The sequence below is a fragment of the Mycobacterium sp. NGS40 genome (assembly GCF_059812735.1).
The window spans coordinates 1-41,882 of record NZ_JCALDG010000034.1 but is presented as its reverse complement, the minus strand read 5'-3'; the positions used below and the strand labels follow the sequence as shown (position 1 = coordinate 41,882).

Below are 41,882 nucleotides of genomic sequence, written 5' to 3'. Positions count from 1 at the left end.
CGGTGTGTGCTCACCGCTGAAATATCCGATATCCGCGCCCTGGCCGCACACTCGAAGCCGAGATTGCACACTCCGTGAACAGTTTGCTGTGCAGTCGCTTAGCATTACGCGGAGCACCCCCGACGAGTCAGGCGTAGTCACGGATGAAAGTTCAGCCCGCCGCGTTCCTGCGTACGACCCTGCCCCTGGACATGTCCCGGCTCGCCGAGCTCGACGGCGGGCGTTACCACTCGATCTGGCTGCCCGATCACATGGTCAGCTTTTGGCCGGAGTCAATCTGGACGCCAGAGTTCACCGACCTCGCCACCGCGTCGCCGTCGCCGCATCGCCACCTCGACGGCCTCTCGGTAGCGGCCGCGGCCGCCGTGCTGACCGAGCGCGTCCCGCTGGTGAGCGCGGTGGTCGACACCGTGCGGCGCCACCCGTCGTTGCTCGCCCAGACCGCGCTGACCATCGGCCATCTCTCGAAGGGGCGCTTCATCCTCGGCCTGGGCAGTGGCGAGAGCGAGAACACGTTGCCGTACGGCTTCGACTTCTCCCGCCCCGTCGGCCGTTTCGAGGAAGCCCTGACGGTCATCCGGCTGCTCTGGGAGAGCGACGGCCCGGTCGACTTCGCGGGACGGTTCTATACGTTGCACCACGCGCGGTTGGACACCGAGCCGTATCAAGGACGGTTCCCCCAGATCTGGATCGGCGCGAGCGGCCCGCGCATGCTCGATATCGCCGGCCGTCACGCCGACGGTTGGTGGCCCGCCGGGGCGTGGACCCCCGAACATTACGCCGAGATGCTCTCGGCGGTAAGGAGATCCGCCGAGCGCGCCGGCCGCGATCCGATGGCGATCACGCCGGGCTTCATGCAGGTGTGCCTCATCGGCGAGAACGAAGACGCTCTCGCCGAGATCCTGCAGGCACCGCTGGTCAAGGCGTTCCTGCTACAGGTATCGGCCGAGACATTGCGCGGCTTCGGATTCGAACACCCGATGGGCCCGAGCTGGCGCGGCTTCCAGGACATCGATCCCGCGGTGCTCACCCGCGAACGGATCCTGACGTTTCTGGACAACACGCAACCCGAGATGCTGCTCGCCGTCGTACCGCACGGCACTGCACGCGAGGTCGCGAAGATCATCAAGACCTATGTGGACGCGGGACTGCGGGTGCCCAAGATCCTCGACTACGGCGCCATGGCCGGCCTGACGTATGCCGCCACGTCGGCCGCGAATGTCGTTGCCGCAGAGGATGAACTGATGCAGCTGTGCGGAGATCTGTCGTGAGCGCACACCTGGACGCCGCCGAGTTGCTGCGTTCCGCGCAGGCCGAGACCGGACTGCACGACTACGGCGACCCGACGTTGCCGGAACGCTTCGCCGTGGCCGCCGGTCATCTCAACAGCCTCGGCATGGACGCCGCGGGCGCCGCCGCGGCCGCGCAGGTGTGCCACTGGCTGCTGACGTCGCGGCTGGAATTCATCGAGGACCGCAACCGCTACCCGATCGGCGACGAAGCGATCGAGGCGCCGATGTTCGTGACCGGCGAACCACGTTCGGGGACAACGCTGATGCATGCGCTGATGTCCGTCGATCCGCACGCGCGGGCGCTGCGCTTCTGGGAGGTGATGTACCCGTCGCCGCCACCGGGCCTGGCCGCCGACGACGAACCGCGTCGCGCGCGGGCCGACGCCGACTGGCGCGAGATCAACGCGAAGATGCCCAAGTGGTTACACAGCCACCCATACAACGACATGCTGGGCGACGGCCTGCCCGAGGACGAACGCACCTGGGCCTTCGACTTCCGGGTCATGACCCCGACGGCGTGGTGGCGGGTGCCGATGCAGTCACTGGTCGGCGGCCTGGCCACCGATGCGAGCGCGCAGTACCGGCTGCACAAGGCGATGCTGCAACAGCTGCAATACAACCGTCCGCGAAAGTACTGGGTGCTTAAGGGCTTTCACGGGTTCCGGCTCAAGGAGATGTTCGAGGCGTACCCCGACGCGACCCTGGTCTGGCTGCACCGCGACCCGGTGCAGGTCGCGGCGTCGCGCACCATGATGATGGCCGACATCGCCGAAGGGATGGTCGGTCCGGTCGACCTGCACGCCCTGGCCAAGATGCATCTGGAGTTGACCCGCGCCGGCGTCGCCAACACGATGACCAATCCGATGGTGGACGATCCGCGCATCCTGCACGTCCGCTACACCGACTTCATCGCCGATCAGGTGGCGACGGTGCGGCGTTACTACGCGTTCGCCGGGCGCCGGGTCACACCGGAAGCCGAGTCGGCGATGCGCGACTACCTGGCCAACAATCGCGGCGACCGCTACGGCAAGTTCCACTACTCCACGACGCTGTTGATCGACATCGGCGAAGACCTCGATGCGCTGCATGCGGAATTCCGGCCATTCCGTGAGCGATTCGGCGTCGAGATCGAGAATCGTGGCTGACGCGATGCCGGCCCACCCACGCCTGTCCGTACACAATGTGACGTTCTACGGTGCTGACCTGGCCGAGCTGGCGACCCATTGGGCCGAGTTGGGGGTATCCCGGCTGAGCGTCCTGGATAGCCAACTACTCGACCCGGAATTCCCAAAGCTGCTGCAGCGCAACAATTATACCGTCGAGGCGGTCTATCATCTGTTCGCCGGCGGCCGCTTGACGTCCGATCCGCGGACCGCACAGGACGCGCTGGCGCCGGTGATCGACGCCGCAGCCGGCGTCGGCGCGCGAATGATCTACCTGCTGACCGGGGGCCGGGACACCCTCACGTGGAACCGGGCCGCCGACCGGTTCCGCATGATGATCACCCCCTGCGTCGCGCACGCACAGCAGGCCGGTGTGGCGTTGGCCGTCGAGAACGCCTCCAGCCTGTATGCCGACTTGCATCTGGCCCATACCCTGCGCGACACCGTTACGCTGGCCGAGATGAGTGGGCTGGGAGTCTGCATCGACGTGTTTCACTGCTGGGCGGAGGGCGATTTCGACGCCATGGTGCAGCGCGCCCTGCCGCGAACCGAGCTCATCCAGCTCAGCGACTACGTGCTCGGCGATCGTGCGCTGCCGGGCCGGGCGGTCCCCGGCGACGGCGCTATTCCGATCGAAGGTTTCGTCGCCAACGCGCTGGCGAACGGGTACTCACACGGGTTCGACCTGGAACTGATCGGACCGCGAATCGAGCAGGAGGGCCGCCTCGAATCCGCCCGCCGCGCCTGCGCTGTCGTCGGGGCGATGTTAAACAGAGTGACTGCGTGACAATGGCTTTCGGCGACGGTGTGGACGATGCGGCGCTGCGCTCGGCGTGGTTCGAGTTCTGCACGCAGCTGGCGCGGGCAGGCGACCAGGTCTTCAAAGACGCCAACGCCACGTCGGGGGCGCAGCGGGTCGATGCGTTCCGCTTCCTGACGCAGAACCTGGGCCAGGCCTTCGATCTGTCGCTCGAGACCCGCGACACCGGCTACCCGGTGCTGCACACGTTCTGTGGTCCAACCCGCAAGCTCGGGGGCGACTGTGCCGATTTCATCTACCAGCAGGTGTGGATCGACGGGCACTCGACCTACCGCTTACACGGAAACCGGGGAACCGCACCATTTTTCAACGTCACCGTGCAGGGCGAGCGAGTCGCCGGGCCAGGCGTGCTGCACGAGCCGTTCGGTGACGCGCCCGAGACCAACCTGTTCGGTCGTCAACTCAATGTCGGCCACAACGGTGAATTCGAGATCTACATCGGTGGGCCCGAGCGCGGCCCCAACTGGCTACCCACCACTGGGCAATCGCGAAAGCTGTTCATCCGCCAGGGATTCGACGCCTGGGATGAGCTGCCCGCGCGGCTGCGGATCGAACGGGTCGACATGGCCGACCCCAAACCGCTGCCCAGCCCACAGGCCATGATCGAGGCGATGGAATGGGCCGGTGATTTCGTCACCGGCCTGATGTCGGACTGGCCCGAGTTCCCGTTCACCTACGGCGGCGTCGACGCCGAGCATCCCAATGCGTTTCCCACCCTCTCCAAAGCCGGCACACCTGAAGCGGACAGCAGGCGTGGCCGCGCCGCCGCCAACATGTACTGGGAGCTCGCGCCCGACGAGGCGCTGATCATCGAATTCGACGCCCACGACGGACTGTGGATGTTCACCAACATGGGTGTCTTCTTCAACAGCATGGACTACCTCTACCGCCCGGTGAGTTACACCCCGAGCCGCACCACAACCGACGGCGACGGGCGCATCCGCCTGGTCATGGCGCATCGTGATCCAAATGTCCACAACTGGCTGGACACCCAGGGCTTCGAGCGCGGGAACCTGACCTATCGCCACATGCTCGAGGGCGAACCCGCCGCGCTGGAGACCAAAGTCGTCAAACACCACGACATCGCGCGGGTGCTCCCGCCGGACACCGCGACCGTGGGCGCCGCGCAGCGCAGCGCCGCAATGTGGGAGCGATTCCACGGCATTCGGCGCCGTTACTTCCTCTAGTGTCGAAGATCGTGACCGAGATCTCCGAAGACGAACTGGCCGGGCTGTCCGAATTCTCGTTGCTGTCCGAGAACGCCGAGCAAGCCGGCGTCACCGGTCCGCTGCCGGACGTGGCACGGATCGAGGCCGAAACGCCGCAGGGCTCCATCAGCGCGCTGCGCTGGGGCGGAACTCCGCCACGGATCGTCTTTCTGCACGGTGGCGGACAGAACGCCCACACCTGGGACACCGTCATCGTCGGGCTCGGGGTGCCGGCGCTGGCGGTCGACCTGCCCGGCCACGGCCATTCCGGCTGGCGCGAAGACGGCGACTACTCGCCGCAGCACAACGCCGATGCCGTGGCGCCGGTACTGCGCGACTTCGCACCCGATGCCGAACTGGTCGTGGGCATGTCGCTGGGCGGGCTGACCGGGATCCGGGTCGGCGCGATCGCACCGGAACTGGTGCGCGAACTCGTTCTCGTCGACGTCACTCCGTCGGCATTGCACCGCTACGCCGAGCTGACCACCGAGCAGCAGGGCACCGTCGCGCTGGTACAGGGCGAGCGCGAGTTCCCCAGCTTCCAGGCCATGCTCGACCTGACGATCGCCGCGGCACCACACCGCGAGGTCAAGGCACTGCGCCGCGGTGTGTTCCACAATTGCCGACGCCTCGACAACGGGAACTGGGCATGGCGCTACGACACCATCCGCAAAGTCCCCGACTTCGGTGATCTATGGAACGACGTCGACGCGCTGACCGCGCCCGTCACCCTGGTGCGCGGCGGCTCGTCGCCCTTCGTCACCGACGAGGACGCGGCCGAACTCGCCAACCGCGCAACGCATTTCCGTCAAGCTCACGTTGTCGAAAACTCCGGACATTCCGTGCAAAGCGATCAGCCCCGCGCACTGATCCAACTGTTGACCGGGGTCCTCGACGCACGCTGAGAGGCCGCGGCTCCTACGGTGGTCGTATGACCCGTCCCGTTCGCATCGGTGTACAACTGCAGCCTCAGCACGCGCCCGAATACCGCCACATCCGCGACGCCGTGCGGCGCTGCGAGGACATGGGTGTCGACGTCGCATTCACCTGGGATCACTTCTTTCCGCTCTACGGTGATCCCGACGGTGCGCATTTCGAATGCTGGACGGTGCTGGCGGCCTGGGCCGAGCAGACGTCGCGCATCGAATTCGGCGCGCTGGTGACGTGCAACTCGTATCGCAATCCGGAGCTGCTGGCCGACATGGCCCGCACCGTCGACCACATTTCCGAGGGCCGGTTGATCCTGGGTATCGGATCCGGTTGGAAGGAAAAGGACTACGACGAGTACGGCTACGAATTCGGTACCGCGGGCGGCCGCCTCGACGACCTGGCTGCGGCCTTCCCGCGGATCACGTCGCGGCTGGCCAAACTCAATCCCGCGCCCACCCGCGACATCCCGATCCTGATCGGTGGCAAGGGTCCGCGAAAGACCCTGCGACTGGTTGCCGAGTACGGCGACATCTGGCACGGCTTCACCACGGTCGACACCTACCCGGCCGCCGCGGCCGTGCTGGAAGAGCATTGCGCCGCGGTCGGGCGCGACCCAGCCACGATCGAGCGGTCGGCCGGTGTGGAGGACAACAGCGGCGTGCGCCGCGGCGAGGGGGTCGACGGGTTGATCGCCAACGCCGAGGGGCTTACCGCGCTGGGGGTGACGCTGCTGACGGTTGGCGTCAACGGTCCCGACTACGACCTCGGCGCGGCCGAGGCTCTGTGCCGGTGGCGCGACGCGCGTTAATTGGGGTTCGCCTCCAATTAACCCGCCAAACACCTTAACGAATACGCCAATACATGAGAAACTTTCCACCGCTGATCGCTGGTGCGGAACTGCAACAGACTTGAAAGAGACTCATGCCGAAGAAATATGGGGTCAAAGAAAAGGACCAGGTTGTCAACCACATCCTGAACCTGGTGCTGACGGGCAAGCTGCGCAGCGGCGACCGCGTTGACCGCAACGAGATCGCGCTCGGCTTGGGAGTCAGTCGCGTGCCGATTCAAGAGGCCCTGATCCAGCTCGAGCACGATGGCGTCGTTTCGACCCGCTATCACCGGGGCGCGTTCATCGAGCAATTCGACGAAGCGACGGTCCTCGAGCATCACGAGCTTGACGGCATGCTCAACGGCATCGCCTCGGCTCGCGCGGCGAGCAACCCGACGCCGCGGATCCTGGGTGAGCTCGATGCGCTGATGCGCGCGATGCGCATCGCGAAAGATTCCCGGGTCTTTTCCGAACTCACTGCGGAGTACCGGCGCGCCGTCAACGACGAATACGCCGGGCCGCGGCTGCACGCCACTATCCGTGCCTCGCAAGACCTCATCCCCCATGCGTTCTGGTTGAGCTACCAGAACAATCGCGACGACGTGCTGCCCTACTACGAGGACGAAACGGCCGCGATCCGCCGCCGTGACCCGGACGCCGCGCGAGCGGCATGCGTCGGTCGCGCCTACCTGATGGCGCAGACCATGCTTGCCGAACTGTTCCGGCGCAGGGTTTTCGCGGCACCCGACGACGTTCGCCAGGTTGTTTCCGCGCCGCTTCCCGTTCTGGCGGAGACGGAAGCGGTCTGCGCCGAGCCGTCGATGGCGCTCTAAATCGACTCTCGCCGCGACGAGTTGCCGCCCGGTCGATACGGTGGCGGTGATGAACTCGTGCGAAGGCCCGCGCGCGAAGCGCGGAGCCAAGCTGTTCGGACTAACCACGACAATTTTGATCGTGGTCGGCCTGGTGCTGGCCGGACCCGCGTTCGCCGACCGAAACCAGTGCGCGCCGGGCGGACCCGAGAGCGCGTCCGCCTTACCGAAAGACCTGACCACCGTCGGCGGCGTCGGACGCGACGACGACCACACGACCGCTTCCGTGGAGCCGCTCAGCGAGATCAACGTCAACTCGCTGGGCCTGAATTCACCCGGCGTTCTCAACGTCGGCACTTTGTCGGATGCCCCGCCCTCGGTCTGTGTTGACGCCAACGGCACGTTCAGCGGGTTCGACAATCAGCTGTTGGCCGCGATGGCGAAAAAGCTGGGCCTGCAAGTCCGTTTCGCCAGCACCGATTTCTCCGCACTGCTGGCCGAAGTAGCGTCGCGGCGCTTCGATGTCGGCTCGTCATCGGTGAAAGCCACCGCTGCCCGGCGGCGCACCGTCGGGTTTACCAACGGCTACGACTTCGGCTACTACGCGCTGATCGTGCCACCCGGATCGCCGATCAAAGCCTTCAGTGATCTCGCCGCGGGGCAACGAATCGGCGTCGTTCAGGGCACCGTCGAGGAGTCCTACGTCGTCGACACCCTGCACCTGCAACCGGTGAAGTACCCCGGCTTCGCCACCGTGTACGCCAGCCTCAAGACCCGCCAAATCGATGCCTGGGTAGCCCCGGCAGCGCTGGCCGCCAACGTGATGCACCCCGGCGATCCGGCTATGGTCGTGGCCAACGAATTCAGCCCCGGCGACTTCGTCGCGTACCCGGTTGCCAACGACAACCCGGCGCTGATCTCCGCACTCAACTCCGCGCTGGATGCCGTCATCGCCGACGGCACTTGGTCGAAGCTCTACTCGGAATGGGTTCCGCGCCCTTTGCCACCAGGCTGGAAACCCGGATCCCGCGCCGCCCCGACTCCCCATCTGCCGGACTTCGCCGCGATAGCGGCAAGCAACCACCACAAGTCGATGCACCCGCCGGCCCCGAAATCCGTACTGGCGCAACTGCGCGACCAGTTCTTGGACTGGGATCTGTACAAACAAGCCGTTCCCGCTTTGCTTATGACGGGCCTGCCCAACACGTTGATCCTGACTAACAGCGCGCTGGCGATCGGGCTGGTGCTCGGCATGGTGCTGGCCATGGCGGGCATGTCGAACTCATGGTGGCTGCGCTGGCCGGCGCGGATCTACACCGACATCTTCCGTGGTCTTCCCGAAGTCGTAATCATCTTGATCATTGGGATGGGGATCGGACCGCTCGTGGGTGGGCTGACGAACAACAACCCGTATCCGTTGGGTATTGCCGCGCTGGGATTGATGGCGGCCGCCTACATCGGCGAAATTCTGCGCTCGGGAATCCAGAGCGTCGACTCCGGCCAGCTGGAGGCCGCGCGCGCACTCGGATTCAGCTATCCGGCCGCGATGCGGCTGGTCGTGGTGCCGCAAGGCGTCCGGCGGGTGTTGCCCGCGCTGGTCAATCAGGCCATCGCGTTGCTGAAGGGCTCGGCGCTGGTGTACTTCCTGGGCCTGGTAGCCCAGGAGCGCGAACTGTTTCAAGTGGGCCGCGACCTCAATGCGCAGACCGGCAACTTGTCGCCGTTGGTGGCCGCGGGCCTCTTCTATCTGTTATTGACCGTTCCGTTAACACATTTGGTGAACTACATCGACGCGCGGCTGCGCCGCGGCGGCTCCAGCGACGAGTCAGAAGAGTCCGCCGCCATGGTCAGCTCCACCCTCGGCCCGGGAATGACATGACCGACGCTGCCGCAAGCCACGCCTCAGTCTCGTTGGAAGCCAGGGACATTCACAAGACTCTCGGCGGGAACAAGGTTCTGCGCGGCGTCACCTTCGAAGCCCCCGCGGGCACCACGGTGGCCGTCGTGGGACCGTCGGGTTCGGGTAAGTCGACGCTGCTGCGCGCGCTGAATCGACTCTACGAACCCGACAAGGGCGACATCCTGCTCGACGGACACTCGGTGCTGCACGACGATCCCGACGAACTGCGTCAGCGCATCGGCATGGTGTTCCAGCATTACAACCTGTTCCCGCATCTGAGCATTCTCAAGAACGTGGCGCTTGGCCCGCGCAAGTTACGCGGGCTGTCCGCGGACGAGGCCAAGGAACTCGCGCTGACTCAGCTGGAGCGAGTTGGCCTGAAGCACAAGGCCGGTGCCCGCCCCGGCATGCTGTCCGGGGGACAACAGCAACGGGTTGCGATCGCCCGGGCGCTGGCCATGGGGCCGCAGGTGATGTTCTTCGACGAGGCGACGTCCGCGCTGGATCCGGAGATGGTCAAGGGAGCCTTGCAGCTCATCGCCGACCTCGGCGCCGGCGGTATGACGATGATTGTGGTCACGCACGAAATGGGTTTCGCCCGGTCGGCGTCGGACATCGTCGTGTTCATGGATCACGGCAAGGTGGTGGAATCCGGGCCACCAGAGCAGATATTCGAAGCGGCTAAGACCGAAAGACTGCAGCGATTCCTGTCCCAAGTGCTTTGACGGGCTACAAATAGTCGCCGTAGCTACCTTGTACGCCACCCATATCGGGTTAGACTGCCGACTTATGGCGGACAGCGACTCCACCGCGGCCGAGGTGACCGAGCTTGCGGAAGGCTTGCACCGCGCGCTGTCCAAACTGTTTTCGATACTGCGCCGCGGCGACCCCAGCGGTGTGGTGGCGGGCGATTTGACCTTGGCGCAGCTGTCGATCCTGGTGACCTTGCTCGATCAAGGCCCGATCCGGATGACAGATCTGGCCGCACACGAACGGGTACGGACGCCCACCACGACGGTGGCGATCCGCCGGCTGGAGAAGATCGGATTGGTGAAGCGCTCGCGCGACCCGTCCGACCTGCGGGCCGTGCTGGTCGACATCACGCCGCGCGGCCGGGCCGTTCACGCCGAGTCGCTCGCTAATCGGCACGCGGCCCTGGCCGCGCTGCTCAGCCAGCTCAATGAATCCGATCTGAACATGCTGACCAAGGCACTGGCACCGCTGGAGCGCCTGGCCTCGGGCGAGCCGACGTCGGGTCCCGCCGGCGGAGAGCCTCCGGCACGCAAGCGGGCCTGAAAGTACCTGGTTTACAACGGTATTGGCGCTGTCCGTAGACTGAGCTGCATGCCAACTGCACTAATTACTGGCGCCGGCGGGGGTATCGGTTCCGCCATCGCCACCGCGCTGGCCCCGACGCATACACTGCTGCTGGCCGGCCGGCCCTCCACCCGGCTCGACGCCGTCGCGGAGCGGCTGGGCGCCACGACCTTCCCACTGGACTTGACCGACATCGATGAGATCGCGGCCGCGTGCGAAATCGTGGACTCGCTCGACGTGCTGGTGCACAACGCTGGGGTGTCCGTCCCGGGCCGGGTCGCCGAGTCGCATGTCGACGAATGGCGTGCCACGTTCAGCGTGAATGTCTTTGGGGCGGTGGCTCTTACGCTGGAGCTGTTGCCTGCCCTGCGCAGCGCTCGTGGTCAGGTGGTGTTCATCAACTCCGGAGCGGGACGCGCGGTGTCACCGGGTATGGCGTCCTATTCGGCTAGCAAGTTCGCGTTGCGTGCGTTCGCCGACTCGCTGCGCCTCGACGAACCGGACCTGCGGGTCACCACGATATTTCCCGGCCGTACCGACACCGAGATGCAGCGCGAACTGGTCGCGTTCGAGGGCGGTCAGTACGACGCCGACAGATTCTTGCAGCCCGAAACCGTAGCCGCCGCCGTCGCCCAAGCGGTGGCCACGCCACGCGACGGCCACGTCCATGAGGTGGTGCTGCGGCCGGGCCGACGGTAGTCGGCTTCAGACGACCAGGTTGACCAGCCGGCCGGCGACCACGATCACCTTGCGGGGGGTGGCCCCGGCCAAGAATGCCTGGACCTTTTCATCGCCCAGTGCGGCGGCTTTCAGGGTGGCGTCATCGGCGTTTGCGGCCACCACCACCCGTCCGCGCACCTTGCCGTTGACCTGCACCGGGTACTCGACGGTGTCGTCCACCAGGTAAGCCGGATCGGCTTCCGGGAAGGGGCCGTGCGCCAGCGACGTGGTGTGCCCCAGCCGCGACCACAACTCCTCGGCCAGGTGCGGCGCCAGAGGTGCCAGCATCAACACCAGCGGTTCGACCGCAGCGCGGGGCACCGCGTCGCGGTGCTCTTTGGTGAGGTGGTTGGTGTACTCGATCAGCTTGGCCGCGGCGGTGTTATTCCGCAGGGCCGCATAGTCTTCCGCGACACCCTCGATGGTGCGATGCAGCGCGCGCAGGGTCTCGGTGTTCAGCTGCTGTCGTTCGTCGGCCACCCGGGATGCGCCGGTGTTCTCGTCGACCACCAACCGCCAGACCCGCTGCAAGAAGCGGTGCGCGCCGATCACATCCTTGGTCGCCCACGGACGGGACGCCTCCAGCGGGCCCATCGACATCTCATAGACCCGCAGGGTGTCCGCACCGTACTCGTCACAGATGGTGTCCGGTGAGATCGAATTCTTCAGGCTCTTACCGATTTTGCCGAATTCCTGAAAAACCTCGATCTCGCCGTCGGCCCCGGGGTAGAAGAACTTGTTGTCCCGCTCGATCACCTCGTCGGCCGCGACATACGAGCCGCGCGAATCCGCGTAGGCAAACGCTTGGATGTAACCCTGATTGACCAGCCGGCGGTATGGCTCTCGCGAACTGACGTGCCCCAGGTCGTAAAGAACTTTATGCCAGAACCTGGCATAAAGCAGGTGCAGCACCGCGTGCTCTGCTCCCCCGACATACAAGTCGACACCGCCGGGGTCCTGCGCGCCGTGCTCGGCCGGCCGCGGACCCATCCAATACGCCTCATTCTCCTTGGCGCAGAACCGTTCCGAGTTATGCGGATCGGTGTAGCGCAACTCGTACCATGAACTTCCGGCCCACTGCGGCATCACATTGGTGTCACGACTGTAAGGCTTGAGGCCGTCGCCCAAGTCCAGCTCGACATGCACCCAGTCGGTGGCGTTTCCCAGCGGCGGTGACGGCTCGCTGTCGGCGTCGTCGGGATCGAACAGCACCGGAGAATAGTCCGGGATGTCGGGCAGCTCCACCGGCAGCGCGGCCTCGTTCAGCGCATGCGGGCGTCCCTCGTCGTCGTACACGACGGGGAACGGTTCGCCCCAATACCGCTGTCGCGCGAAAAGCCAGTCCCGCAACTTGAATTCGATTCGCGCCCGGCCGCGACCCTCGGACTCCAGCCGGGCGGTGATGGCTTCCTTGGCCGCCGCGACATCCATTCCGTCGAGGTAGCCGGAATTCACCAGCTTGCCGTCGCCCGCATACGCCGATTCTGAAATATCGCCACCGGCAATGACTTCCACGATCGGCAGACGGAATGCGCTGGCAAAATCCCAGTCCCGTTGATCGTGGCCCGGCACCGCCATGATGGCCCCGGTGCCGTAGCCCACCAATACGTAGTCGGCAATGAACACCGGCACCGGCTTGCCGTTGGCCGGATTGGTCGCATAGCTGCCCAGGAAGACGCCGGTCTTCTCCTTGCTCTCCTGGCGCTCGAGGTCCGACTTCGCGCCGATCGCGCGCCGGTAAGCCGCGACGGCTGCCGCCGGCGTGGCGGCTCCGTATGTCCAGCTGGGGTCCACGCCGTCCGGCCAGGCGGCGGCGACGAGTTCGTCCACCAGGTCGTGCTCGGGGGCCAGCACCAGATAGGTTGCGCCGAACAAGGTGTCAGGCCGCGTGGTGAACACATCGATGTCGACGTCGGAGCCCTTGCGCTCGCCACTGAGTATGGTCGCCGAGAACAATGCCTCCGCGCCGGTGGAACGGCCGATCCAGTTGCGCTGCATGGACTTGACCTGATCGGGCCAGTCCAGCACTTCCAGGTCGTCGAGCAGGCGGTCGGAGTACGCGGTGATCCGCATCATCCACTGCCGCAACCGTTTCCGGAACACCGGGAAGTTGCCGCGGTCGCTGCGGCCGTCGGAGGTGACCTCTTCGTTGGCCAGCACCGTGCCCAGGCCGGGACACCAGTTCACCATCGAGTCGGCCCGGTACACCAGCCGGTAGCCGTCGATCACGTCGGCACGCTCCCCCGCCGACAATGTCGTCCAGTCCCGGCCGTCGTCGAGACGACGGGCACCGGAATCGAATTCGGCAATCAGCTCGGCGATCGGACGGGCCTTTGCGGCCGCGGTGTCGAACCACGCGTTGTAGATCTGCAAGAAGATCCATTGCGTCCATTTGTAGAACTCGACGTCGGTGGTCGAAAAGGATCGCCGACTGTCGTGCCCGAGGCCCAGCCGGCCCAGCTGCCGGCGGAAGTTGACGATGTTGGCCTCGGTTCTGGTGCGCGGATGGGTGCCGGTTTGCACCGCGTATTGCTCAGCGGGCAGACCAAACGCATCAAACCCCAAGGCGTGCAGGACATTACGGCCGATCATCCGGAAATAGCGAGCGTATACGTCGGTGGCGATGTAGCCCAACGGGTGTCCGACGTGCAGCCCGTCCCCGGACGGATAGGGAAACATGTCCTGCACGAACAATTTGTCGTCGGGCACCGGGGTGCCGTCGGTCGGCGCCAACGACCCCACCGGGTTGGGCACATTGAATGTCCCGAGCCGCGTCCAGTTGTCCTGCCAGGTGCCCTCAATACTGCCGGCCAGCTCCGCCGTGTAACGGAATGGCGGCGCGTCGGACTCCGTCTGGGCACCCGCGGGGATGCTCGGCGACGAGGTAGTGGGCGGTTGGGTCACGTGAACAGCGTATAAGGACCGACTTGCCGGGCCCGCCGGCCACAGGTTGATAAAGGTTGCGTTGCGCACAGATCAGAGGTTCATCCCAGCTCTATTTCGGCCCTGTCCAGCGCCTTTGACCTCTGGTTACAGTCGGCCTCTATACGACGGATGCCGGTAGACCGGCCATTCGGAAGGACCGACAGAGATGACGCAGATCGCCGCCCCCTGGCGCGTAGTCGCAGGCGGTTTCGCCGCCGGTGTGATCGGGTTCGCCCTGTTCTCAGGTGCGACGGCTTCGGCCGATCCTCTGGTGCCTGTTCCCCCGGGTCCCATCGTGCCGGTGCCGGCGAACCAGTACTACCCGCCGGTGCCTGCTCCGGGCACGGCCAACAGCAACCGGTTCGTCCCGACCCCGCCGGCGGCGAACCCGTTCGCGCCGCCGAGCCTGGCCTCCGCGCCCATGGCACCCAACAGCATCGCGGCTCCGGCCGCGACGCCTAACGCCGCCGCGGTCGCGCCGGCGCAGCCGGCCATCACGCCGGCGTCGTCCGGAACGCTGCGCGACTACTTCCAATCCAAGGGCGTCAAGCTCGAGCCGCAGAGGCCGCAGGGCTTCAAGGCGCTCGACATCACGCTGCCGGTGCCCCCGCGCTGGACCCAGGTGCCCGACCCCAATGTGCCCGACGCGTTCGCGGTGATAGCCGACCGGCAGGGCAGCAGCGTGTACACGTCAAACGCGCAGGTAGTGGTCTACAAGCTGGTCGGAAACTTCGATCCCCGAGAAGCCATCTCGCACGGCTATGTCGATAGCCAGAAGCTGCTGGCCTGGCAGTCTACGAACGCTTCGATGGCCGACTTCGACGGGTTCCCGTCGTCGGTGATCGAAGGCACCTACCGCGAGGGTGATATGACGCTGAACACCTCGCGTCGTCACGTGCTCGCCACCTCGGGCCACGACACGTACCTGGTGTCGCTGTCGGTGACCACCGACCGGGCCGTCGCGGTCGGTGACGCGCCCGCCACCGACGCGATCATCAACGGATTCCGGGTGGCCGCGCCCGGGTCTGTCGCACCTGCCCCCGCCGCCCCGACTGCCGCGCCCGTGGCGCTTCCGGCGCAGGCGGCCGCCGCCGCTCCCGCACAAGCACCCGTCGCCGCTCCCGCACAGGCCCCCGCCGCCGTTCCCGCACAAGCACCGGTCCAGGCTCCCGCCGTCGCACCCGCCCCAGCTCCCGTTGGTGCGCCGGCCCGGCTTCCCACGCAGATGGCCGCGCCCAACCTGCTGCCCTCCCCGCAGCCCGCGCCCAATCTGTTGTCCCTCGTACCCGGGCTTCCGCCGCTGCCGAACTTCAGCAACCTCGGCTCGCGCTAATTCGGCGCCGACACAAGGGGTGTGGAGCCCGGCGCGCGGATCGGTGACCGGCCTCGTATTGTGAGGCAATGCTGATCGCTGGGGTGGTGTGCATGTGTGCGGCGGTAGCTTCCGCCGGGTTCGGAGCTTGGTCGCTGTCTCACAACCACGCCGTCGACGGCACGCAACTGGCATTGCGCGCCATGGCGCCGACTCAGTTGGCGGCCGCGGTGATGCTGATGGCTGGCGGTGTGGTGGCACTGGCCGCCTCGGCGCACACCGCGTTCGTGGTGCTGATCGTCTGCGTGGCCGGCGCCCTCGGCACACTGGCCGCGGGCTCGTGGCAGAGCGCGCGCTTCGCACTGCGCCAGGAGGCGGCCGCACCCAGTTGCGCCGGCGAGTGCACCTTTTGCACGCAGTCCTGCCACTGACGAAATCCCCCGACGATAGTCCGGCATGCTGAGGCGCTTGTCGTCGATCTTCGATCTGTTTCTGCTGGCTCTGGCCGCGACCGTCACGATCGCCTCGCTCTTCCCCGCCCACGGTGATGCCGCCAAGGTGGCGTCGCTTGCCGCCGAGTCAGCGATCGCGCTGCTGTTCTTCCTGTACGGCGCCCGACTGTCCCCCCAGCAGGCCTGGCACGGCGTGCGGCAATGGCGTTTACACCTGCTGGTGCTGGCCACGACGTTCGTGCTGTTCCCGCTGCTTGGGCTGGCTGCCCGGGCGTTGGTGCCCTCGGTCCTGACGATGGACCTCTACAACGGCCTGCTGTTCCTGTGCCTGGTCCCGTCGACCGTGCAGTCGTCGATCGCGTTCACTTCGATTGCGCGGGGCCATGTTTCGGCCGCGATTGTCAGCGCGTCGCTGTCGAACATCCTCGGCATCGTACTGACCCCGCTGCTGGTGGTGTTGCTGATGAACACCAGCGGCGCGGTCCACGTGGACGCCGGTTCGATGCGCGACATCTTCGTGCAGCTGTTGCTGCCGTTTGGCGCCGGCCAGCTGGCACGGCCCTGGATCGCGGGATTGATTCGCCGCTATGCCGCGGTGCTCAAGGTCGTCGACCGGGGATCCATCCTGCTGGTCGTGTACACGGCTTTCTCGATGGGCGTGGTCGAGGGCATCTGGTTCAGTGTCGACGTGTGGCGCTTGATCCTGGTTGCCTTGGTCGCGACGGGATTGCTCGCCATCGTGCTGATCGCTACGACACTGACCGGCCGAATCGCGCGACTGGACCGCGCTGATGCGATCGTGCTGCTGTTCTGTGGCTCGAAGAAGAGCCTGGCGTCCGGGCTGCCGATGGCGCTGGTGTTTTTCCCCGGCAACGTCGTGGGCCTGACGATGTTGCCGCTGATGATCTTCCACCAGATCCAGCTGGTGGTGTGTGCGGTGATCGCCGCCAGGCTTGCGCGGGAGGCCGACCAAACGTCGGCGTCGTCGGAGGTGGGGGAGGAGCGCTAGTTTCGGCTGACGTCGATCGGGTGGGTGGCCAGCAACGACAGGGGCAGCGGCTGCCGACGCAACACCTGGCCCCACAGGTCTTCCTTCGCCCCGACGAGAACGTCAGATGGCAACGCGGACAACACAATCCAGTCATCGCGCTCGATCTCGCCCTCGAGCTGGCCGATGGTCCAGCCCGAGTATCCGGCGTAGATCCGGACACCCTCGATCAGCGGGGCGATCAGATCGGGCTCGGCGTCCAGGTCGACCATCACGATCCGTCCCGCGACATGTCGCAAACCCGGCACCCCCTGCGGGTCCGCCCCGATTCTCAGCGCCGCCAGACACAGGGCGGCATCGCGCTTCACCGGCCCACCGATGAACATCGTCTTCGGCTTGGCGGCGAGTTTGGCCCACTGCGGCAACACGTTGTAGACCGCGGTTTCGCTGGACCGGTTGAGAACCACGCCCAGCGTGCCACCGTCGTTGTGCTCGACGATGTAAATGACGCTGCGCCGAAATGTCGGTTCGAGCAGATCGGTATTGGCCAGCAGCAAAGTACCCGCACGCACCCGCTGGGCAGCGGGTGCGATGTAGTCTTCGGGATCTTCCGGCTGGGGCATCAGTCCATCATCGCACTCCCGTAGCATCGCTCGGCACAAACAAACGCCGAGCGTAAATATTTGTACTGTTAATACTGCGGCGTCGCGTGCGATGTCTTTGTCCAGCCCAATCGTGGAAGTCGGTTCTGTGTTCCAAACCCGGATGCCTTCGCGTGCACCCGTCGAACTCTGGCAGTCGGTGCGCGCCATGCCGGATTTCCGGCGGGTGATTCAGGTGCGCATGGCGAGCCAGTTCGGTGATGGGCTTTTCCAGGCGACGGTGGCCGGCGCGCTGCTGTTCAATCCGGACCGGGCGGCCGATCCGCTGTCGATCGCGTTCGCATTCGCGGTGCTGTTCTTGCCTTATTCGCTACTGGGACCGTTCGCCGGGGCGCTGATGGACCGGTGGGACCGACGCTGGGTGCTGGTCGGCGCCAATGTGTGCCGGATGGTCCTGATCCTGGTGATCGGCACGATTCTCGCGGTGCGTGCCGGCGAGATGCCGCTGCTGCTCGGTGCGTTGTTGTTCAACGGCTTTTCCCGGTTCGTGGCCTCGGGGTTGTCGGCGTCGCTGCCGCACGTGGTGCCGCGCGAGCAGGTGGTGACGATGAACTCGCTCGCTACCGCCTCCGGCGCCATCGCGGCCTTCTTCGGCGCCAACTTCATGCTGATACCGCGATGGTTTGTCAGCGGCAGCGATCGGGGCGCATCCGTCATCATCTTCATGGCGCTGATTCCGGTGTGCGGGGCGTTGCTGCTGTCCCTGCGGTTTGGCCCACGGGTGCTGGGACCGGACGACACCAAGCGGGCGATCCACGGATCGGTGATCTACGCGGTGATCACCGGATGGGTGCACGGTGCGCGCACGGTGGCGTCTACGCCGACGGTGGCTGCCGCGTTGTCCGGATTGGCGTCGCACCGAATGGTCGTCGGGATCAATTCGTTGGTGATCCTGCTGCTGGCGCATCACACGAAAAACCCCGCGGTCGGCGGGCTGGGGATCGCGCTGGTGTTCTTCGCCGCGTCTGGGCTTGGTTCGTTCATCGCTACTGTGCTGACCCCACCGACGGTGCGGCGTTGGGGGCGCTACGCGGCCGCGAACGGCGCTCTGGCCGTGGCCGCGCTGGTCCAACTGGCCGGCGTGGGGCTGACATTGCCGGTCATGGTGGCGTGCAGCTTCTTCCTCGGCATCACCGGCCAAATGATCAAGCTTTGTGCCGACTCGGCGATGCAGATGGATGTCGACGACGCGCTGCGCGGCCACGTGTTCGCGGTGCAGGATGCGCTGTTCTGGGTGTCGTTCATCGTCTCGATCACGGTGGCCGCGATGTTGATTCCCGCCGACGGGCACGCACCGACGTTCGTGCTGTTCGGTTCGGCGATCTACCTCGCCGGGCTCGTCGTACACAGTGTCGTCGGCCGGCGCGGTCAGCCGGCGACGAGTCGCTAGGAGGTCAAGATGGCTGATGCCGGGCCGATGGTGGCCGATCTGCGTGCCGAAAGCGACGATCTCGACGCGCTGGTGGCGCCGCTGGCCGACACGCGCTGGGCCGAGCCGACGCCGTCGCCGGGCTGGAGCGTCGCACACCAGATCGCGCACCTGTTGTGGACCGACCGGGTCGCGCTGCTGTCGGTCACCGACGAGGCGGGTTTCGCCGAGGTGCTGGCCGGTGCGATGCAGAATCCCCTCGGCTTTGTCGACGCGGGCGCCGAGGAGCTGGCGACCACGCCACCGGCGGAACTGCTGAGCGATTGGCGAGCCACCCGGGGCCGGCTGCACAACGCGCTGCTCACCGTCGACGAGAGCCGGAAACTGCCGTGGTTCGGGCCGCCGATGAGCCCGGCGTCGATGGCCACCGCACGGTTGATGGAGACCTGGGCGCACGGGCTGGACGTCGCCGACGCGCTCGGCGTCAAGCGCGTGCCCACCGCGCGACTGCGCTCGATCGCCCATCTGGGGGTGCGCACTCGCGATTACGCGTTCGCGGTCAACGAGCTGGCTCCGCCGGCCGAGCCGTTCCTGGTCGAGCTGCGTGCGCCCGGCGGCGACGTCTGGTCCTGGGGTCCGGCCGATGCGGCCCAACGTGTCTCCGGTTCGGCCGAGGACTTCTGCTTCTTGGTCACGCAGCGCCGGCCGCTGAGCACTCTCGACATCACCGCACACGGGCCCGACGCACAACGGTGGCTGGAGATCGCGCAGGCATTCGCCGGCCCACCGGGGCCCGGTCGATAAGCGATAGGTCCCCTCGTGGCCGTGGCTGGCCTCCTGGCGGGCCTGCTAGAAGCGGCGCTCCGTTGACGACCGTCGGTCCGCGTTTTCGGGTTGTGACGCGAGGCATAGGTTGACCACCGGCCCGGAGGGTATTAGCCAGTAAAGCTTTTATGACGAAGGGATTGAACCATGGGCGACAGCGGACCAGAAGAAGCCGTGAAGGGCGTCGTGGAAGACGTGAAGGGCAAGGCCAAGGAAGTTGCCGGCATCGTGACCGACAACGACGGCCTGCGCGAGGAGGGCCAAGCCCAGCAGGACAAGGCCGAAGCGCAGCGTAACGCCGCTAAGAAGGAAGCCGAGGCGGAGGCCGCACACGCGGCGGAGAAGGCCGCCGAAGCACGGCAGAAGGCCGCCGAGTAACAACTTCGGAGCCGATCTGACCAGGTTGTCTTGCGCGGCTTGGCCTTTCGAGCAAGCCCGTCGTCCTTGACCTCAGGCCGGCGTCGAACGCGGATTGCTGGGTTCCCGCGAAGTCGAATCGCGTCTGGGACAACCGCGCAGTCGCCAATGTGGCTAAGAGTTTGCCGAAACCGGGCACCTGTCGACCGCGTGATGCCTCGCACTCAATCGTGAACGGACTGGGCGGGTTATCCGGCGCCGGATCCGGCGGACGTGGGTCAGCGACGCGCCCGCGGAATTCCGCTACTTGGTTGGAGCGTCAGGTCTCGTCGGGTGGTCCGCCGCCTACGACGACACGCGCTCGGGTGACGTCCTTGTCGGCTTGGCCTTCCTTGCCGTGCCCAAGCATGCCGGCCGGAGACATCGGCATCGGCGAGCCGCCCATGCCGCTGCTGGTCGGAGAGGTTGGCGGGCGTAGCTCGGACGCATTCAGCACTCCGGCGCGCAAGCTGGTCGGCCGCCCGCCGGCTTCGGGCTCGAAGCTGCTGGTGGGGCGGGTGTAGCTGGTCAGGCCGGCACCCGGGAAGCCGCCGCCACCGCCCACGCCGCCACCGCCGGCCGCGCCGCCAAGCGGACTAGTCGCTCCGGCCAGCATGGCTGGCTGGGCGGCGGCACCGGCGGCACCGGCATTGCCCGCGCCAGCCGAGGAAAACGCGCCCGTCAGCGACTGCATCAGTCCTTGCGGCATGCTGGCCATTCCCTGAAACGCATCCATCGGGGCCTTGACGACCTCTTGCAGCTGGCCGGTCAGTCCGGAGATCATCTGCAGCGGCTGCTGCATCATTGAACTGAGCTGGCTCCCGCCCTCGGCGGGCGCAGCCGCCGCCTGGCCCGCACCCTGCGTCGCCTGACTCCCTGCCTGCATCGCGCCATTCATCCCGCTCTGCGCCGCCGCCTGCGCCACGGCCGATGCGGCCGCCGCAGGCGCGGCCGGCGAGGCGCCCATCGGTGCCAGGGGTGGTGGAACGGCCAACGCCGCGACGAGCGTGGCCAGCGTGCTGGAGTACGCCCAGCCAATGGCCGAGTTGGTCGGCCAGTGGTGCCCGTAGTACTCGGCGTCCCGCTCGCCCATCGGCATGGTGTTCTGCCCGAACCAGTTGGTATGGGCCAAGACGACCCACTCGAACCGGTTGGTCGTCGACACGACGGACGGGACGACCGTGGACCGCGCGAGCATGAAGGCATCGACCGCGGCCGTTGTGACGCCGATCTTCTCCGCGGTCCAGCCCATCAGCGTTTGCAAGCCGGCGTTGAGACCGGTCGAGGTGATCATCGAGGCGATCGCGCCCACACCCTGCCAGTGCGCGGCCGTGGCCACCGCGTTGGCGCTGGAAAGACCTGCCGCGACACCGTTGTTCGTGGTCTCGGTGACCCACACCGCGTTATTGGCGAGAACCGAAGCCGGATTACCCGCCTCGAAGATCTGAGCGACGATCTCGGGCGGACCTGTCCACCTGGGGTCGGCCATGCTGGCTGCTTAGATCGCGCTCGCGGCCGCGTTGGCTATGTCGGTGCCGACACCCGTGGCGGACGCAAGACCCTGCGCGCCCGAGAAGGCGGCGCGTTGCCCGGCGTGCTCGGCTGCGGTCGCCAAGTAGGCCGCACCTGTCGCGTTCAGCGCGGCGGCGAACTCGATGGAATCGGCGTCCGGTGCCATCGGCAGCACACCAACCAGTGCCGCCGAGCCGGCCGACGTGGTAGCCGCCATCTCCTGGCTGAGTGCTCCTTCTGTGGCCGCCGATAAATCAACGGCGCCCGGCACCATGTCAAACAGACCGCTCATTGTGACCCTCCGTATGTGCGAATGCCCGGTTTCAACCGTCAGAGGGGTATACCCCCTTTTGGCTGGCTCCCCACCAGGCAAGTTGTGTCCGTCGAAATATCGCGGAATGCACCGATTCTATGGGGGTCTTCAGCAGCTGTCGATTCACCTTTTCGGCACCCCCGGCCGATCTTGTGGATTCGGCCTATTCCGGCGTTCCTACCAGCACACCTTCGATCGCACCATCGGTGGTGACGAGCAGACCGCGCCCCGGCGGTAGTTGCTGGGCACTGACCCTGGCGAACACCTTTACCGTCGCCGGGTCGTTGTCCATGAATAGGGTCGGCGCTCGCGAACTCGTCATCTTCTGCAAGAATGGATTCGTCACCGAGACCCCGGCCCAGTTTCCGGGCAAACGCGACGCAATCACGTGCAGGCCTATCTCGCGACTGCGCTCGATCAGCCCCCATAACGGAGCGCTGGCGCCCGCCTTGCCGATCGCGCCGTGTGGGCGCAGTTCCTGCTCGTCGTCGATCAGGAGGAAATGGTGCGGACCCTCCCACGTGCTGCGGCTCAGCAACTCTTCCTGACTCAGACCGGAGGGCGGGAGCCGGTCGCGCATCAGCGCCGCCAACTCCTCGATCACGGTGTCGATGTCGTCGGCGGTGTAGGCGTATGCGCGCACGTGCGGCCCCCGGATTTTGCCGATCAGCGACGTCTTGGGATCGATGATGGTGATTTGCGCCTGCTCGGGACTGAACCTGCTCATGACCGCTTGACCGAAGGCAGCCAGCGTTGTCGTCTTGCCGCACAACTGCCGGCCCAGCACCAGCATGCTGGGCACCGTTCGCGTCGGTAAATACGTTGGCTGCAAAGCACTTTCGCCGATGGCGAAGGGAATATTGAACGGGTCGGCTGCCACATCGGTCTCGGCGAACGCCGCGATGATCTGGGCGAGTTGAATTTGTTCGGGCAACCGCGCCAGCTTCTCGAGCCTGCCGACGCCGGTTACCTCGGCAATGACCGCACCGAGTTGCCGGGTCGGCACCCGTTCACCGGTGGCCGAGACGATCTCCGGTACGCCGACCAGCAACTCGTGGCCCTCGCGAGTGACGCCGAACCCGGGTCGATCCAGCGTGTTGCGCGCGGCCTTTCGGCGCTCGAGGCCCTCACCCATCTGGGTTTCGTCCGGGTTGCTCAGCCGCAGCTGGATGCGCGCATTCGACACGTTGACCAGCGCCTGCTTTTGTCCTACCAGCCAGGCCGTGGCGGTCGTCGCGACATGGACCCCGTACGAGAGGCCCTGGCGCGCGATCGACACCACGCGGTCTCCCATCGCGGCATCCTTGTCGTACAGATCGCTGAAATTGTCGACGACAAGGAAGACGTCGCCGAACTTGTCGGCGGGATCAGTGCCGCCCTCCCGCTCGGTGCCGAATCGCCGTTCCCGGAATTCGGAGATGTCGATCTGATACTGCTTAAACGCTGCCTCGCGCGCCAGGATCAAGCCCTCGATCGACGCGACGGTCCTCGAGACGCCTTCCTTGTCTGTTTGGCTGACGACCGACGCCACGTGCGGTAACTCTTCGACGGGGTACAGCGAAGCCCCGATGCAGAAGAACGTCACCCGCTCAGGCCGATACATCAATGCGGCCGAGGTGATCAGCGACATCAGCGTGGTCGATTTGCCGCGCTGGGCGGTCGCCACCACCATGATGTTGTCCATCTCGGCGTCGACCGCGTGCACCCGCTGCGCGTGGTCTTCGGGGATGTCGACGACGCCCACCGGGAACACCAGACCGGGATTGTCGCCGTAGTCGACGTACCACGGCTTGCGCCGCCAGCTCGCCACCAGCACGTCCATCGTCTCACTGACTTCCAAAGGCGGCAGCCATATTTGGTGGGGCGGACGCGCGCTGTGCGACATCAGCGACTCGCGGATCACGTCGACCAGCTTCTTCTTCCGGAACCCGTCGGAGTGGAACAGGAACTCGTCGGGCTCCTCAGGCTCGTCCGCGACGGCCAACGCTTCGCTGTCGGCTTCGCTGAGCGGCTGGTAGGCCCAGGTGAGCGCCCGCGGCTGCGAAAAGCTCATCGCCACAGTCTTGTTCACGTTGACCGCCCGCTTCGGTACCACGAACGGGGCGGACACATAGAAGCACCGGAACTGTTCGAGGTCGCGTGGTCCCACCTTGAGCAGGGCGTAGCCGTTCTCCTTGGACGGCAGATGCAAGGCCGCGTCGCTACCGATCACATCGCGGGAGTCCTCCGCGGTCTCCGCACGAAGGGCCACCCGAAAAGCGATGTTGCTCTTGACCTTACTGAGCGACGACAGATCCAGCCGCTGACCGCCGAGGGTGAAGAAGACGTTACAGCCGCGGCCCTCTTGCCCGATGTGGATGACCAGATCGATCCATTCCGGATGATGAATGAACAATTCGAGATATTCGTCGATGATCACCAGCAGAATCGGTACGGGCTCCAAGTCACGACCGGCGAGGCGCATTTCTTCGTACTCGTTGGCGTCGCGGGCCCCGGCCTGGTTGAAAAGACGGTACCGCCGGGCGATCTCACCGTTGACGGCCTTGCGCATTCGCTCGGCCAGATGACGGTCGTCCTTGCCCAGGTTGGACAGCGAACCCGCGACGTGGGGAAACCCCTGTAGATCCTGGGCCGCGGATTCGAACTTCATGTCGACGAAAATCACGATGAACGTCTCGGGGGAGTGCGTCAACGCGATACCGGTGCAAAGCGACAGGAAGTATTCCGACTTGCCGGAACCGGATGTCCCGATGACGACCGAGTGAAACCCGAAACCACCAAAGTCTTTGGCGCGCAGAATAATCTGTTGCAGCTCACCGCCTTGCTTGACACCTACGGGCATCATCGCCCATTTGTGGTCGCCGCGACCGCGGCTCTCGCCCCAGAGTCGATCGACGTCGAGTTCGCGGGGGTCGCTGATGCCCAGCGCGCGCAACAATTCGCCGCCTTGGCTGTCGGTTTCCGACAAGTCTCCGGCGCTCATCGGGGACCAGCGGGCGAGTGCTCGCGCGTACCGGTTGGCGGTGCTTTCGGCGAGCATGTCCGCCACGGCGTAAAACGTGCCGCGGTGGATGAGCCTGCCTTCCCGCAGCGCGAAACGCTCACTGTCGTCGCTGAATCCGACCCCGAGACCGGCCCGGGTAGCCAGCCGCAACACCGTGATGCCGGCCATGCCCTTCTGCCCGGTTACACCCTCCCACTGTTCGGGGGTGCCGACATTGTCGTCGACAATCACCCAGTGCGGTCCCAGCGCCAGACCTGGGCTGGACTCGATCGGCGATGGCATGGATGTCGGGCTCATGCCGACCGGTGGTGTCCACGGTCCGCGGCCCTTGCGGTGCAGCTCGGCGTCAAGCGCCTCTTCCAGTTCGGTCGGGGAGGTGAAGATCAATCGCCGCAGTCCGCAGGCGTCGAACATCTCGTCATGCTGGTTGTGCGGCAGCCACACCAGCCACGACCACAATTCGGGGTGGCGGGTGACCACCATGACTTTGAGATCGCTGGAGCTGTGGTAGACGGCCAGCGAGCACAAGATCGAACGGGCCAGGCTGTGCAATTCGCCCGGATCGTCGCCGACGAAGCTGAAACCGGGTTTGGACCGCAGGCTCAGCACCTTGCCGATTCCACGGATCTTGCTCTGCTCGAGAATGAAATCCCTTAGTGCGCCACCGGTTACAGGTTCAAGCTCTTCACCGATCGGAACGTCGGGCCACTGCAGTGACACCGCGGATTCGCTGGCTTGCTGAATCCCGATCCCCAGCCGGACGTCGAGGAAGTCCGGGTCGGCGGGACGCCGTTCCCACATCCGCGGCCCGCCGATCACGGTGTCAAGCTTCTGCGGATCGCCGTGCACGAACAGCTGGCTGCGTCGCTGATCCTGAGCGGCGCGTTGCACTTCGTCGCGGTCGTCGTCGAGCTGACGCAGGTAAGCCCGGCGTTGCTTTTCTTGTTCGCCCCAACTGATTCGGCGCCCGCGTCCCAAACGCCCGCTGAACATCAGCGTGCCGAACCCGACCAGCCCGATCATCGGGAAGAAGCCCGACTGCAGGGATCGGATCCCGGATGCGTACATCACCACCAGCGTGCCGATGATTCCGACGAGCAACGCGGGAACCGCGATCATCAGCAGGATGTTGCGGGGCTCGCGCTCCGGCAGTGCCAGGGGCGCGGCGACGGCGATGCGCACCGGCGGAACATTCGGCGCGGGCTTGCGGCGACCGCGGACGAAACCTCGTTTGGACATCGTTGTCTAACCCCCGCCTGCCAGCTCGTTGAGATCGGGAATCGGCGCCACGGCACCACCTCCCGAGACGGCGTCGCGCGCCACCAGCGCGGCGTCACGACCGATCGCGGGCCCGGGCGCGAAGGTGCGCACGATCGGCCATGGCGCTTGCACCGCCAGCTTTGGATCCAGCCCCAACGCCTGCAAGGTGGCGTGGTCGGATTGGATGCCGTACCGAACACCTTGCGGTGAAATCCAATACAGGCTCTCGCGGCTGTCGGCCGTCGCGACGCCGCTGGTTGTCGTCACGAAGTTCGCCGCACCCGGCAACATCAACGTCTGTTGTGCCTCGGCAGAATTGGGGTCGCGATCGTCGCGAACCAGGCGAACCACCCGGGAATCCATGCCGATCGAAACCGGCAGCCCGCGGCCGCTGAAGACCGTGATCCGGGCCTGCGGGTCGCCCGATTGCTTCTCCCAGCCCACGCACGTTGCCGGGTTTGCAGACGTATCAACGAATTCCAGTTTCTCCGAGGGGTAGTAATCGACATCGAGCACGTCTACCACCGGGATCTGAATCAGCTTGTCGGGAGCGACGAGGGTGGGTGTTGTCGAGCCTTCCGAATCCGCGGTCCGCAACAGGTCGGCGACGAAGCTGGTGATCTTCTGGACGCCGTCGGGCAACAGCACATAGAAGCCGTTGACGGAGCCGCTCGCGTCGCGGGTTTCCAGGACCCTGCCCACAATGGAACCGGGTAGCCATCGCGACGGCGTGCCGCGGCCCGGAATGCCGGGCAGCACAATGGGTTCCGTCGCCGGCATCGCGTCGAACAGGGCGTTAGAGATTTCGATCGGGTATGTCACACCGGGATCGAGACCGAGGTTGAATGTCACCGACCGGTCCGCCGGATCGATGCGGGATCGTTGCCCGTGCCAGATCACATACGTTGCGCCCTTGTGCGTTGCCAGGATGGCCTGCTTCGGGCGCATCGGCTCCGACCGGCCGATGGGGGAGAGCTGCCCGGCGATGGCGGTCACCACTGGCGCGGTTCCGCTGCCGCGGGCCGCGGCGGCGTCGCAGACCGACCACGCCGATTCAGCGCTCGACGTGATCGGCAAGCTGTCGGGCGCCCCCGGAATGCCGATGATCGGGCCCGTCGGGTACTTGGCGATCTCGCTGGCTCTGACCCACGTCGGGGCACCGGCACTGCCGACCGCCAGCCGGGCCGAGGTCAAGTTGAGCGCGGGGTAGAGCCGGCCGTTGATCTTCGCGTAGACCGCACCAGTGTCGCGGTCGCCGATGATCGACGCCTGTCCGACCAGCCCTGAGGGCTTCATGACATGCAGCAGCGCCATCCACCCGACGCCGATCAGAACGAGCACGATCGACAGGGCCACGGCCGCTTGCTGTTTGCGGTCGTCGTGCTTCATCCGGACCGAGAACCGGGTGATCGCGGCGCGCAGCCGACGGTTGTAGAACAGGTGCCCCGAATTCTGATCCCGGTTGGACAGATTAAGTGGCACGGTCATTCTCCTTCAGGCGGTCGATGCAGGACCGCTGCATCGACACCGACATCAATGCAGTTCGCCGCCGTACCTGGCCCGATTCTCGGCTTCGGCCTCCTCGCGAATCGCCGCGATCGCGAGGTTGAGCCTGTCCGCCAATTCTGCGTGGCCGTAACCGGTCATCACGCCAGGATGCAGCGACAACTCGACCAACCTGCCGTCGGAGTTCGTCACGGCGCGAATATCCCCCAAGTCCACGCTGTAGGTGACCGTCTCGGCTTGCGCGACAAGGGCTTCCCACTTGTCGGCTGCCTCGCTCAGCTCACGCAGAACCGCTTCGACGAGATCTCTGTCTTTTAGGTCGCTCTGTTCGCTGCGACCGCCCGACCCCGCCACCATGTCAGTATCATCGAGCCCTCCAACCAGCGTCAATTCACAATCTGACGAGTGCCTCGGCGGACACGATTGAAGGAGCGTCCGTCAATCCTCGCAGTGGCGTTCGTAATCCCAGCGCTCCAGCCAGGCGGAGAGGTGGTGGATTCCGACGCTGATCACGATCAGCACGATACCTTCGACGACCATCAGAAGTTCGTTCACAGCCGGTCCATCTCTCGGGCGGTCGCCGCCTGCTCGAAGTAGCTCATCCTCCGTGGCGGGTAGTGGCGGCGCGGCTCATGCTCGACACTGACGCCCCGGACCAGTTGTTGCCAGAGTGTGGTGAACCAGGGACGCGGTGCGGTGCGGGGGTGCGGGCCGGCGACGGCAGCGGCCGTGGCGAACATCAGCTGGCGTTCGGTGACGAGAACGGGATCCGGGGTAGCGCTGTGCCGCGCTTGCGTGGGCGCAGTGGTATCACGATGCAGCGACGGTGTTTTCGGGATGGCTAGCATTTCGATCACCTGAGAGGGGTTTGCGCCCGGTGGGTCCGGCCGTCAATCGAAATCTATGGAGCCACCGGCGTCGAGCGCATGCGTAGTCGACTACCTGTCTTGCTCGTGCCCTGACGAATCCGCGCGATAGCGGCGGCGCGGGCTCAGGACTCGGCGCTCCACTGGCTGACCGGGGGTTCATCGAGCTTCTGGAACCATGCCAGGTGATAGTTCGCCGAGGTCACGTCACCGGCGACACTGCTTTCGGTGGCAGCCAGCAACAGACAGTTGAGCAACAGTGTGGGCACGACGTCCGGGTACTGGCTCAGCAGCTGGTAGCGGGCGGTGTCGAGATGTACCCGCAGCAGATCGGCTTCCTCTTCCACGACACCGGTTCCCGAGGTGGCGGCTTTCGCCAAGGTGTGCACCAACCGGGGAAGTCCGTCGCGCCAGTGCGTGACTCGACCCAGCTCCCATCCCAGATCTTCGACGGGCGGCAGTTCGCGCGCCTGCACCGAAGAGTCCGTCGGCGGGAAGTCGGTCGCTCGGCCGACGCGATCGCCGGGGGTATAGGTCGCGGTCCGGGTCGCCTCGCCGAGCAGAGCGGCGGCTTTGCCCCGGCGGCGGCCGGGTGCGAGCAACCGCACGCCCACCGGCAGCGCGATGCCCGGCGGAATCCAGCCGTGCGCGAGGTCGGTGACCAGCAGCGTGGTGCCGTCCGCGAGGTCGCCGACTGCCCAATTCAGCCCGGGTTCTTGGCGGACGACATGGGAGAGCAGCCGGTGCAATCGTTCCGAGTCGGATTCGACGACGGCGGGAGCCGCAGGTGCTGGCACGGGCTGGGGCTCTGCCTCCAGCTCCGGTTCTGGCTCCGGGTCGGGTTCGCTGACGACCAAGAGCTCTGGCTCGGGTTCCGGCTCTGGCTGGCCGACGACCTCGGGCTCCGGCTCGCTGACAGCCTCCGGCTCCGGCTCGCTGACAGCCTCGGGTTCCGGTTCGGGCTCCGGCTCGCTGACAGCCTCCGGCTCCGGCTCCGGCTCCGGCTCGGGTTCGCGTTCGGGCTCGCTGACTACCTCGGGCTCCGGCTCGGGCTCGGGCTCGCTGACGGCAGGTTCCGCCGGCGGCACCAACTTCTGCAATCGCGCGGTCTCGGATTCCGCGTCGACCGCCGCCGCCGAGACGTCCTGCCGCAGCGGAACCGCGACGTCCACCGTGGGCTCCTCGGACGGAGCTCGATGCCGGCCACCCGAAGCATCATCGTGATCGGCGGAGACCGACGGCTCCTCAACAGGTAACTCGGGCTCCGCGGGGATGACCGGTATGACCTGCGTCTGATCGAGCGTCCGGGACCTGATTTCGGGCTGCTTCACCGGGACCACTGGGATGACCTCGGTTTCGGCCGTCGCCGGGGCGGCGACATCGGGTTCGGCCGCCGGGACCGCCGGGATGACTTGCGTCTTTTCCAAGTCGGCCGTGCTGAAACGTCGCGCGACCTGCGCGGTTTGAAGTCGCGCGCGCGTCTGCGCCTTCATCAACTCCAGCTGGCGAATCGTCGATTCAACGCGCCGCACGGCGCGGGCACGCGCTTCGTCGATAACGCGGGCTTCTGCCGCCCGCCGGCCCACATCGGTGAGTCCCGCCCGCTTGACCATCCCCAACTGCTTGTTGGCGCTAGCGGTGATCCGCTGCAGATCTTTCTCGAGATACTCTGCGAGAGTGGCGGTTTCGTCCGTCGCCGTCGACAGTTCGGCAGGCCAAAGCCCACCGATCACCCAGGGGGTGCAATCGACAGGAGAGCTGAAGGCCGGCATCGACAATGATTCCCGGGTAGCTCTCCGGAGGCGCTGGCGCGCCGTCTTTCGACCGAAGATCGCCACCGGGTCAGACTACCGACATATGCCGAACGCTCATTACCAAAGGTGAATTGTGCGGGTGTGAGGGGCTCGGTAGCGTATGGCCATGGTCGATTCTGCGCTGCAGCAACAACTCGATGAGGTGCGCACCCTGCTCGGCCGCGCACGAGAGTTGTTCGGCGCCAACCCCATCGAGCCACCAACCGATATCGCTCCCGATCCCGACGCCGCCAAAACCTGGCTGATCTGAACGCGGACGGTTAGTCGGCGCCGTCGCGGCGGCGCAGCTTGTGCGCCAACAGCTTCTCGATCGCGGCGTCGAGATCGTTCGGGGTCGGGACCTCCGCCGACGGGGTGTGCCCGGCCGCCACGATCTCGTGCCGGACCTCCAGCAACGCCTTCAGCCAGGACACATCCGCGGTCAACAGGATGCCCCGCGCCAACGTCGCTGCGTCGGTATCCATCGCCTCTTCGCTCAGCGCAACGCTGTGCATGTACCCGCCGCGGCACGAGCGGACCAGGATGTGCCCACTCGGGTGAACGGTGTCGAACGCGGGATTGGCGTCGGTCATCGACCGCCGTCGACGATGCGGCCGAGTTCGCCGGCCGCATCTTGTTCATGCTGATCCCAGGTCCGTGCCGTCACGGCCAGATTGTGTGCCATCTCGGCATGGTCGTCGGCCTGTTGCTCGTAGCACTGGCGTCGCAGTTCGAGCAGTTCCCGTCCGGCATCGCGAAGCTCACCGAAGATCGGCCCGAGCGAATCCAGACTCTCCTGGATAGCAGCGTGCGACGACGGCACGGTGCGCAAGTAGTCGGAGGTCTCTCGGTGATGCGCAGCCGCTTCACGTAAGTGCGCGGGCACCACATGGATTCGATCTGCCATCCGCTTTCTCCTGATTCTGCGCCGCCGGCCGGTCCGGCGAGTTCACTATTGTCCAGTGGTCGGCGTGGCCGCCGGCCGGGTCGGTGTCGGTGCGTCGGTCCTGGCTGGAGCGGTCTCCGTCGCGGCCGGCGGATGCTCCCAGCCTAGGAAGCTCGGGCCGCTTACGGTGGCGATGTGCTGAATCTGGCCATCGAGGAGGGCCTTGGTATGGCCGAGGGCCAGCGCATGGCGATCGGTGAAAATTCCGACATCTCCCGCAACGACCTGCACCGGATCAATTGGGTTGGCGACCGCGGTTCCGGGTGCGGGAATGGTGATCCCCTGCTGATGGAATGCATCGGGGATCGACGCACCGCCCACCGCGGCCTCGATGGCCGCCGCTAGCTGCGGGCTGGCCGCCGTAACCGTGTCACCGTCGGGCAGGGTCACCGTCGTCGGGCCCGCGGCCGGTGATTCGGCGGTCGACACATCCTCACCGTGCTCGTCGCCTGTGCGTTCATCGCGCTCATCCGATTGGTGATCGGCCGGGTTCGCGTCGGGGTTTTCGTCGTCCAGGCCCGCCGCGGCCGGATCGGATTCGCTGCCCTCCTGACGCCAGGGCAGCGGCATCCCGCCCGGCGTCCCCCAACCACCCATCGAACCTGGTCCCGGTGCCGAGCCCAATCCGAGATTGGGAATGCCCGGCATCGCCGACGGCATCGTGGGCGCCGGCGCATTCTCGACCGGCCCTGGCCCCGGATCCCCGGTCAACAGGCCAGGATCGTCGGCCAGCAGCGAATCCAGTAGCGGATCGTCTCCGGCGTCGACAGGGTCGGTTGCCCGTGCCGGTAAGGCAACCGAAGCCGGCCGGGTCTCGCCCGCAACGCTCGGCACGCTCTTCGAGGCGTCGTAGAGCGAGGTCCACGCCGCCATCAGTGCTGACTTCGACGTGTCGTCGAGACTGGCGGTCAGCACCACCGCGCGGATGTCCCTGAGCTTGCCGATCAGGAAGCGCTGAAAGTCGCGCGCGCCCGCCGGAGTGTCCAAGTCCGATCGGGTTTGCACCGCGGCCTCGGTCTCGCGTTGCAAGGCGCCCAGCGCTTCCGCTCCTTCGACCGTCTTCAGGTGGGCATTCATGATGGCCGAAATTACTTGCAAATCCAGCTGAGAGCTGGCCGAATTCTGATGTGCCAGAGCGGCTTCGGCGCCCGCGATGGCTTCGGCAGTGGCTCCCTCAGTCCGCTGCGGCGCTGCAGCGGGCGGTTCCGCAGCGGAGCCGAACAGGACCGGATGCTGTCGGCGGATCTTGGCCAGAATCGTGTCGAGTTGTTCTGGACGTGTCGTGGGGGTGATCACCGCGGTCAACTCCGCTGGGGTCAACCCCGCCTGCCACGCGTTCGGATCGCCGGTGCGGTCGCGCACGACTCTGACCGTGGCAAGCAGTTCGTCATACGTCGACATCGCCTAACCAGACGCCGCTGCGGCCCACCGCGGGCGGTGTCGCGTCCCCTCCATGCCGGGTGACAGTACTGAGACCCTGAGCTGTCGACAATTCACCGCGATGCGGCTGTGTATGAACGCCCTGGGGCTATCCCGCAGATACGCCGTATTCTCCCCGCAGGCGTTCCAGCACAGCAGTTTTCGCCCGATCAAGCTCACGCGCGTCCGCCACGACGGCCGCGATCTCACGTTGCTTGGCGACCAGAAACTTCTGAAACTCCCTCGCCCCGATGGGCGTGTCGATGCCCAGGCTCCGCTGCTGCGGAACGGCGCGCTCGATCTCGTCGCTGATCGCATCCAGACGCCTGATGCTCTCTCGCATCGCGGCGTGTGCGCTGGCAAGCACGTCCACCAGCGCGCGGTCTGCCTCGGCGACCGAGTCGTGCCGGGTCGCCATCGCCGACTGCCGCGCCTGAATGGCGGCTAGCGAAGGGCCAGTCTGTTCAGACATAGGCTCAACCTAATCTCATATCGGCCGACGAATCGCCACGTAGTCGCCCAACCGGCTGATCCGAACCGAGGCACCCGAATAGGGGGCCTCGACGACGAGATTGTTGCCGATCGCCATCTGCACGTGTCCGGTGTGCGGGAAGACGAGATCGCCGGGCCTGACTTGCGAACGCGGCACCGGGATTCCGTCGTTGATCTGCTGATACGTGGTGCGGTCCAGATGAATTCCCGCCCGCGCGTACGCCCACTGCACCAGTCCGGAACAGTCGAACTGATCGGGGCCGGTGGCGCCCCACACATACGGGCGGCCCAGTCGAGATAGCGCCGCACGCACCGCAATTCCGGCGCGGCTGCTCGGCGAAGGCAGCCGCAGTCCGCGGTGGTGCAGCATTCGGTAGCGCAGTGCCCGCAACGCCGCCGAATGCCGTCGGGCACGTAGCCGGGCGGTCAACACGTGTGCCCGCTGGGCGCGCAGGCGTGCGGCTCGACGACGCATTGCGTCCCGCTGGGCCATCGGCGTCATCGGGGTGACGGCGGCATCGGCGCGGGCCTCGTCGAGGACGTTCTTGGTCAGCTCCCGGGCCTGGGCCCGGTCGCGGTAGGCGGCGGCGATGACGCCCGCGGCCGCGTCGTCGGTGCGCGCCGCCGCGAGCAGCACTTGGTGGCCCTGGTTGGCCCGAACTTGGTAATTATCTTGTCCCACAAGGGTGTTCACTGGCGATGCCGGCACCACATCGGAAGGCGCAACCAGCTGCGGCTGTCGGGTGCTGCCCGCGAACAATCGGTGGGCCCGGCTCAACGCCTCGATATAGCTTTCGGTCATCGGTCCCCCTCGCCGTTGGCCTGATCAACGCTGTCCTGGCTCGTCGACCGCACCGCGTCGGCGAAAGCACGGACGCGGGGGAGTATCCCCGCCGGGATCACCCCGCGGTTGCGGATGTCCCACATCTCGTCACTGCTCACACCGAGCAGCGCCGCGATGATCGCGTCCGGAAGCGACGACTGCGCACAGGCCTGGTCGAACCGGGCGCTCAAACTGGTCGGCATCCGTCTGAGCAGCGCGCTGCGCGTTTCCTCGAGCGCTCGAAGATGGTCCATCAGCCGGTCGGTCGAATCCGCACCGGCGTTCACCGCCACCCGCCAGGAGCTGGCGGCGAGCATCTCGGCCTTCACGCACTGCGCGATCACAGAGAGAATATACGTCTCATATTCGTTTGATGTCGTCGCCGGCAGCCGATTGATGACAGATTTGAGCGCATCGAGCTGGGCTTCGGCATATCCTTCCAGCACTTCGGTGTCGCTGTGGCGGTCGACAACCACCGACCCGGCCCGCGGCGGCGACGTCGTTCCGGGGGGCTGCGCGGCGATCAAACGGGCCAACTCGGCATCGGGATCGGCGGCCACCAACAGCCGCGAATAGGTGCCAGGTGGCAGACCCAGACCGTTTTCGACCTTCTGAACAGTGCTTTTATGGGCCTTACGGGCGCCGCGCTCCAGATAGCTCAATCCCATGATGCTGACGCCGGTCGCGGCCGCGAGCTCCGCTAGGGACCAGTCACGCGACTCACGCAATGCCCGGATGGCCGCACCTGCCGATTCACGGCTCACCCGCTGGCTCCGGCCATAGGCCGGATATTACACAGCCGGTGCGCTATCGCTATGTATATACGCTTTTATCACGTTTCTCTTGCGCCGGAAGTTGGCATGTGTATACGCTTTCGTATACGTTTCAACCCCTAGCCGAGGAGACTGACATGGGCCACCCCTGCGCAACCGATCCGGAACTGTGGTTCGGCTACCCCGATGACGACAGCGGTGACGGCGCGGCCAAGGCGCGCGCCTACGAGCGATCCGCCACCGAAGCCCGTATCCAATGTCTGCGGCGCTGCCCGTTGGCACAGCAGCGGCGGTGTGCGCAGTACGCCATCGCACACCGCGAGGAGTACGGCGTATGGGCGGGCGTCAAGCTTCCCGGGGGCCAGTACCGCAAGCGCGACCAGCTGGCTCGAGCCCACGACGTCTTGCGGCGCATTGCCGCCGGCGAGATCAACTCCCGCCAGCTGCCCGAGAACGCGGCGTTGCTGGCCCGCAGCGAGCACGAGACCATCCCGGTGCCCGCGGTGGTCCTTCACCTGCCGATCGCACAGGTTGGCCCGCGTTCAGCAGCCTGACCGGTGCACCCGTGAACGTTTGTTCACCGAGTCGACCGGGTAGTCGACCGCGACGGAACATCTGACCGTCGACCCGGAGGCCCATCATGACTTTCGACCTGACACCGACGGCCGCGCAGCACGACCTGGCCCGGCGGGCGCACGAATTCTGCGAGTCCGTGATTCGCCCGGTGGCGCTCGAGTACGACCAACGGCAGGAGTTTCCCTGGCCGGTCCTCGAGGAAGCGGCCCAACGCGGCTTCTACAGCCCGCTGTTCTACCGCGACCTGATCGGTGATCGCACCGGCCTGTCCCTGCCGATGTTCATGGAGGAGTTGTTCTGGGGCTGCGCCGGAATCGGGTTGGCGATCGTAATGCCGGCGCTGGCCCTTTCGGCGATCGGTCAGGCTGCATCCCCCGAACAGATGCTGGAGTGGGCACCCGAATGTTTCGGTACCCCAGGCGATCTCAAGCTCGCTGCACTGGCGATTTCCGAACCTGAGGGCGGCAGCGATGTACGCAATCTCCGCACCCGGGCACACCGCGACGGCGACGACTGGATCATCGATGGGCACAAGATGTGGATCGGCAACGGCGGTATCGCCAACGTGCACGTCGTCAATGCCGTCGTCGACGAAGAGCTCGGCCACCGCGGCCAGGCCCTGTTCGTGGTGCCGGGCGGCACCCCCGGACTCGAACTGGTGCGCAAACTCGACAAACTGGGCTGCCGGGCATCGCACACGGCGGAGTTGCGGTTCAACACCGTTCGCGTTCCCGGCGCCAATTTGCTTGGCGGACAAGAGAAGCTGGAACACAAACTTGCCAAGGCCCGCGAGGTCGTGGCGGGGGGACAGCGCTCGGGCTCGGCGACGCTGGGCACGTTCGAACAGACGCGTCCGATGGTCGCGGCCCAGGCGATCGGCATCGCGCGCGCGGCGTTGGAGTACGCGACGGCCTATGCCACGAAGCGCGAGGCGTTCGGCGGACCGATCATCGACAACCAGGGCATCGCGTTTCCGCTGGCCGACCTGGCCACCCAGATCGATGCGGCCCGGCTGCTGACCTGGCGGGCTTCCTGGATGGCCGCCAACGAAGTCCCCTTCGAGCGCGGCGAGGGCTCGATGGCCAAGCTCGCCGCCAGCGAAGTCGCCATCAAGGCCACCGAGCGCGCGGTCCAAACCATGGGAGGCTGGGGCTACATCACCGATCACCCTGTCGAGAAGTGGTATCGAGATGCCAAGCTGTACACCATCTTTGAGGGCACCAGCGAGATTCAGCGGATGGTCATCTCAAATGCGCTGGGCGCCGCCGTGGGCACCCCGCCGCTGCACGTCGTGCTGGAACCGACCGGCGGACCGCTGAACCGGATGTTCGGCCGGGGAGCCCCGTTGCGGTCGCGCGCCGCCGACGCCGCGTTGTCGGTGAAGGATCAGGTCCCCGAGCCGATCATGCGGGTGGCCATGCGGATGCTGCGGCCGCCGGGCAGGTAGGCCGGCGAGCGCGAGTAGCGTCGCCGTATCACGCTCGCAACGAAGGGCCTACGGTGAGCAATCTCGAGAACGCGCCGGCCGAAGTTGCCTGCAGCGCTTCAGGGGTTGCGGGGACCGAGGTGCTGCATCCACGGGAGGTTCCGCTCGGCGGCCCGCGGGCCATCCGGGTGCGACGTACCCTGCCCCAGCGACAGCGATCGCTGATCGGAGCCTGGTGCTTTATCGACCATTACGGCCCCGTCCGGGCGCGCATGGATGTACCGCCGCATCCACACACGGGACTACAGACGGTGAGCTGGTTGTTCAGTGGGGAAGTGGAACACCGCGACAGTGCCGGAGTGCACGCTTTTGTCCGGCCCGGCGAGTTGAATCTGATGACCGCGGGTGCGGGAATTTGTCATTCCGAGGTGTCGGTCGCGTCGGACGCTGTTCTGCACGGAATGCAGCTGTGGGTCGCCCTGCCCGATTCCGACCGGGGCACCGGACGCGGCTTCACGCACTATGTGCCCGACCCCATCTCGCTGGCGGGCGCGCAAGCGCGGGTGTTCCTGGGCGAGCTGGCCGGCAGCCGGTCTCCGGTGCATACGTTCACCCCGCTGCTCGGAGCCCAGCTCGATCTCGACCCGAACGCCGAACTGCACCTCGACGTCGAACCGGCGTTCGAGCACGGCGTGCTCTGCGATACCGGGACCGTGGCGATGGGCGGAACGACTCTGGCCGACGCCGCGCTCGGCTATCAAGGCCCGGGCAGCGCCGCCGTGCACCTGCGCAATGTTGGGCAGCAGCCGGCGCGGGTAATGCTGTTGGGAGGCGCGCCCTTCACCGAAGAGCTGCTGATGTGGTGGAACTTCGTCGGGCGCACCCACGACGAGATCGTCGGGTACCGCCAGCTATGGCAGGACGCCGACGCACGCTTCGGCGCCGTCGACGGCTACCGGGGCGCGGTCACGCGACTGCCGGCCCCACCGCTGCCGACCACCCGGCTACGGCCACGACCACTACCGAACGAAACGAATGGAGAGGAAGCGACATGACGCTGACCGATAAGACCGGCGCGGAAACCACCGTCACCGAGGGGCATCAGACGTATGCCATCGCCGTCGAAGGCAAGACGGTCGGCCACGCCGATTACGCCGACCGCGGCGAGCAGCGTGTTTTCTACCACACCGTCGTCGACCCGGAATTCGGCGGACGCGGCCTGGCGACCATCCTCGTCGAGGAGGCCCTGAACGGGGCGCGGGACGCCGGCAAACGAATCGTGCCGGTGTGCTCGATGGTCGAGAACGTGCTCAAGAAGCACCCCGAGTTCGACGATGTCACCGACCCCGTGACCGCCGAGGTCCGAGGCTGGGCACAAACCCAGCCGAACAGCTAGCCAGCCGCCAGTCACGACGGCCTAATGGCGCCTTTACTGGACGCGGACCTCTGGCACGAACGCTGTCCAGCAGCAGCTAAATTCTGGTCGGTGCGGTTGGCGGCCTATGCGGTTTCGGCGGACAATGCCACGTGACTTAACGTGTTATCGCGGGGCAGCTGGGTAAATCGGGTACTCCGGTAGCTAGACATCCAAGCGGCGGCAGTAGTAGCCGGGTCTCCCAGCTAACTCACAGTCACCGTGAGCAAAATGATGGACTCAGGCGGCCAGGCCAGGCCATGGCGTCGTGTTCGTTTGCCGTTTACCCGAACGGCGCGCGCCGGGACTGCTCGATCGGAGGGAAAAGTGGACTTCGGGGTACTGCCGCCGGAGATCAACTCTGCGCGCATCTACGCCGGACCTGGCTCCGGACCGATGCTTGCCGCGGCGTCGGCGTGGGAGACCCTGGCCGCGGAGCTGTACTCAACAGCAACCTCTTACCAGTCGGCAATTGCTGAGCTGACGGCCGGACCTTGGCTGGGTCCGGCGGCAGCAACCATGGCCGCCGCCGCCGCTCCCTATGTAGCTTGGTTGAGAACCGCCGGCGAGCAGGCGGAGCAGACGGGCAACCAGGCCATTGCGGCCGCCGCCGCCTATGAGGCCGCGTTCGCGGAGACGGTACCCCCGCCGGTGGTCGCCGCGAATCGCACTCTGTTGGCAGCGCTGGTCCAGACGAACTTCTTCGGGCAGAACACGAGTGCGATCGCGACTACCGAAGCGCAGTACAGCGAGATGTGGGCTCAGGACGCCGGCGCCATGCAGTCCTACGCGACCTCGTCGGCATCGGCCACATCGCTGACCCCGTTCGAGTCGCCGTCGTCGAGCACCAGCGCCGACGGGACCGCCTACCAGGCCGACGCGGTCGCCCAGGCCGCCGGTACGTCCGTCGGCAACGCGCAGCAGAACGTCCAGCAAGCCATCTCCGCCGTCCCCAACGCGCTGATCAACCTCGCCAGTCCGGCCGACGCCTTTGGATTCGGCGGGCGGGACTTGCTGGGCCTGCTCGCGGACCTGAGCGCTGTGTTTCTCGATCCGGAAATCGGGGCGGCGGGACTCGCGGCCGACACCTCGCTGGGGACGACGGCTCTGCCCTACGACGTGGGCGGATATTGGACCGGTGTCCACACCGACGACATCGTCAGCGGTTGGGCCGGCGTACAGCCGTGGCCGGGCAATGCGCCGGCACCGCCGACGTCCTTTCCGGTAATCACCGAACCGGCGTCCACGGTTTCCGGCCAGTTCCGCCACGCGCCCTCGGTCGGACGGCTGTCCGTGCCGCCGGCATGGGTGGCCGCGGCCCCGGAATTACGCGCGATGACGACGGCACTGCCCGCCGCGACCGTCGGCGCCGCCGCCCAGGCCACCGGCTCCAGCGCGGGAAGCCTGTTCAGTCAGATGGCGCTGGCCAGTATGGCCGGGCGCGCCATGGCCGGCACCACCGGCGGAGGTGGCGCTCGAACCCAGGAGCGCGTCGGGATAGCCGGGCGCAAACCGAAGGACTCCAAACCTGCCGAACCGATCGAAGTAGCCCAGATTCCAGCGGGCGGCCCGATCACGAGCATCGCCGCCGAGCTGCGCGAGCTGGCCTCCCTGCGCGACGCCGGAATTCTCACCCAAGACGAATTCATCGAGCAGAAGCAGCGCCTGCTGCCGCGGGATCCTTAACCCTAGGCGGAGCTCAAGTGCGCACTAGCGTCGTGTAACTCATTGCGGCGCAGTGCCATTGGCGTTACAGCAAGGACGTCGCCGCCTTCGACCACCGCCCGGGTGATGGGCGTGAGGGCTTGAAACAGCGCCTCCACCTCGTCGTCGCTCAGTGCGTCGAGCGCCGACAGTCCGAGCGCATCGGTGCTCGATTCGACGTGGTCTTTGAGTTCGGCGCCGGCCGCGGTGAGCGAGCCGTCCTCGGTCAGCAGCCCACGCTCGGCGAGCCGCTGCTCGTGGTGACGCCATTCGGTCTCGTCGTAATCGCGAGTGCGCGCGATGTAGTCGCGTGGAACACGGTCGGCCGCCGCATGCAGCACATTGCATTCCCGGCCCGAGATGCCCGCGGCGGTCAATACCGCCACGTGGCCGTCACCGCGATGTTCACGCAACAGGGTGGTGGCATGCCACAGGGCGGCAAGCGGATTGTCCGGCCACCGCAGCGCGCGGTTCGCGGCGAACAGCGGCCGCCCGTCGACACCCGCCTGGCGCGCCGCCTTTCCCGCTAGTTCGGCTGCAACACTGACGTTTTCGTCTTCTTGCAGCCCGTAGCGGCGCAGCGCCGCGACCGCTGAGTCCTGCCGGGCGCGCAACGCGGCATCCGGACCAGCGATCTGCCAGGCGGCCGGCAAGGCCTTGGCCACCCGGTGGGCAGCGAAGTTGTGGAAAATCGCGGTCACCAGCTCCGGCGGCGCGATGCCGAGCGGGGCGGACCGGGCGGCGAAATAGCCCATCCAGAAGCCCCGGTATCCCAGCTCGTCGAGTGCCGCGCGCGCCTCCGGCGCGAAGTACGTCACCGCGTGCACCGGCTCGAAACGGTCGAAGAAGCGCCGCGCCAGCTCTGGTTTTCTGCGCATGGTTGCAGTGAAGCACCCGGTCCGAACGCGACCGACCCCGGTCCCTACGTAGGTCCGGGAAGCTCGCCCAGCGCGCTCAGGTCGGCGTGTACTCGGCCGATCGCGGATTTGTACTGCTCGTCGCCGAGGGTCTTCGCGTAGTAGCGATCATTGCGCAGCTGATACTGCCGGGCGCGCAGTTCCCGGATGCGTTCGAGCCGCGCGGTGTCCTCCGCGGAGAATGTGAGCTCCTGCAAGGTAATTCGACCCGCCAGAACTTCTTCAACCGGGGAAAGCTGATAACCGCATCGTGCCAGAAATTCGAAGTACACCTCGCAATAATCGCGTTGGCCGCCCTGCCAGCTGCGGTTCGCGGTATGCCACTCGAAAGCGGCGAGCACCATCGCCATGATCACCGCCGCGGGCCGGCCGTCGACATCGACCAGCTTCTCCAAGTCCTCGTATTCGGCGTCGTCGATTCCCAGCAGCGCAGCGGCGACCTTCATGCTGGCGGGGCAGTGCAGCCTGGTGAGGAAATGAAAACTGCGGGCGACGAAGACTTCGGAGCCAGGCGGCGGCGGTGCCGCCCAGACGATGTTGTCGCGAATCCAGTCCCGTCGCGCGCCAGTGACGGCAGCGGCTCGCCGATCCAGTTCACGGAGCAGAACCCAGTCGCGCTTGGCCTCGGCAGCTGCTTCGGATTCCAGCCTCACCGGTTGCGAACCGGTGTAGGTGCTGCCGGCCGTCACCTCGCTAAGAGCAAGCGGGCGCCCCATGTCCCCGGTCATATACCTGGCACGAACATCGAGCTCCACGGAATTGGCGCGTCGAACCAAGTGGCCCAATGTCGTTGTCCCGGGCACCAATCGGCAGATCTGGTCCTCCTGGCGCAGGTCATCACGGGTGTAGATCAGGCCGATGTCGCTGCGGCGGTTCAGCTCGTCGGTGTTGACGCTGACAGACCATCCGGCGGGCCCGGCAACCCCCGGGATGTAGTGGGCCGAGATCTCCGCCAGCAGGTCGTCGACGGTCGCTTCGTCGGGGAAAAGCCAAAACTCTCGATGGGATTCGACATCATCTCCCATCGCCACCGAGCTGCGGTCGATCGTGACCTTGACTGTGTCGGTCATGGCTCAAGTTCTACTGATCGAGCCGCCGACGGGGTAGTCACCCGATCGCTAATCGCGGTCGACGGATGGCAATGGGAAAGGCCACGACCCCTCGCGGAGTTCGTGGCCTTTGCGCCTGCGGTTTCAACCAACCGCTCTGGTGGGCGAA

At 66.2% G+C, this 41,882-nt stretch carries 40 protein-coding genes and 1 pseudogene; 23 read left to right on the top strand and 18 right to left on the bottom strand.

Annotated elements, in window-relative coordinates; all coding sequences use genetic code 11:
• The first annotated feature begins 143 nt into the window (after window positions 1-143).
• The 11 genes from AC5Y5O_RS29155 to AC5Y5O_RS29105 all read left to right on the top strand — a co-directional run bounded on the left by AC5Y5O_RS29155 (window position 144) and on the right by AC5Y5O_RS29105 (window position 10,970).
• Complete coding sequence (locus tag AC5Y5O_RS29155; protein WP_096290752.1) at window positions 144-1,271, top strand: LLM class flavin-dependent oxidoreductase; 1,128 nt, start codon at window positions 144-146, stop codon at window positions 1,269-1,271.
• On the top strand, window positions 1,268-2,437 hold the full coding sequence (locus tag AC5Y5O_RS29150; RefSeq protein WP_500028491.1) for a sulfotransferase family protein: 1,170 nt from the start codon (window positions 1,268-1,270) through the stop codon (window positions 2,435-2,437). The genes AC5Y5O_RS29155 and AC5Y5O_RS29150 overlap by 4 nt, the downstream gene beginning before the upstream one ends.
• Before the next feature lie 4 nt (window positions 2,438-2,441).
• Window positions 2,442-3,242 (top strand): sugar phosphate isomerase/epimerase family protein, encoded by an 801-nt coding sequence (locus AC5Y5O_RS29145; protein WP_500028497.1) that lies wholly within the window; start codon window positions 2,442-2,444, stop codon window positions 3,240-3,242.
• Between the two features lie 2 nt (window positions 3,243-3,244).
• Window positions 3,245-4,462 carry a DUF1214 domain-containing protein gene (locus AC5Y5O_RS29140; RefSeq protein WP_500028494.1) on the top strand — a complete coding sequence of 406 codons (1,218 nt, stop codon included), beginning with the start codon at window positions 3,245-3,247 and terminating at the stop codon, window positions 4,460-4,462.
• Between the two features lie 11 nt (window positions 4,463-4,473).
• Window positions 4,474-5,388 (top strand): Rv0045c family esterase, encoded by a 915-nt coding sequence (locus AC5Y5O_RS29135; RefSeq protein WP_500028489.1) that lies wholly within the window; start codon window positions 4,474-4,476, stop codon window positions 5,386-5,388.
• A 26-nt stretch (window positions 5,389-5,414) separates the two neighbouring features.
• Window positions 5,415-6,221: an LLM class F420-dependent oxidoreductase gene (locus AC5Y5O_RS29130; protein ID WP_096290749.1), complete on the top strand. Its 807-nt coding sequence runs from the start codon at window positions 5,415-5,417 to the stop codon at window positions 6,219-6,221.
• A gap of 113 nt (window positions 6,222-6,334) precedes the next feature.
• Window positions 6,335-7,075 (top strand): GntR family transcriptional regulator, encoded by a 741-nt coding sequence (locus AC5Y5O_RS29125; protein WP_500028487.1) that lies wholly within the window; start codon window positions 6,335-6,337, stop codon window positions 7,073-7,075.
• A 49-nt stretch (window positions 7,076-7,124) separates the two neighbouring features.
• Window positions 7,125-8,933, top strand: coding sequence for an ABC transporter substrate-binding protein/permease (locus AC5Y5O_RS29120; RefSeq protein ID WP_500028486.1), 1,809 nt, complete (start codon window positions 7,125-7,127; stop codon window positions 8,931-8,933).
• Window positions 8,930-9,679, top strand: a complete 750-nt coding sequence (locus AC5Y5O_RS29115) for an amino acid ABC transporter ATP-binding protein (protein WP_096290747.1) — start codon at window positions 8,930-8,932, stop codon at window positions 9,677-9,679. The genes AC5Y5O_RS29120 and AC5Y5O_RS29115 overlap by 4 nt, the downstream gene beginning before the upstream one ends.
• 64 nt (window positions 9,680-9,743) lie before the next feature.
• Entirely contained in the window at window positions 9,744-10,250 is a 507-nt protein-coding gene (locus AC5Y5O_RS29110; RefSeq protein WP_096290746.1) for a MarR family winged helix-turn-helix transcriptional regulator, read from the top strand.
• A 48-nt stretch (window positions 10,251-10,298) separates the two neighbouring features.
• Window positions 10,299-10,970 carry an SDR family oxidoreductase gene (locus AC5Y5O_RS29105; RefSeq protein ID WP_096290745.1) on the top strand — a complete coding sequence of 224 codons (672 nt, stop codon included), beginning with the start codon at window positions 10,299-10,301 and terminating at the stop codon, window positions 10,968-10,970.
• A 6-nt stretch (window positions 10,971-10,976) separates the two neighbouring features.
• On the opposite strand, the gene leuS is transcribed toward AC5Y5O_RS29105, so the two are convergent.
• A complete protein-coding gene (gene leuS, locus AC5Y5O_RS29100) occupies window positions 10,977-13,895 on the bottom strand; it encodes a leucine--tRNA ligase (RefSeq protein WP_096290744.1) in 2,919 nt (972 codons plus the stop codon).
• Between the two features lie 187 nt (window positions 13,896-14,082).
• On the opposite strand from leuS, the gene AC5Y5O_RS29095 reads away from it, so the two are divergent.
• From AC5Y5O_RS29095 to AC5Y5O_RS29085, 3 genes are all read left to right on the top strand, one after another.
• Window positions 14,083-15,249 (top strand): LpqN/LpqT family lipoprotein, encoded by a 1,167-nt coding sequence (locus AC5Y5O_RS29095; RefSeq protein WP_500028483.1) that lies wholly within the window; start codon window positions 14,083-14,085, stop codon window positions 15,247-15,249.
• Between the two features lie 68 nt (window positions 15,250-15,317).
• Complete coding sequence (locus AC5Y5O_RS29090; RefSeq protein WP_500028481.1) at window positions 15,318-15,659, top strand: hypothetical protein; 342 nt, start codon at window positions 15,318-15,320, stop codon at window positions 15,657-15,659.
• Window positions 15,660-15,684: 25 nt separating this feature from the next.
• Window positions 15,685-16,689, top strand: coding sequence for a bile acid:sodium symporter family protein (locus tag AC5Y5O_RS29085; RefSeq protein WP_096290742.1), 1,005 nt, complete (start codon window positions 15,685-15,687; stop codon window positions 16,687-16,689).
• Here the strand turns inward: AC5Y5O_RS29085 and AC5Y5O_RS29080 are convergent.
• Window positions 16,686-17,291 (bottom strand): YqgE/AlgH family protein, encoded by a 606-nt coding sequence (locus AC5Y5O_RS29080; protein ID WP_423790960.1) that lies wholly within the window; start codon window positions 17,289-17,291, stop codon window positions 16,686-16,688. The two genes, AC5Y5O_RS29085 and AC5Y5O_RS29080, sit on opposite strands and share 4 nt — an antisense overlap.
• A gap of 91 nt (window positions 17,292-17,382) precedes the next feature.
• Between AC5Y5O_RS29080 and AC5Y5O_RS29075 the strand changes: the two genes are divergently transcribed.
• From AC5Y5O_RS29075 to mbp1, 3 genes are all read left to right on the top strand, one after another.
• Window positions 17,383-18,720, top strand: a complete 1,338-nt coding sequence (locus AC5Y5O_RS29075) for an MFS transporter (RefSeq protein WP_500028478.1) — start codon at window positions 17,383-17,385, stop codon at window positions 18,718-18,720.
• Between the two features lie 9 nt (window positions 18,721-18,729).
• Entirely contained in the window at window positions 18,730-19,503 is a 774-nt protein-coding gene (locus AC5Y5O_RS29070; protein WP_096290741.1) for a TIGR03084 family metal-binding protein, read from the top strand.
• Window positions 19,504-19,671: 168 nt separating this feature from the next.
• Window positions 19,672-19,902: a microaggregate-binding protein 1 gene (gene mbp1 / locus AC5Y5O_RS29065; RefSeq protein WP_096290740.1), complete on the top strand. Its 231-nt coding sequence runs from the start codon at window positions 19,672-19,674 to the stop codon at window positions 19,900-19,902.
• A 298-nt stretch (window positions 19,903-20,200) separates the two neighbouring features.
• On the opposite strand, the gene AC5Y5O_RS29060 is transcribed toward mbp1, so the two are convergent.
• From AC5Y5O_RS29060 to AC5Y5O_RS29025, 8 genes and pseudogenes are all read right to left on the bottom strand, one after another.
• Window positions 20,201-21,409, bottom strand: a complete 1,209-nt coding sequence (locus AC5Y5O_RS29060) for a PPE domain-containing protein (protein WP_096290739.1) — start codon at window positions 21,407-21,409, stop codon at window positions 20,201-20,203.
• A 9-nt stretch (window positions 21,410-21,418) separates the two neighbouring features.
• Window positions 21,419-21,724 (bottom strand): PE family protein, encoded by a 306-nt coding sequence (locus tag AC5Y5O_RS29055; protein WP_243394241.1) that lies wholly within the window; start codon window positions 21,722-21,724, stop codon window positions 21,419-21,421.
• A gap of 184 nt (window positions 21,725-21,908) precedes the next feature.
• Window positions 21,909-25,988 carry a type VII secretion protein EccCa gene (gene eccCa / locus AC5Y5O_RS29050; protein WP_500028475.1) on the bottom strand — a complete coding sequence of 1,360 codons (4,080 nt, stop codon included), beginning with the start codon at window positions 25,986-25,988 and terminating at the stop codon, window positions 21,909-21,911.
• 6 nt (window positions 25,989-25,994) lie between these two features.
• On the bottom strand, window positions 25,995-27,491 hold the full coding sequence (gene eccB, locus AC5Y5O_RS29045; protein WP_500028473.1) for a type VII secretion protein EccB: 1,497 nt from the start codon (window positions 27,489-27,491) through the stop codon (window positions 25,995-25,997).
• Window positions 27,492-27,542: 51 nt separating this feature from the next.
• On the bottom strand, window positions 27,543-27,872 hold the full coding sequence (locus tag AC5Y5O_RS29040; RefSeq protein ID WP_096290737.1) for a DUF2710 family protein: 330 nt from the start codon (window positions 27,870-27,872) through the stop codon (window positions 27,543-27,545).
• Window positions 27,873-28,066: 194 nt separating this feature from the next.
• Window positions 28,067-28,363, bottom strand: a complete 297-nt coding sequence (locus AC5Y5O_RS29035) for a hypothetical protein (RefSeq protein ID WP_133160896.1) — start codon at window positions 28,361-28,363, stop codon at window positions 28,067-28,069.
• A gap of 143 nt (window positions 28,364-28,506) precedes the next feature.
• Window positions 28,507-29,874 carry a DUF5631 domain-containing protein gene (locus tag AC5Y5O_RS29030; RefSeq protein ID WP_341477121.1) on the bottom strand — a complete coding sequence of 456 codons (1,368 nt, stop codon included), beginning with the start codon at window positions 29,872-29,874 and terminating at the stop codon, window positions 28,507-28,509.
• An 11-nt stretch (window positions 29,875-29,885) separates the two neighbouring features.
• Window positions 29,886-30,219: pseudogene (locus AC5Y5O_RS29025) on the bottom strand (hypothetical protein); the annotation flags it as partial.
• An 82-nt stretch (window positions 30,220-30,301) separates the two neighbouring features.
• Here AC5Y5O_RS29025 and AC5Y5O_RS29020 point away from each other — a divergent pair.
• A complete protein-coding gene (locus tag AC5Y5O_RS29020; RefSeq protein WP_165796518.1) occupies window positions 30,302-30,445 on the top strand; it encodes a hypothetical protein in 144 nt (47 codons plus the stop codon).
• Between the two features lie 10 nt (window positions 30,446-30,455).
• Here AC5Y5O_RS29020 and AC5Y5O_RS29015 read toward each other — a convergent pair whose 3' ends face one another.
• From AC5Y5O_RS29015 to AC5Y5O_RS28990, 6 genes are all read right to left on the bottom strand, one after another.
• Window positions 30,456-30,767 carry a DUF2694 family protein gene (locus tag AC5Y5O_RS29015; RefSeq protein ID WP_096290734.1) on the bottom strand — a complete coding sequence of 104 codons (312 nt, stop codon included), beginning with the start codon at window positions 30,765-30,767 and terminating at the stop codon, window positions 30,456-30,458.
• Window positions 30,764-31,081 carry an ESX-1 secretion-associated protein gene (locus AC5Y5O_RS29010; RefSeq protein ID WP_096290733.1) on the bottom strand — a complete coding sequence of 106 codons (318 nt, stop codon included), beginning with the start codon at window positions 31,079-31,081 and terminating at the stop codon, window positions 30,764-30,766. The genes AC5Y5O_RS29015 and AC5Y5O_RS29010 overlap by 4 nt, the downstream gene beginning before the upstream one ends.
• Window positions 31,082-31,126: 45 nt before the next feature.
• Window positions 31,127-32,521 (bottom strand): DUF4226 domain-containing protein, encoded by a 1,395-nt coding sequence (locus AC5Y5O_RS29005; protein ID WP_096290732.1) that lies wholly within the window; start codon window positions 32,519-32,521, stop codon window positions 31,127-31,129.
• Window positions 32,522-32,648: 127 nt separating this feature from the next.
• On the bottom strand, window positions 32,649-33,011 hold the full coding sequence (locus AC5Y5O_RS29000; protein WP_096290731.1) for a DUF4226 domain-containing protein: 363 nt from the start codon (window positions 33,009-33,011) through the stop codon (window positions 32,649-32,651).
• Window positions 33,012-33,026: 15 nt separating this feature from the next.
• Window positions 33,027-33,833 (bottom strand): C40 family peptidase, encoded by an 807-nt coding sequence (locus AC5Y5O_RS28995; protein WP_500028469.1) that lies wholly within the window; start codon window positions 33,831-33,833, stop codon window positions 33,027-33,029.
• On the bottom strand, window positions 33,830-34,618 hold the full coding sequence (locus AC5Y5O_RS28990) for a helix-turn-helix domain-containing protein (protein WP_500028467.1): 789 nt from the start codon (window positions 34,616-34,618) through the stop codon (window positions 33,830-33,832). The genes AC5Y5O_RS28995 and AC5Y5O_RS28990 overlap by 4 nt, the downstream gene beginning before the upstream one ends.
• 146 nt (window positions 34,619-34,764) lie before the next feature.
• On the opposite strand from AC5Y5O_RS28990, the gene AC5Y5O_RS28985 reads away from it, so the two are divergent.
• The 5 genes from AC5Y5O_RS28985 (at window position 34,765) to AC5Y5O_RS28965 (ending at window position 39,729) form a co-directional block, all read left to right on the top strand.
• The gene (locus AC5Y5O_RS28985; protein WP_096290728.1) at window positions 34,765-35,181 is read left to right on the top strand and encodes a WhiB family transcriptional regulator; all 417 of its coding nucleotides are present in this window, start codon (window positions 34,765-34,767) and stop codon (window positions 35,179-35,181) included.
• Window positions 35,182-35,267: 86 nt separating this feature from the next.
• Window positions 35,268-36,650 (top strand): acyl-CoA dehydrogenase family protein, encoded by a 1,383-nt coding sequence (locus tag AC5Y5O_RS28980; protein WP_500028465.1) that lies wholly within the window; start codon window positions 35,268-35,270, stop codon window positions 36,648-36,650.
• Between the two features lie 53 nt (window positions 36,651-36,703).
• A complete protein-coding gene (locus tag AC5Y5O_RS28975) occupies window positions 36,704-37,684 on the top strand; it encodes a pirin family protein (RefSeq protein WP_096290726.1) in 981 nt (326 codons plus the stop codon).
• Window positions 37,681-38,025 carry a GNAT family N-acetyltransferase gene (locus AC5Y5O_RS28970; protein WP_096290725.1) on the top strand — a complete coding sequence of 115 codons (345 nt, stop codon included), beginning with the start codon at window positions 37,681-37,683 and terminating at the stop codon, window positions 38,023-38,025. The genes AC5Y5O_RS28975 and AC5Y5O_RS28970 overlap by 4 nt, the downstream gene beginning before the upstream one ends.
• A gap of 345 nt (window positions 38,026-38,370) precedes the next feature.
• The gene (locus AC5Y5O_RS28965) at window positions 38,371-39,729 is read left to right on the top strand and encodes a PPE family protein, SVP subgroup (protein ID WP_096290724.1); all 1,359 of its coding nucleotides are present in this window, start codon (window positions 38,371-38,373) and stop codon (window positions 39,727-39,729) included.
• Between the two features lie 2 nt (window positions 39,730-39,731).
• Here AC5Y5O_RS28965 and AC5Y5O_RS28960 read toward each other — a convergent pair whose 3' ends face one another.
• Together AC5Y5O_RS28960 and AC5Y5O_RS28955 are read right to left on the bottom strand one after the other, a co-directional pair.
• On the bottom strand, window positions 39,732-40,625 hold the full coding sequence (locus tag AC5Y5O_RS28960) for an SCO6745 family protein (protein WP_500028462.1): 894 nt from the start codon (window positions 40,623-40,625) through the stop codon (window positions 39,732-39,734).
• 44 nt (window positions 40,626-40,669) lie between these two features.
• Entirely contained in the window at window positions 40,670-41,734 is a 1,065-nt protein-coding gene (locus AC5Y5O_RS28955; protein ID WP_500028461.1) for a hypothetical protein, read from the bottom strand.
• Window positions 41,735-41,882 lie beyond the last annotated feature (148 nt).

Excerpts from the sequence above, each read along its gene's own strand:
- AC5Y5O_RS29155 (WP_096290752.1), top strand. The coding sequence starts at position 144 with ATGAAAGTTCAGCCCGCCGCGTTCCTGCGTACGACCCTGCCCCTGGAC.
- AC5Y5O_RS29145 (WP_500028497.1), top strand. The coding sequence starts at position 2,442 with ATGCCGGCCCACCCACGCCTGTCCGTACACAATGTGACGTTCTACGGT.
- AC5Y5O_RS29140 (WP_500028494.1), top strand. The coding sequence starts at position 3,245 with ATGGCTTTCGGCGACGGTGTGGACGATGCGGCGCTGCGCTCGGCGTGG.
- AC5Y5O_RS29130 (WP_096290749.1), top strand. The coding sequence starts at position 5,415 with ATGACCCGTCCCGTTCGCATCGGTGTACAACTGCAGCCTCAGCACGCG.
- AC5Y5O_RS29125 (WP_500028487.1), top strand. The coding sequence starts at position 6,335 with ATGCCGAAGAAATATGGGGTCAAAGAAAAGGACCAGGTTGTCAACCAC.
- AC5Y5O_RS29120 (WP_500028486.1), top strand. The coding sequence starts at position 7,125 with ATGAACTCGTGCGAAGGCCCGCGCGCGAAGCGCGGAGCCAAGCTGTTC.
- AC5Y5O_RS29115 (WP_096290747.1), top strand. The coding sequence starts at position 8,930 with ATGACCGACGCTGCCGCAAGCCACGCCTCAGTCTCGTTGGAAGCCAGG.
- AC5Y5O_RS29110 (WP_096290746.1), top strand. The coding sequence starts at position 9,744 with ATGGCGGACAGCGACTCCACCGCGGCCGAGGTGACCGAGCTTGCGGAA.
- AC5Y5O_RS29105 (WP_096290745.1), top strand. The coding sequence starts at position 10,299 with ATGCCAACTGCACTAATTACTGGCGCCGGCGGGGGTATCGGTTCCGCC.
- AC5Y5O_RS29095 (WP_500028483.1), top strand. The coding sequence starts at position 14,083 with ATGACGCAGATCGCCGCCCCCTGGCGCGTAGTCGCAGGCGGTTTCGCC.
- AC5Y5O_RS29090 (WP_500028481.1), top strand. The coding sequence starts at position 15,318 with ATGCTGATCGCTGGGGTGGTGTGCATGTGTGCGGCGGTAGCTTCCGCC.
- AC5Y5O_RS29085 (WP_096290742.1), top strand. The coding sequence starts at position 15,685 with ATGCTGAGGCGCTTGTCGTCGATCTTCGATCTGTTTCTGCTGGCTCTG.
- AC5Y5O_RS29080 (WP_423790960.1), bottom strand. The coding sequence starts at position 17,291 with ATGCCCCAGCCGGAAGATCCCGAAGACTACATCGCACCCGCTGCCCAG.
- AC5Y5O_RS29075 (WP_500028478.1), top strand. The coding sequence starts at position 17,383 with ATGTCTTTGTCCAGCCCAATCGTGGAAGTCGGTTCTGTGTTCCAAACC.
- AC5Y5O_RS29070 (WP_096290741.1), top strand. The coding sequence starts at position 18,730 with ATGGCTGATGCCGGGCCGATGGTGGCCGATCTGCGTGCCGAAAGCGAC.
- mbp1 (WP_096290740.1), top strand. The coding sequence starts at position 19,672 with ATGGGCGACAGCGGACCAGAAGAAGCCGTGAAGGGCGTCGTGGAAGAC.
- AC5Y5O_RS29060 (WP_096290739.1), bottom strand. The coding sequence starts at position 21,409 with ATGGCCGACCCCAGGTGGACAGGTCCGCCCGAGATCGTCGCTCAGATC.
- AC5Y5O_RS29055 (WP_243394241.1), bottom strand. The coding sequence starts at position 21,724 with ATGAGCGGTCTGTTTGACATGGTGCCGGGCGCCGTTGATTTATCGGCG.
- eccCa (WP_500028475.1), bottom strand. The coding sequence starts at position 25,988 with ATGTCCAAACGAGGTTTCGTCCGCGGTCGCCGCAAGCCCGCGCCGAAT.
- AC5Y5O_RS29040 (WP_096290737.1), bottom strand. The coding sequence starts at position 27,872 with ATGGTGGCGGGGTCGGGCGGTCGCAGCGAACAGAGCGACCTAAAAGAC.
- AC5Y5O_RS29035 (WP_133160896.1), bottom strand. The coding sequence starts at position 28,363 with ATGCTAGCCATCCCGAAAACACCGTCGCTGCATCGTGATACCACTGCG.
- AC5Y5O_RS29030 (WP_341477121.1), bottom strand. The coding sequence starts at position 29,874 with ATGAAGGCGCAGACGCGCGCGCGACTTCAAACCGCGCAGGTCGCGCGA.
- AC5Y5O_RS29020 (WP_165796518.1), top strand. The coding sequence starts at position 30,302 with ATGGTCGATTCTGCGCTGCAGCAACAACTCGATGAGGTGCGCACCCTG.
- AC5Y5O_RS29015 (WP_096290734.1), bottom strand. The coding sequence starts at position 30,767 with ATGACCGACGCCAATCCCGCGTTCGACACCGTTCACCCGAGTGGGCAC.
- AC5Y5O_RS29010 (WP_096290733.1), bottom strand. The coding sequence starts at position 31,081 with ATGGCAGATCGAATCCATGTGGTGCCCGCGCACTTACGTGAAGCGGCT.
- AC5Y5O_RS29005 (WP_096290732.1), bottom strand. The coding sequence starts at position 32,521 with ATGTCGACGTATGACGAACTGCTTGCCACGGTCAGAGTCGTGCGCGAC.
- AC5Y5O_RS29000 (WP_096290731.1), bottom strand. The coding sequence starts at position 33,011 with ATGTCTGAACAGACTGGCCCTTCGCTAGCCGCCATTCAGGCGCGGCAG.
- AC5Y5O_RS28995 (WP_500028469.1), bottom strand. The coding sequence starts at position 33,833 with ATGACCGAAAGCTATATCGAGGCGTTGAGCCGGGCCCACCGATTGTTC.
- AC5Y5O_RS28985 (WP_096290728.1), top strand. The coding sequence starts at position 34,765 with ATGGGCCACCCCTGCGCAACCGATCCGGAACTGTGGTTCGGCTACCCC.
- AC5Y5O_RS28980 (WP_500028465.1), top strand. The coding sequence starts at position 35,268 with ATGACTTTCGACCTGACACCGACGGCCGCGCAGCACGACCTGGCCCGG.
- AC5Y5O_RS28970 (WP_096290725.1), top strand. The coding sequence starts at position 37,681 with ATGACGCTGACCGATAAGACCGGCGCGGAAACCACCGTCACCGAGGGG.
- AC5Y5O_RS28960 (WP_500028462.1), bottom strand. The coding sequence starts at position 40,625 with ATGCGCAGAAAACCAGAGCTGGCGCGGCGCTTCTTCGACCGTTTCGAG.
- AC5Y5O_RS28955 (WP_500028461.1), bottom strand. The coding sequence starts at position 41,734 with ATGACCGACACAGTCAAGGTCACGATCGACCGCAGCTCGGTGGCGATG.